The following is a 51,121-nucleotide window of genomic DNA, read 5'->3' as shown; positions in this document are numbered from 1 at the left end:
GCCGCCGCGTCATTGCGTGGATAATCGGCAAAGGTGTTGACAGCTTTTTCTGGCATCGCCGCCTGTCCGGCTTGGAAAATATCCGCTAAAGGGAGATAGGCCGGATGCGTTTCCGGCACAGTGACCGTCAATAATCGGGGGTTGAGCAGTTCGTTGATTTCGGCATGGAACACCAGAATGCTGCCAGTAATGCCGAAAATGGATAAGAACAAACCTAAGGCCAAACCTAGCCAGAGATGCACCGCCAGCCATGTTTTGCGGCGGGCTTTCAGTTTGGCAAGATGTGGTTGTTTGGTATCGGACGGGGTTTTCTTGGGTGGGTCAAAAAATCGGTTCATAGCGTATCGTTAGCTATTCAAAAATTCACTGTCAAGGCTTAACCGCTTCAAGCGCATTAAATTCGGTGGGGTGGGCATAAAAGCATTGTCCACCCCACCCACTAATTTCTTTCTTAGCCGTACGGGGCATGTTGCCCCGTACGTAGTGTTTCCCGTATGAATAAAAGATTATGGAGGCAACATCAAAACGATAGGAACGGGATTGCAAATCCCGTTCCGCGCGAAGGTGCAACCCAACCTACGGAGTTAATATTCCAACCGTACCGAACCGATTATTGTCAACGCATCGGCCGGTAATATCGATGCTTGGTTTGCGCTGGATGCGAAATACCTTTTATCAAGTAGGTTATTGACGTTAAGCTGGGTAGTCAGCTTTGTGCCCACCACATTCATCGAATAAGCAGCCATCGCATCAAGGCGTGCATAGCCCGGCAACTGGAAAGAGTTCGCATTATCCCCCTCTCGTTGTGACGCCAGGTAAACGCCAGATCCAAAACTCAACCCCTGCAATGGCGTATTCACAAAATCATATTTGCCCCAAATACTGCCGGAATGTTCGGGTACATTGAGCAAGCGGTTTCCCAAGTCATCGCTGTTGCTTTTGGTGATTCTTGCATCTGTGTAGGCATACGTTCCGATCAGGCTGACAGCATCGGATACCTGTCCTTTCATGTCAAATTCGATGCCCTGGCTTCTCGCTTCGCCAAGTGCTACGCTGAATTGGGAGTTCACGGGGTCGGGAGTTAGGACGTTTTGCTTGGTCAGGTAGAAATAGGCAATGCTCGACGTGAGGCGACCGTCGAACAATTCGGTCTTCACCCCCGCTTCGTACTGAGTGGCGATTTGGGGAGTAAAGGGTTGTCCTGTTCGTGAGCGTCCACCATTATTGCTCCCCAAAGACTCAGTGAAATTACCGTATAAAGATAGCCAAGACCAAGGGTGATATAACAAGCCGACGCGAGGGCTGAAGTGCTCACTCTTAGTGTCTGCAGGGTTAGCAAAGGAAACGGTTGAATAGCTTGAAGAGGCTTCTGCCCAATCGTAACGCCCGCCGCCTAGAATATGGAGCTTGTCATCCCAGAATTTAATTTGATCCTGAAAATAGACTCCATACCATTGCTCATCGTTGGTATAAAAGAAATTCGGTGCATTCTTTCTCGCTGTTTCGAGCGTGTTAAAGTCGGCTGCGCCGTAAACAGGGTTAAAAATATCGATAGTTGACATAGGATCGCTATCGATACCGATGGCTTTATCGCGTTGCGCAGAAAAATAATCGCCACCCAGTAGCAGGTTGTGATGCAAACCTAAAGTGTCAAAGTCTCCGGTAAGACTTGCATAAACAGTATGAGATTCCCTATCAGTATCGACTAACCAGGGAGATCGGTTAAGTGTCTTGTTATCTGCCTGTAGAGATGTGTGATAGGTTTCCCGCCAGTTATAAGTCAGGTTGTTCCAAACAAAGCCATTTTGGATTTTCCAATGGTCATTAAATTTATGCGACCAATTGAAGTCGACCAGCTCGGTTTCGACTTGATAATGTTCCCAAGGTTCTCCCAGAAATCGGTTTAAAGGAATGGAGGCAGGGCGGTTACCGATGGCGGGTATGCCGGAGTCGTCAACCAAATCTTCATTTTTATATTCGAAATTCAGATTGACCTCAGTTGCATCACTGAGCTTCCAGGTAAGGCTGGGCGCAAGAAAAATACGGTCATCGAATACCACATCACGAAATGAATTGGTGCCTAGATAAGCTAGATTGAATCGGTAGAGCAAGGACTTATCTTGGGTTACGGGTCCGGTGGCATCCATCGTAGTTCTATAGAAGTCATAGGAACCGAATTGTTGTTGCAAAGAATAATACGCTTGCTCCAGCGGTTTTTTAGTGACCACGTTTACCAAACCGCCGGGTTCAACACGCCCGAACAGCATCGCAGCGGGACCTTTCAATATGTCAATCTGGTTCAGATGTGCGGTTTCGCTGGACTGGGTGATCATCCTGATGCCGTTGCGATAAAAGTTTGAAGCTGATGAAAATCCGCGGATCGTAAACGATTCATAACCATTGCCGTAAGTAAAGTCCCGTTGAACGCCGCTGACGTTTTTTATCGTATCTTGAATGCGTATCGCCTGTTGGTCGTCAAGAACGGCACGCGGTATCACTTGTATCGACACTGGGGTCACCATGATCGGCGTATCGGTTTTGGTGGCGGTGCTGGCATTAGAGCGAGTGTAACTTAGGTTGTATGGATCAGTTGAGTCGTCATCATACCCCCCGGTTTTTCCCGTTACTTTCACAGTCGACAAGGTTATCGCCGATGGCGGTGCAGTGTCCGCCACCGCAACGTTTTGCGCCACTTTCTGCAAAGTCACCATTCCGTTACGGCTGGATTGCACGGCTATCCCAGTCCCCGCCAACAGGCTTTGCAAAGCTTGTCTGGATGTATAACGGCCTGTCACACCAGACGACCTGATTCCTGCCGTCAGCTTGCCATCCGCAAGCACTTGCAGTCCCGATGTCAACGAAAAATCAACCAAGGCTTTGTCCAGCGACTGCGGGCGAATCTGGTAATTGCTAGCTTGACTGGCTGATGTATTCGGTTCGGATTCCGCGCTTTGAACGGCTTGGGATATGGCCAATGCAGCCAGAAGTAAACTGCCGGAAAATGCCGAAGATAGTTTTTGTTTGCGATTGGGCAAATCGCCAACAAGAGGGTTAACAAACATGGGCTACTCCGTAAAATTCATCGTGAAAGGCTGGGTTGTTATCTACCCATTCCTATCTAGGACGATGGTTGGCGGGAAATCCCTAGTTTGTTTTGTACTATTTTTAACTTTATGGTGAAAACGTTTGCCATCAGCCGATCAGAATTTAAGCAAACGGCTTAACCCAACAACACCCAATAGTCCGCCAGCCGCCTTGCACGGACACCCAACGTTTGCTCCAAAGCGTTGATGGCTTCATCTAAGTGTTTGACTGAAAACACCGCCGTAATAGGGCGATTTTTGAGTTGCCCGTCCGTAATCAGCAAACGTCCGGGCCGATATCGGTTAATTTGCGCCACCACCTCCGCTAAAGTCGCTTGTACGAACACTAACTGCCCTTGCCGCCAAGCCAAAGACTTTTGCACATCGATGTGCTGCACATTCGCCAATAGTTGGTCTTGATAACGTGCTGATTCATTTGCCGTTAACGGCGTGATGCGTCCGGGATTACCTTCGGTGCTGGTTTCCACACGACCGTGGACTACGGCAATAGTCACGGCGCCCTCATCTCTACCGACACTAAACGCCGTCCCCGTCACCCGCGCACGGGCAACACCGGCCTTCACCCAAAAGGGCCGCTCTGGCGCATGGGCTACTTCAAAAAACGCTTCACCGCGTAGCAATTGCACCTTGCGTACCGTGTTTTCAATATCTACTGTCACCGCGCTATCGGTATTGAGTAGGATTTTAGAACCATCCGCCAAGACGATTTGCCGTTGTTCGCCCGTAGCCGTGTGGTAATCGCTTTGCAGGTTTTGCAGGACATCCGGTTGCCAATAAACCACCAACACCACACAAACCATCAACACTGAAGCGGCGCGGGCGAAGGAGAAATGCTGCCACTTGGTTTTTTTTGCCGATACAGGCAAACCTTGTTGCCTTATAGCCTTAGCCGGTGATTCCAATGCCGCATAAAGTTGTTGTACAGCTTGCCACGCTTCGGCATGTTGGGGATCGCCCGTTAACCAGTGGTCAAACGCCTCGCATTCAGCAAGGGTGGTGTCGTCAGCCGCCAGACGAAAAAACCAGGTGGTGGCTTCGGTAAATATTGAATCAGACACGGACGGTGCAGGGATGGGATTAATAACGCAGACTCCAAAACGGATATTGAGATTGACAAAACAGAGGCTTATTTATACCCGCGTCAGGCCTTTGTCAAAAAATTCCGGCACAACAACATCGCTTGGCGCAAATGGTATTCAACCGTGCGTTCCGATATATCCAAACGGGCGGCAATTTGTTTATAGCTGAGTTCGTCAACACGATACAAGAGAAATATTTCCCGGGTCTTCTCCGGCAAATGGGCGATGGCTTGCTGCAATTGGCTCTCCAAACAATAGTTGGCGACGATGTCCTCAGGGCTGGGTTGAGCATCGGCGATTTCGGTGTCTAGCGGAATAAACTCACGGTGTGGCTGACGTTTCATACCTCGCAAATAGTCGCGGGCCAAATTCGCGGCGATAGTGAACAAGAACGCATTCAGATCAAGGATAGGCTGTGGCGTAGCCTGCTTCAAAAAACGCAGATAGGTTTCCTGTGCCAATTCTTCAGCAATTTCCTGCGAGCGGACATGCCAAAACAGATAGTTTTGCAATTGCGGATGGCGGGCGTGATAAAAATCGGTCAGATCCTGACCAGAAACTGGGCTGGGGTGTTGGCTCATGCAAAAACAGGATAATCAAGGGAATGGCACTACCACAAGCAGGAGTTGTACCAATCGCCTTAAAAGCTTGGCAGTCGTGGGCTTAGCTTCTATTTGCCTACGGAAACGCCGTAAAAAAATAGGGCAAAAGCCGCGACTACTAGGTTCTGTTGACGTTTGTCGAATAGGTTAAGATTATCCGATTTGGATGGCATGAACCGAATAGAGCTGAGTGATGACGAGTGGGGCCGCTTATTGGCGTTCTTAAAACAATTGCCGTGCATCCATGTCGGCTGTCCCGAGCAATGCAAGCGGTTCGTTGGGGCTTGCCTGTGGATATTACGTTCGGGGGCGCAGTGGCGGGTTTTGCCGCCAACGTACGGCAAATGGAACACCATCTTCAAACGTTTCTCGCGCTGGTGCGCGAATGGGGCTTGGGAGAAACTCCTCGGATATTTTTCCGAAGCCGCTGATTTACAGGATGTTTCCATGGATGGGTCGGTAATCAGGGCACATGCCTGTGCGGCGGGGGCGGCAAACAGCTCCGCCAAGGAAGAGGCGTTGGGGGCGTTCCAAAGGTGGCTTTGGCTGCAAGATCCATGCGGTCTGTGATGCCTTGGGGCTACCGGTCAGATTCATCCTGACGGGCAGCCAAGGGGCGGAGTGCAGGCAGGCTATCCCCTTGTTGGAAAACCTCAGTGCCCGCGCCGTTTTGGCGGACAAGGCCTACGACACCAATGCCTTACGGGAGTGGTTGGAAACACGGGGGATAAAAGCCGTCATCCCGCCCAAATCGAACAGGAAAGAAGAAATTGACTGCGATTATTGCCATTATAAGGAGCGGCACGTCATCGAATGTATGTTCGGCAAGCTCAAGCACTACCGCAGGATTGCCACCAGATATGAGAAAAAAGCCATTAATTACAGGGGGATGTTGTCATTTGCATCCGTGCTCTTATGGCTCCGATGAAACGTCAACAGAACCTAGGGGATTTAACACAGTTTTTTTATTTTTGGCTAGACGGCTGAAAAAGCCATTGTCGAGAATAAAGATCAATTCGTTTCGTAAAGCTAAGCAATCCAAGACCTAGAGGATTCCAGACAGCATTATTCTGGTAAAACGCCTATTTATGGCGTGGGTTTTGCTGAATTAGCTAACCGTCATTAGCTCCGCTTTATATCCGTACGATAACGCTTGACATGAATAGCACCGCAATCAATGCCGATGATGTGTTTTTGCATCATCGCCACACCCTCATCCATACCATTGCCCGCATCGTCGACTGCCCGCAAACCGCCGAAGATTTGGCACAAGATACTTATCTAAAGTTTTTACAGGCAGCAGCAACGCAGGAAATCACGTTTCCTCAGTCGTTTCTATTTCAGATTGGGCGTAATCTGGCCCTTGACCATCTACGCAAACAGCGCATCCGCCAGCCGCTTACCAATGCGAAGGCAACACCCAAACAAGAAAACGATAGTATTATTGAATGTATTGCTGCCACCACGCCAACGCCGGAACAAATCGTCACCGATCAACAGCAAGTGACGTTATTGCTTGATGGCTTACAGAACTTGTCAGAACGGCGACGGACTTGTTTGGTACTACATCGATTCCACCATTGGCCTTATGGGCGCATTGCCACTCATTTGGGTATTTCCCGCAGTGCGGTGGAAAAAAATATCCAAGCCGCAGTTGCCCATCTTATTGCCGCCCAAGACGATGAGCCTTGTTAACAGCATGGCACAAACGTCTGATGCTGTTAAAATGCTGCTGAACCCATAAAACCAACCGCCATGTCCTATCCTCTCGAACCGGATACATCTAGCCCGCACAGCCATGCGCAAGACCAAGCCCTAGCCTGGTTTGCCCGTCTGCAAGACAGCAAAGTCAGCGATAATGACAAAGCGGCATTTGCACAATGGCTGGCGACAAGCCCCGCCCACCAAGCCGCATTTAATAGAGTTGAACAACTGTGGCAATCCCCCGCGTTAACCCAAGCTTTAAGCCAGTACGCCGCCATTACATTTCCGGTCACGCGCCAACGTAACCAACCCTTGCGTTGGGCAACCGCCGCCTCAGTGGTTTTAGTGTGTGGATGGCTGTTTGCCGCTTCCGGCCTTATCACCCGTTGGCAAGCCGATTACGTCACCGCGACGGGCGAACAGCGGCGAATTGAATTGGCTGACGGTTCGGCGATAATTTTAAATACCGATTCTGCCGTATCATTAAATTTTAGCGATACCCAACGCGGCATTAAGTTTTTGCAAGGGGAAGCGTATTTTGAAGTGCAGCCGGATAAAACCAAGCCGTTTATTGTGGCGACTGAACAAGGTACGGTACGCGTGGTTGGCACGCGCTTTACCGTAAAAGCAGGGGCAATCACCGAGGTGGACGTGGACAGCGGTATTGTTGCGTGTGCTGGAGAAATCAGCGGCAATGTTCAACTGACCGCCGGACAACATACTGAAATAAGCCCAAACAACGTCAGCCCGGCTACCATCATAAATTCCACCCGCAGCTTCGCATGGCTAAAAGGCCGCCTGATTTTCCAAGACCAAACCCTAGCACAAGTGATTGCCGAACTGGATCGTTATCATCCGGGCGCGATTTTGATTAGCGACACCAAGCTTCGGCAAACCCGCATTACCGGAAATTACAAGCTGGGAGATACTGCGGCTGTCATCCGCACATTAGCGGATATTATTGGAGCGAAAGTTATTACATTTTCGCCGTATTTGACGGTGTTGAAATCCTAATTACAACCAGATTCCAACTTCAATTTTCGTTTTTCTCAAATAAACCATCCCACATCACCTCGCACAGAGTTCTTCATGCAAAATTTTTCGCAACGTTTCCGCCGTCAGTGGTGCTGACTCCGGTGCAAGGCTAACGCGCAAGACTAACGCGCAAGACCTCATTAATCAGTGTTTGATAACCTTTGCCACTTTGGGCGGCACGTTCACGGAAAGCAGCGAGAACATCATTATCAAGAAATAGCGTAATGCGGCTTTTGCCGCTTTCGGCTTGGAGTTTAGCCAAATGCGGCACGTCTTGAGCGCGTTTGGCATTGCTGAAATCATACTCGTCACGCATAGCACAGAACCTCTTTGGTAGTGGGTTTACGGGCGGAAATTATTCGAATCGATTCTCCGCGCACGGTGTACACAACAACCAATAGTCGCGCCTGATTACTTATGCCCAGCAGCACCCAGCGATTTTCACCTTGAGCATCAGCATCTTCACGGACTAAAGCGAGTGAATCAAACAAGCAACTAGCGGCCTCATCAAAATGAATACCATGCTTTTTCAAGTTAATGGCCGCTTTGCGGGAATCGAATTCATTTCTATGAACCTATGTTATACCTACATTATATGTATTCGCAAGCGCATAAAAATCAACAAAAAACTTTCCACCCCAAGTGTGTGATCCAAATCCTGAAACGTCTCGTTACCTAAGCGCGGCCAAAAGCGCGGTTTTCTTAACGACACACAGGAGCCACTATGCACCCAGACACCCGTAATGCCCGCGACGCACTGGGCCAAATCACCCTCGCCATTGCCCTGACACTACCCTCGCTGATCGCACCACAACAGGCTTTAGCAGGGGGAAATCAAATCCAACAATTCAATATCCCCGCCCAACCGTTAGCCGACGCGCTCAACGCCTTCATCGCCACTAGCGATTGGCAGGTTGGTTTTCCAGCAGGATTGGCGCGGGATGTCAGGGCTAATCCTGTTTATGGCAAGTACACGCCGCAACAGGCTTTAGACAAATTGGTAGCGGGGAAAGGTTTGGCGGTTAGGCAAACGGGCGGTAGTGTGACTTTGGTGAAAACGGCTGGGCCTGTGGTAGCGGCAGTTACTTCGGTGCAATCGGTGGCGACATTAGCGACGATGAAAGTGACCGGTAAAACTGAAAGTTACGAAGATGATTCGAGCGATCCTTATAATCCTAATTACAACCGTACCAACGCCACGACAGCGACCAAAACGGACACGCCCATCATGGAAACGCCGTTCTCGATTCAAGTAGTGCCCAAGCAAGTGTTACAAGACCAGCAAGTGGTGCGTGTCGAGGATGCCACTAAAAATGTTAGCGGTATCATGAAGGCAGGCAACATCGGCAATGGTGTCGATTCATTCCTGATACGCGGGTTCGACACAGGCAATTCGGTTTACCGCAATGGGGTTTTGTTTCCCTCTCCGCTAGGTTCTAGCGGCTTTGGCCTAAAACGTGACACGGCTAATTTGGAACGCATTGAGGTGTTGAAAGGGCCCGCTTCTATTCTGTATGGCCGGGCCGAACCTGGGGGTATCGTTAATTTGATCACCAAACAGCCGCTCACTAGCCCATTTTATTCCTTGCAACAGCAATTCGGTTCCTATGATTTTTACCGCACCACTGCCGATGCGACCGGCCCCATCACTAAGGATGATAAGTTACTTTATCGCCTGAACCTGGATTATGAAAATGCTGGCTCATTTCAAGACTTTGTCTATAACAAACGTGTTTTCGTCGCCCCGGTGGCCAAATGGAATATCAGCCCTAAAACCCAAGCCACTTTGGAACTGGAGTACTTGCACACCCATGATAACCTTCAATCCCCTATTCCAAATCTAGGCAACCGTCCCGCCCCCGTCTCCCGTTCCTATAGTTTCGGACAGCCTTGGTCGGATGAAAGCACCGACGATATTCTGGTCGGCCTCAACTGGTCACACGCGTTTAACGACAACTGGAGCTTACAACACCGTTTCAATGCCAATTTCACTGAACAAGGGGGCAATCCCGCTGCTTTCGCATATGGTATCCAAGCGGACGGCACTTATTCGCAAGGCACGGCTACCGTAAAAGGACTCGCGGCAGACCGTTATTTCAACACCGTCAATCTGACTGGCAAGTTCAACACGGGAATATTGCACCATTCCCTAGCCTTCGGCGGGGATTACTACCGTACCAATGAAAAGTTAGACAATCAGTATTGTTGCCCTCCACTGCCGGATGGCAATTTCAATAACCCTAGCTATACATCAGGGCCACTGGCGGACTTGGTCACACCACAAAATGCCTGGGGGCCAATCAACCACACTACCGATTGGTACGGTATCTTCCTACAAGACCAAATCAAATTGCCTTTCAATTTCCACGCTTTGGCCGGATTACGTTATGACAATGCGGTGACCAAAGACAATCTTCTGGGCAACACCATTAACGATGATGACCAAGTTAGCCCACGCGGCGGTTTGCTTTGGCGTCCGATACAATGGTTATCCTTATACGGAAGCTACACGGAAAATTTCGGCGCCTCCAACGGCTTTAACAATAGTGGGAAAACACTGCCGCCGCAACGGGCTAACCAATGGGAAATGGGAAGCAAAACCGAATTTTGGGACGGGCAGTTAACAGCCACATTTTCCTACTTTGAATTGACTAAGCAAAACCTGCAAACGCCCGATCCCAATAATTTGCCTTGGGGTGTTATTCCGGTCGGGGAAGCTCAAACTCATGGCGTAGAACTGGATGTCGCGGGTGAAATTCTGCCCGGCTGGCGGATGATAGGCAATTACACTTACATGCCCTTCGCTAAAATTACCAAAGGCAATGATTTGCTTGGTAACCGCCTTGGCAATGTCGCCGAAAACATGGGCAGTTTATGGAGCACTTATGAGTTTCAGTACGGCAAATTTTCTGGCTTAAAGTTGGGTGCCGGAGCCGTCGCCGTTGAAGGCCGTCAAGATGCGGATACCCATGATTATCAACTTCCTGGCTATGTCACGATGAACCTCATGGCAAGCTATGGCTGGAAGATCGGTGTTTCCAAATTTACCGCCCAAGTCAACATAGACAATCTGCTGGACAAATCCTATTTTGTCACCGGAACCAGTAGCGGTGCTTACTATGGTGCGCCGCGTACTGTTTTAGGATCGATCAGGGTATCGTTTTAGTGACCAAAACTGAATCTTGAGACCTTTCGGATTTTAAAAATCTGAAAGGTCATTAAACAGAGGAATGGCTTTACGCCTATTGCTAAATTATTCCTACACATCGTCGGCACAAACTAACATGACTTCAAGTTACTCCTAACGTCCGATTTGTCTAAAACATACCGTTCATGCCCTGACTCTATCGACAATGAAACAAAACTGCCATCACTATTTATCGCCTAAAAAGAAGCACCGCAAACTATGGTTGCAAATACATTTGTATTTAGGGCTGACTTTAGGTGCGATGTTCGCGTTGATCGGCTTGACAGGCAGCCTGATTGTTTTTTGGCAACCGCTGGATGCCGCATTGAATCCGGTACTGCTAAAAACGAACAGTGCGTGTATTGAATCCGCTTACCGACCTTTAGATCAATTGCTTGCCGCCGCCCAAAACTACATCCCAGCTCCAGGGCAATTGGGCAGCGTGTCCTTTCCCAATGTCGAACGTCCCTTGTATACCCTTTGGTATCAAATGCCCGCTCCAGAAGCCGAGTGGAATGACCGCTATACTTTGTATATAGACCCATGCAACGGCACTGTGACTGGGCCTCGCCTATGGGAATCACAGTTGCGTCCATGGGCAAAACCGTTAATGGGCATTATTTTAAAGATACACACGTCACTGATGCTTAATTTTCCGGGTCTGTGGCTGGGCAATTATCTGCTCAGTTTTGGCAGCGCGTTGTTGATGGGTTCGATTGTGGTCGGGGTATATTTATGGTGGCCACGCATTGACCGCTGGCTGGTGGCTTTAAAAATCAAACGCAATGCCAGCGCGGAAAGGCTGAATTACGATTTGCATAAAACTTTTGGTATTTTTGCCAGCTTACTGTTATTAGTCAGCTTATTTAGCGGCATCCATATGTACAAACCGTGGACAGAATGGATAGATCACAGCGTTAATGCCTTGTCATCTGTCACGCGGCTTGCCGCAACTCCGATTTCACAGACATCCCCAGAAAAACAACCTATCAGCGCGGAACAGGCGGTCAACATCGCTAAAGCCAGCGTTCCTAATGGTCAGCCTGTATCCTTATCCCTACCAGAAAACAGCCAAAGCGTTTATTCAGTGAGCTTAGCAACAGGAGCGGCATGGGAAAGTGATGTGTTGGTCGATCAGTACAGTGGCAACATCCTACAACGTTATAGCCCAGAAACGGCAACGTTCGGCGACCATTTGCTAGGCTGGTTGTTCCCTTTGCATACGGGACGTGCTTTTGGTTTGGCGGGGCGGATTTTGATTCTGTTCCTAGGATTAATACCCACTGTTTTATATGTCACGGGCTTTATCCGCTGGCGGCAAAAACGCAAGGCACTAAAAATTAAACAAAACATCCCGGTTAGCAAATAACCCACCAACGCTGTCATATATTTTTGTTTATCAAATGGTTATAGATTAATTCGTTAAAATAATGCCGCTCATTATAATCGAACAGCCAGCCGATGTTGCTTAGCCCACCGTTTTTGCAACCAACGGATCACCCCCGTCACAAACAACAGCGGGCATATCAATCCTGCGATGCACACCAAAATCCGTCCCGTCCAACCAAACGCCTGCCCTGAATGCAAAGGCCATTGCCATTGCATGACCACATCGCCGACACTACCGTGGGCGGGGTCGGTGATTGCCAGCACGTCGCCGGTATTGCGGTTCAGTTGGTAACAACGGCTATCCAACACATAAGGGCGCAATTCTGGCACATTGCGGAAACAGACAGTGAACGGCATGGTCGGGTCTGGAGAAAAGGAATAAAACTGCGCTTCAGCTTGCGGGTTCTGTTGGGTAATTTTTCGTAAGGCGTTTTCCAGTACGGCGTTGGTAACGGGTGGGGCGGGTTGCGGGTTGGCTTTGGCATCTGCGGTTAGTGGTGAAAACCGTTCAACTAGCCAGCGAAATTGGTTAGGCAAATTGAAATACAGGCCGGAAATTAATAAAACCAGCAGCACAATTAGGCTGTAAAATCCCGCCGTTTGATGTAAATCATGGTTGAAACGCTCAGTGCTGGCCTTACGTTTGATGGTCAAAACACGCTTCCAGTTGCCTGTTAAAGGCCACCATAAAATCAAACCGCTCATCGTCGACACAAAAAACAACACGGCAAAAATACCAACGATGGTAACGCCGATTTCACCTAAAAACAGCGCGTAATGCAGTTTAAAGAAAAATCCGACGAGCGAATTTTTCAGCGGATTCCAAGCATGATAAAAAACCCGCCGACTAACAACTTCGGCGGTAGAGGGGTCGAGAGCGATGGTCAAGGATTCCGCTTGTTCTGGCGTAAGGTTGGGTTCTGGATAATAAAACCCAAAGACGGCATTGCCATTTTCATGCAGTGCATCCAGTGACGCTGAAACCCAACCCTTAGGTGCTGCTAAGCTGGCGGCAGCAATCAGTTCATCCAAGGATTTTCGGGATAGATGGGAATAGTTACTGGCTTGATATAGGCCAGGATTAATCGCTTCATCCAACTCGTGCCAAAATACCAGCACCGAACCGGTTAAACCAATAATTGCCAAAAATAAGCCCAAACCTAAACCCAGCCAAAGATGAACTTGTAACCAGAGTTTGCGGCGAACTTTAAGACGTGGTAGTGAAGTGGAATTGAGAAGGGTTTTGTCTGGCGTATAAGTTCGGTTCATGGCGGGTTTGGTGGCTCCAATCGTCTTATTGATACAAGTTACTCTTGCTATCAGATAAGACGTATAGGAACGGACAATCCACACCTGACACCATAAAAAATCATGTATTTTTTGATTTTGTCAAAAATTCGTTGCGTGGGTTACAGCCGGATGTGGGCATATTGCCTCGTCCAAACCGATTGTGAAAATGTAAGGCTGGATTGAACGTGCCGGTCAGGGTTCGCAACCCTGACTGGCTTAGCCACCAACTAAACGATCACCGGCTTAAGCCGGTGGTCGTTTAGTTACGGACTGAAAGTCCGGATACGCGTCGGCTGAACGACGCGTCAATTTCGGCTCCATCTGGAAATTATCATTGGGGTTAGGTTCAAAATGATGCTCCAAATATTGCTTTATCATATCTTCTGTCATCTGACCAACCGTGGCGCAAAAATAGCCCCGTGCCCAGAAATGCTGCCCCCAATACCGCTTCTTCAAATGCGGAAACTCTTCAAACAGGTAACTGGCCCTCCTTCCCTTGATCCGCCTCATGATTTCACTCGGCGCCAAGCTTGGTGGGGCGCTGACCAAAATATGCACATGGTCTTTACTGACAACCCCCTTGATTATACGAATCTCGAACGCTTCGCATGTCTGCCTGACCAACTCCCTGACACGCTCTGCCACCTCCCTTTTCAACACCTTGTAGCGATATTTCGTTACCCATACAAAATGGTACTCTATCTGAAAACTGTGTGACTCCCGTATCGGTATTCCATAGGCCACCTCCTTAGCCTCTATTATCGCAGCTAAAGCTGATCCGCTGAAGCGAGTGGTTTAAACCTTATGATGGAAAATTAAAACTCCACTTTTACTGATCCTAAGAAAGTACGTGGTGCGCCTACGCCAATTTGGTAAGCGGTGTTGCTCCCCGTGTAATAGGTTTTATCGAGCAAATTGTTAACATTGAGCTGGAAGGTGGTTTTGGTACGACCTACTTTTATGGCATAGCTTGTTAGTAAATTAACTGTCATATAGCCAGGCAATTGATAATCGTTTGCTGGGTCGCCTTGGCTCAAATCAGCTCCTACCACGCCGCCGCCAAACTTCAACCCTCGTAATTGACCGGATTGCAATTCGTATGTGTTCCACAGGCTACCAAAATTACGTGGAGTCAACATCATCCGATGCCCGGTATTGTCGGATTTACCATCCAAACCATCTTTGTTGATGTTGGCATAGGCAAGATGCGTGTAAGCTCCAATGATTTTCCAGCCCGGTAAAATTTCACCGCTAGCCTCAAATTCATAGCCACGGCTTTCTTGTTCGCCAATGTTTTTTGTGCTCGGAATAAAGGTACTGTAATCGGTGATGGCAATATTTTGCTTAGTCAGGTCAAAATAGGCAAAAGTAGCAGACAGACGGCCATCGAAAAATTCGGTTTTGGTGCCCAATTCCCATTGTTGGGCAGTTTGGGGTTGGACTTGGTTTTGCCCAGGCGAGTTAAATAAACTGTTGTTTTGTCCAAAATTCTCCGTGTAGCTTCCATAGAGGGACAGCCACTGTATCGGTCTCCATAACAAACCACCCCTTGGGCTGACGTGATTGTGTCCGGTATGAGTTAAGACAAAATTATCGTAAGACCATTGTTTCTGGCTGGAAGCATCGTCGTAACGCACACCGACATTGGCAAATACGTTATAAGGCAATTTGAACTGATCCTGAATATATAAACTATATAAATCTTGGGTAATGCCTTTGATTTCAGAATTGCCCGCCGGATCAAATTGGGGGGCCGTCGTCAGATACGTTGGTCTAAAGATATTGAAATCACCCGCATATTGGCAACAGTTGCCCGTGCCTTGATTATCAATCACGAAATAATCAAAACCCGTCAACAACGTATGTTCTATAAAGCCTGTGGCAAATTTACCAGTTAAATTCAGGGTCGTATAGTACTGTTGTTGTTGCGTCAAACCATTATTGAATGAGCGTGATAAGTTACCTTGGGCATCTGCACCTGGATAGAAAAACAAATACTTTGATCTCAAATCCCAAAGTTCCGTACCAAAACGCTGGCTGAGTTTCCAGTTTTCATTGAACGCATGTGACCAATCAAAACCGACAAACGTCCTGTCACCAATATTGGAGTTGTTGACTCGCTCCCCAAACTCACGGTTTCGCGGGATGGGCGCAGGGCGATTATTGACAGGCTCAAACGCGATGCTGGGCACGTTAACCAACAATGGCGATTGACCTGAATCCCCTGTTTCATCAAAACGTTGGTACTCAATATCAAAATTCACTTGAGTTTGATCCGAGATATTCCATGTAAAGCTTGGCGCAACGAAAACCTTGTCTGCTTTCTGAAAATCTCGGAATGATCCTGAATCTTCATAAGCAAAATTAAAGCGGTAGAGCAAACTGTCATCATGGCTGATTGCGCCTGTTGCATCGCCTGTTGTCCGGTAAAAATCATAGGAGCCAAATTGCTGTTGCAAAGAATAATATGGTGTGGCTTGAGGCTTTTTAGTTACCAAATTGATAATGCCGCCAGGTTCACTACGACCATATAAAATTGAGCCAGGGCCTTTCAAAACTTCAATTCGATCCAGATTCGCCGTCTCTCGTTTTGAAGTGCCACCACCAATAGCCGATGGCAATAAAAAACCATTTCTATACACAGTATCGTTTTGGAAGCCACGGATAATGAACGAATCACTATTTTGACCGTTGGTCGGTTGTGCCATAACCCCTGCGACGTTTTTGACCGCATCATCAATTTTGATGACTTGCTGATCTTTCAGGACTTCTTTCGGCACAATTGTTACCGAATAAGGGGTCTCCATAATTGGCGTGTCAGTTTTTGTAGCGGTCATTGAATTCGGCTGGTGGTAATCGGTATTGTAGGGATCAGTTGCCCATACGGCATCATTTTCCGCTTTGCCTGTAACCTTCACTTTTGGCAAAGTTGCCGTGTCTTGCCTAGTTTCGGTTTCTGTTTCTGCCGCCGCCACTGTCATGGCTTTCGGGTGCACGGTCAGTGTGCCTTCACGCGTGGCAACGGCTTGTAGCGGCGCGCCGGCAAGCAAGAGATTGACCGCCTCCGTTGCCGTGTACTCACCCTGCACAGGTTGGCTACGTAAGTGGTCGGTAACCGCCGTGCTGTACATCAATTGCTGCCCGCTTTGTTTTCCGAAACCTGGGTATCCCCTTGACTGGAGTAAACACTATATGTTGTGGTGAGTTGGTTTTCGTCCACGGACATTTTTCTTGATAGTTTCGTAAGTCACGGCATCGGTCAACACTGCTTGTTGGAGTAATCGATAAAAAAGTTTTCCGCGGTGCCGTGAAGTTCGTCGATTGAATCGAAATGTATATTCATCGAGATAATACTCAAGATGCTCATGAGCAACCGCCCCCTGCAAAGTACCACCTAGCCATCGTTTCATCAGGCTGGCAACCAGATTACAAGCAGGCAACAGATTGTCCCCAACCTCAGCATCAGTTCGAACCACTTCGTGAATGTACCCACGATTGCCAATTTGGTTATAGCCAGCCCATCCATCCGTTCGAATCACGCTCCCTGGTTCAACCGTATCCTGAATGGCTTTTTCTAAAGATTCTGCCGAAGCATCTTCTATTCGTTTCAGTCGTATGCGCCCCAATTTTTTTCCGTCAAGTTGCACAACCATAAGAATCAATACCTTACCACTGGCGCCACGTCCGCGTTTTCCGTCGTGTTTTACACCACCCACAAAGGTTTCGTCGATCTCAACGTTCCCAGATAAACGATCACGGCCTTGCCTAACCATGGCGCGACGCAATTTGTGAAGCCATGTCCACGCAGTTTCATAGCTACCAATACCAAGCATACGTTGCAGTCCTTTGGCGCTCGCACCATATTTCTGCCCTGTGACCCACCAGATTACCCGAAACCAAACCATCAACGGCTTCTTTGTCCGTTCAAAAATTGTTCCTGCCGTCACTGATGCTTTGTAATCGCACGATCTATACCAATGAAGCCCGTGATCAATTAACCAAGCTTTTCGATGACCGCAACGCGGACAAACAAAACCATCAGGCCATCTCAACTCACACAAATAATGCCAGCACGCTTCTTCGGTGGAGAAGCGTTCCTCAAATTCAGCCAACGTCTTCGGGTAGTCGTCCATGGATGACAACACTACCGATAGTAGTCACTCCAGTCAAGGGGATACCCAGGTTCCGAAAATCAGCAACGCCCGGTTAATTGGTTGTGCGGGGATGTTGAAAAAACGCTTAACGGTATCACTGTGCGCGTTTTGTGCTAATAGAATCGCCAATAGTGCGGCAAAAGATGGCTTATGGCTTAGGTGGGACATGCAGGCTCCTAGTTTGTCGTCGTTATTAAAGCAGCTTCTGAGGCTGATATAACTAAGACGGAAACTTTTGTAAAACCCACATGCACAATTTGCAAAATGATTGTTTTGGACATCCTGCTTGTAACTCGAATCAACGCAATACTACCCAATACGAGGTAAAACTAAAGCTTTGCAATTGTGGCACAGCAGCCTTAAAGCCGAGAATGGCCTGGTCTAAAGCCTCCAATCGGAACAGGCCGCTGACCCGTTGCCTAGCCAAGTTGGAATTTAACAACACCACCCGTCCGGGTCGATAGCGGTTGATTTCCGCGATCGCTTGTTCCAGAGGCAAGCCATTAAATTGCAAATAACCCTCGCGCCACAGGGCGAAGTTGTCTGTTTGCCTACTTTTATCGATCTGGATTTGCCCATTGCCAATCTGTGCGGATTGACCGGCCGTTAAACGGGCGAAATGTTGATGACTTTCATCCTGAAGCTCGACTTTCCCTTCTACGAGTTCTACTTGCGTGTCTGACTCGCGAAGCTGAACAGCAAACTCAGTGCCGACAGCACGAACTTCACCATCTGTGGTTTTCACCACAAACGGCTGCTTAGCTTTGACAACAGCAAAAAACGCTTCGCCTTGTAACACGTCCACACGGCGCACTTGATTATCAAAATGAATACTCACCGCTGAATTGCTATTCAAGGTAACAATGGAGCCATCTGCCAAGGTCAGGCTGCGCTGTTCGCCTTTCTTGGTCATATAGTCTGCCCGCCACAAACTCGGAGGATAGTGTAGCGGAATCAAGACGGCCAACACGGCACAAGAAGCGATTGCCAATAAGGACAGCCGATAACGGCCCGATTTAATGATTTGGCGTTGGTGGAATTCTGGCAATAGCGGCTCTTTACCTGGAATGCTTCTACCGCGTAAACCTTCCAAACATTGCCATACCAATTGCGCTTGCTGCCACGCTTGTTCATGGGCAGGATTAGCTTTACGCCAAGTGTCCAAATGATGTTGTTGAGCAGGGCTAAACTCACCGGATTGCAATTGCGTCAGCCACTCAATAGCTTGTGATAAATGCGAGTCGTCGGTAGACATGGTTTTTTAAGATAAACAGACAGGGATTGTTATCTTAGACGAGATAACCACGTTAAACCACATACGGACTTAAGGATTATTCAAGGTTTTTGCAATGTGCATTAATGCACGTTTGATATTGTCTTCAACGGTACGGATGGAAAGATTCAATCGTTCGGCAATATCCCGCTGTCTTAGCCCTTCAAAACGGTTCAGATAAAAGATACGCTGGCACTGTGGTGGTAATTCTGCCAAAGCCGCAATCAATTTGTCCAAGGTTTCTTCCCCCACCGCAACTGTCTGGGCGCAACGTAAATCTTCAGGCTCCAGTAAGGCATCTGCCGGCCAATCAATAGTCACAGCCTGACGAGCTGATTGGCTTCGGTAGTGGTCACACAGTAAATTCAACGCGGTTTTGAACAAGTAAGCTTTTAGATTTTCAATGCCGCCTAGGTCATCAAGATGGCATAAACGGATAAAGGCTTCTTGGCACAAATCAGCGGCAGTTTCACGGCATTTGACTCTAGCCATTAACACCGCTTCCAGTTCGCTTTGACATGTAAGATAAAGCTCGTGCAAAGGCTGCTGGGATAACATTGACATAGTAATCGTTTAAACACGTGTTAAAGGCGTTTAACGATATAGCAATTTAAAGGCCAATAATATCCTTCACCATAAGCATCAGATTTTTATTATAAAGTCATCAGAATATTTCAGTTTTTGATTCAAATTGAACTGTGTTAAATCACATAGTAATTATGTCATATGACCTGTTTTCGTGGGTTAATTGACTACTTAGGGTAACTTCACGAAACGGAAATAATCGTACGCTAAGGATTTTTTGGCATTATCGACACCTCACCCAGCCTCCCTCAAGTCATGTTTTACCCCCTGACAAAACTGGTAATGGCCTTCAAATGCCGGAACGCCGCCTGAGGATGCAATACCCGATTGGCTGAGGCCGAATGAGCATTCCAAACTCCATCGAACGCATGGCAAACCGATTCGACGGTCACACTGAAAGCCGCTTTGGCTAAGTATGGCGACGATAAAATCACTGAATATTTAAGAAGCTGTCTGGCAAAAGTTTAAACACATTTTGCAAGCGTTATTTTGACCATGGCGATGCGGACAACATTTTCGGCGGAAGCGGCCAGCACCTCAAAATCCTTGGCCAGACGGCGGAATCCGCCTAGCCACGCGAAGGTGCGTTCGACCACCCAGCGTTTCGGCAGGACGGCGAAGCCGTCCTTGATCTTTTCCGAGATGTGCAGGGTGACACCCAGTTCCCCGTCGGCGTACTTGACCGCCGTGCCACGGTAGCCCGCATCGCCGGAAAAGTTTCCGATGCCGGGGTACATCTCCTTCGCACGGCGCATCACCTCGCCCGCCGCCACCGTGTCGTGGATGTTGGCGGCATGGACTCCGACATGCAGCAGGTTGCCCAGGATGTCGACGACGATATGCCGCTTGCGGCCTTTGACCTTCTTGTTGCCGTCAATCCCCCGCTCTTCGCTGTTGTACTGGGTCTTTGCGCTTTGCGAATCGATGATGCCGTAGCTCGGCCCGGGGTTCCGCCCGGCCTCCTTACGGCATCGCCCGTTCAGGCTTTTCAGCATCGCCTCCCAGACGCCGCCCTTGTTCCAGCGGCTGTAATGGTCGTACACCGTCTTCCAAGGCGGGAAGTCGTTGGGCAGCATCCGCCATTGCACGCCGGATTTCGCCCAATAGAATATCGCGTCGACAACCTGTTTACGGTCATGCTTGCAGGCATTCCCACGCAGGTCTTCTGGTTCAAAGTAGTGTTTTATCAGCCCCCATTCTTTATCGGTCAAATCGCTTGGATAGCCCATTTTTCATACCCCAAAAAATGCTTGACTTTAACATTTATTTTTTTGCCAGACAGCTTCTAAGTTCGATAGACTCCTAGGGCCGATTTTAGGAAAAAAGGTTCTTCAAAGCAGCTCATAAAACCGAGTTCACTTCCTTATTTTCAAGGCACCCTTCCCAAAATTCGCCTCGTTAGCTTTGAAAAAATAGCTCTATAATTTATCAATTATAACAATTAGTTAGTCCGACTATCACATTAGCACAATTATATTTCGTGGATTCAACTCCGAAGTGCAATCCTAAGCATCAAGCGGAAACCATTCGTAGTTAGTGTCCGACTGAGAAAACCAAAAACATACAAAATTGGGCGAAAAGCCTAGCCCGACTTAAACGGAATAAAGCTGACCAGTGGTAGAAAGAGGGTAAAAGTACGTTTTGGCAAACGGGTAGGGTTTTGGGCGGACATTGCGTGTATTTTTCAGGTAAAAACCGTAAAAAAGTTAGACTGCGAGTTTTTGCTGGCGCAGGCGTAAGTGTTCCCGTTCACGGGTCAAGCGTTTGCGTCCTTTGCTGCGCTGGTCAAGGCAGCGGGTTCTGGCCGTGCACCTCCAGCACGCTGATGCCGAACTCGACGTCCGTCAATCGAAACAAAATTGTGCTAATTCAGTGAAGATATATTTCTTTATGTTCAATCTCTTAAAAATTCTAGCCCAAAAATTATCACGATTTTGTTAGAAATTTAAACGAAACGTGGATTCAACTCCGAAGTGCAATCCTAGGTATCATGCGGCCTCTTGCCCTGCTTCAGCAAAAAACACGGCATGGGGTGTTTGGTAATTGAGCGTTTTGCGTGGACGGTGATTCAGCTTGTGCATGACCGCTTCAACGTCCTCGTCCGTGATGTTCCCGAAACTGCTGCCCTTGGTAAAGTACTGCCGGATCAAACCGTTGGTGTTTTCGTTCAGGCCGCGCTCCCACGAATGGTAGGGATGAGCAAAATACACCTCCGCATTGAGATGTTCCTTGATGGTTTCATGTCCGGCGAACTCCTTGCCGTTGTCGGCGGTGATCGTCAACGCCTTGTCCAGATAAGGCTTGAGCAGAATATCCAACTTAAAAGGTTAGGTATTATTTGGCCAGATCCCTTGCCTGCCCGCGTAGGGGCAATCGTTAAAATATGACCGTTGCCATCTGGTAAATCGTCATTATTGGAGAAATATGCTGTTGATGGGGTTCGAGCAAAGATTAACGAAGCAGTATCACAACTGCCTATACGGGGTAGATTGCCCAAGATAGGGGCAAAGTTTTCTTTTCGGAACATCAGATTGAACTAACCCCAAATCGAATAGCTCACTTTTAGTTAGCCATTTTGCGGAGCAATGAGTTGTAGATACTGTGCAATTAAATGAGAAATAGTCAAATCTGGTGTATGGGTGATTTGAATCAGGCGGCCATCCGCTGTGTTTCTTCTGTTTTTTCCGACTCCGTGACGACGGCAATGCCATCCTGAAAACACACCCCGTCTATCACTTCTGGCAAGCGCTTGAACCCGCCTATCCGGCGCCATCCCTTTTCGGCGGCCAGCGTCAGCTGAAATACCAAGCCCAATAACGTATTCCTTGACGCACAATTCTTGGTGCGGGTTGTCCGATGCCGGATCGTGGCAAAGGTCGATTCAATCGGCTCCGTCGTACGGATGTGTATCCAGTGCTCGGCAGGAAAGCCGTAAAAGGCCAGCAGTGATCCACGGTCTTTTTCCAACACGCCCACCGCCTTGGGGTATTTGGCTCCGAAGCCACGCAAGAACGTGTCGAAGGCTTTATTGGCCTGGGCTTTGGTTTCCGCCATCCAAATTTCTTTCAGCCCCGCCTTGGCCTTGCCTTGGATCGAATCCGGCAGCGCCGCCAGCACATTCGCTGTTTTATGCACCCAGCAGCGCTGGTGTTGCGTGGTTGGCCAAGCTTCATTCAAGGCTGCCCAGAATCCCAATGCCCCATCGCCGGTGGCCAGTTTCGGCGCGTCCTGTAAGCCACGGGCTTGCAACTCCTGCAAGACACCCAACCAAGAGGCTTTCGATTCCCGATAACCATCCGATAAGGCCAGCAAGCGCTTTTCACCCTGTCCGTTGACGCCAATGATGACCAATAGGCATTTTATGCCCTTTAGGGTACAGCCGGTCATCCTCGCCACGCAGGGTCGAATAAATACCGTCGGCCCAGACATACACATAGTGCTCCTTCGATAAATCCCGCCGGTTCCAGGCCAGATAATCCTCGGCCCATTGGACTTTCATACCCACAGGGCATAAAGGCGGCTGACCACGGCGGGCGACAAGCCTTTGGCATCGTCACCCAATAGGACTGATAAGGCCGGCTGCATGTCGCCTGTTGAAATGCCGCGCAAATACAGCCAGGGCAAGGCGGCTTCCACCCGTTTGGCTTTACGGACATACGGCGGCACCAGCGACGAGTTGAACTTGACCCCGCCGCCGGAACGGTCCCGAACCTTGGGGATTTTGACCGTCACGCTACCCACGCCAGTGACGATTTCCCGCTCCGGAAAATAGCCATTGCGTACGACGGTTTGCCGCCCCCGTAGATCGGTGACCTTGGCGTATTCGCCCAGAAAAGCCTGTAATTCCGCCTCAACGGCCTGGTGGATCAAGGCCTTGGTGCCGGATTTCAACAAAGCCGTCAAGGGATCGCTAATTGGAGTGGCGCTATCCCACTCTTTTGTACTATCTTGGTTCATGGCGTCTCTCATTTTGCTGTTATTCGATCTTGATAATCTCATTTCAGCAGAGGGCGCCACCTTTTTTCAAGTCGGGATGTACACCAGATTTATTTATAACTCCAATTAAATGGCAGGGTATTAACTACGCCAAATACATATTGCTCAGCAACGTGATTATTGTTGTAGTTTATTGCATCAAAGATTTTTGTTTTAGTTACTGCTGGTTGATGGATTGAATGGTTCATAATGTTTTACTCCGTTGATTAATTACTGGAGGTAAAATTTACAACCTTTAATTTTCGATAGAAATGAACGCTTTTGAAAGAAATAACATTCATTGACAAAATCACGATAATGTGATCTTTCATATGCTCTGGGACGCGAATTTTGATTAAAACTTATAACAGGCAATCCTCAGCGGATTCCACTCTGTAATACAAACGCTCCTTACGTTTGTTTTTCTCATTTTATTGATAACTGAACTGTTAATCGGCAGTTAAGGAAACGCTGAACAAATCCCCTAAAATGAGATAATAGCGCCATCCCTCCTCCTGACAGATAGCCGCCCATGCGCCAGACCAGTTTCGCCGACCTCGACTACGACCACAAAAAACGCCAGACCCGCCGGGAGCTGTTCCTCGCGGAGATGGAAAAGGCCGTGCCATGGGCGTTGCTGCTGGAACAGTTGGCCCCGCATTACCCCACGTCAGGCCGCCGTGGCCGCCAGCCGATGCCCCTGCTGGCGATGCTGCGCATCCATTGCATGCAGCAATGGTTCAGCTTCTCCGACCGCCAAATGGAGGACGCGCTCTACGAAATCGAGAGCGTGCGCCGCTTCGCGGGCTTTGCCGGTGCCACTGATGCCTTGCCGGACGAGACCACCATCCTGAACTTTCGGCATTTCCTTGAAGAAAACAAGCTCACCGCCGTGCTGCTGGAAACCATCAACAACCACCTCAAGGCCAACGGCCTGCTGGTGTCCAAAGGCACGATGGTGGACGCGACCCTCATCCATGCCCCCAGTTCCACCAAGAACAAGGACAAAGCCCGTGACCCCGACATGCACTCCACCCAAAAGGGCAAGCAGTGGTATTTTGGGATGAAAATCCACATCGGCGCAGACGTCAACTCCGGCGCGGTGCACAGCGTCACCGTGACCTCGGCCAACACCGCCGACATCAGCGAGTTGCCCAACCTGCTGCGCGAAGACGACCAAGCGGTGTTCGGCGATGCCGGCTACAACAGCGACGAATACAAGCGCGGCGCCCGCCACTTAGGTGTCCGCTGGTGCGTCAACGACAAGCGCAAGCCGAACAAGAGCTTGTCATCGAAACAGAAAAAGCGCAACCGCAAGCAATCGGCGGTGCGGGCGCGGGTCGAGCGTACTGGGCAAAATTATGACCGCTGGTGTACATCAATCGGCGGTGCGGGCGCGGGTCGAGCATATTTTCCGCATCATCAAGTGCCAGTTCGGCTTCCGCAAGACCCGCTACCGGGGCTTGGCGAAGAACGCCTCGCAGGTCAACCTGCTGGTCGGCCTAGCCAACCTGTACCTGCTCAGGAGGCCATTGGTCGCCGCCTAGGGGCAAATCCGCCCAAAGTGGGCTGGAAACCGTGAAGCTGTTTAAATCGGCACGTCAAATGGCATACGGATTTTAAAAAAGGTGAAAACCATCGGTCAATCTGGGAATTGGCGATTTGTTCAGCTATTCCTTAAATTTTATCCACCTAAAGCCACGCTGTTTTACAACCCAAGGGCAAGCTAAGGTGATTGGTTGGGTTTTGAAAATAATTTTCGATTATTTTATCGAAAATGGTAATAGTTCATAGCGAGGGAAATTTTGAATTGCTAGACTGAAAACTGGTCGGGCAATAATTTTGAAAATAGCTTTTTCTACCGAAAAATGGCTTTATGGGATAAGGTTTTTAATGCTTGGCATCGGCCTGCTCCCGCCATTCGCGAATAGTATTATCAGTCCATTCTCAACTTCTATAATTTATCCCCAAGGAAGAAAAATAGGGATAAAAATCATATTGGCCGACCCGTATTTGTGGCAGCAAATCTGGAAAAGGGATCGTTGCCGGATACACCTTATCGATAGACAAACTATTGTCAGTAATCCCTTTAACTAAAGGCCATATAGGTGCAGCCATGCCAACATCACAACTCTACGTCAATTCCAACACCCCGCTTGGGGTGAACCTTGTGTCAGGAGGCGCCACGTTCCGCACTTGGGCTCCTTCAGCACTGGAAGTTTATGTTGTTATCAATCAACCGCCACAAAATCCAGCTGCTACTTTTGTAAAAAACCCCAGTGACCTGCTTGTAAAAGATGACAATGGATATTGGGGGGGATTCGTTTCGGGCGTTAAGGATGGGGATCTGTACCGTTTTTATGTGGTTGGAACTGGGAGCGAAGGCTTTAAGCGCGACCCTTATGCCCGCGAATTAGAAATGGATGGCTATCCCGATTGCGACTGTATTGTGTGCGATCCTGCGGCTTATGGGTGGCACGATTCGGGATTCCGTGCGCCAGACTTTAGTGACCTGATCGTCTACCAATTTCACATCGGGGTTTTTTATGCCAAGGACGACACTGGCAAGGACATACGGAGCCACCGTGAGTGCAAAATACTGGATGTGGTTGACCGAATCGAATACTTTGCGGATTTGGGGGTGAACGCGGTGATGCCATTACCATTTCAAGAGTTTCAAGGTGAAAATAGCCTAGGCTACAATGGCACTGACCTGTTTTCACCGGAAATGGATTACTCAGTCCGGGAGAAAGACCTTGCACCGTACTTGGCACGAGTAAACCGACTGCTGACGGCCAAGGGATTTGCTGCGTTGACGGCAAATCAAATCAAAGGACAGATTAATCAATTTAAAGTGTTTATCGACCTCTGCCATCTTTACGGGATCGCTGTAATTACTGACGTGGTGTATAACCATGCTGGCGGCGGGTTTGACGATCAGAGCATCAAATTTTTTGATCGGCAGCCCTATACGAGCGATAACAACAGCCTGTATTTTACCGATCAAGACCACGCAGGTGGACGTGTCTTTGCCTTTTGGAAAAAAGAGGTGCGGCAGTTTTTGATTGACAACGGAAAAGCGTTACTTGAGGAGTATCACGTGGACGGTTTACGCTACGATCAGGTCACGGTGATTGCGGAGAGTGGTGGCTGGTATTTCGCCCAAGATTTGACGAACACGTTGCGCTTCATGAAGCCAAGCGCGGTGCAGATCGCTGAATACTGGGGTGGCGAACGCTGGAAGGGAGTGGCGGCGCCTCCTTATGGGATGGGTTTCGATATTGGCTATAGCGATACTTTGCGCGATACCTTGCGTGAGATAATCGCGGAGACTACTGGGGGGCGCCAGGCACATGTCAGCCTCGAAAAGTTGCGCGACGCCTTTTACTTGACCTATAAAAACCCAGGGCGCTGGACTGTCTTTCAATGCATCGAAAACCATGACCTGCTTGACTACAATCACACGGGAAGAGACCGGCAGCCGCGCATTGCCAGCCTCGCTGACCCAACTAACCCACGCTCTTGGTATGCCCGCAGCCGCGCTAAGGTTGCGACCGGGCTGCTACTTACAGCTCCGGGTGTGCCAATGATATTTATGGGACAGGAGTTTCTCGAAGATAAATATTGGACGGATTGGCTGGGTCGTCCTGAATTGCTGATTTGGTGGGAAGGATTGGAAGGCAAGGACAAGGCCATGTCAGACCAGCATCGTTTTACGCGTGATCTGATGTGGCTACGCCGTAAATATCCGGCCCTTCGTGGAGAAGGCCTGAACGTCTTCCACGTCCATAACGGCAATCGCGTGATCGCTTTTCATCGCTGGGTTCCCAATATTGGTCGCGACGTGGTGGTCGTGGTAAGCCTTAACGAGGGCACCTTTTACAATCATAGTTACCGCATCGGCTTCCCCATCGGCGGACATTGGAACGAGGTTTTCAACAGCGACATCTATGACGAGTGGTTCAATCCGAACGCCCAGGGGAATCCTGGCGGGATCACCGCTAACGGGCCGGAGTGGGACGGCTTGCCCACATCCGCACAGGTCACGTTACCGGCAAACAGCATCCTAGTTTTCGCACGGGGTGCAGGAGATTTCTAGGCAGCCAACCAGCCCATGAAATTCGTATCTAAACGTGGATTCAACTTCTAAGTGCAATCCTAGGTATCATGCGGCCTCTTGCACTGGTTCAGCAAAAAACACTGTATGGGATGCTTGGTAATTGAGTGTTTTTCGTGGGCGATGATGATTCAGTTTGTGCATCATCGCTTCAACGTCCGTTGAAGTGATGTTCCCGAAACTGATAGGCAAAATACACATCCGCATATACGAACATTCACAATATGAATAACTTGTCAGGCAACCCAAGGCGTTGACCTTGGGAAAACGATAAATTCAGGTCATGCTGGACGCCAAATATACTGTTTAGCGCGTTAGTAAAACACTATTGATAATTCCTCTTATCAGGAGCAGTACCCATGTTTTTTTCAAAGAATTACCATTGCCAATACCCTCGTCTCAATAGTGGAGCGCACCGTAAAACAAACAGCGTGGTCGGCGTTCCCTCACTTGTCCGGCATGTTGCCTATTGGAAAGCCACTGATCAAACCAGAAAAATGTGGATGACCGCTATCGACAGAAGATTATTCAAGATTTTTTACAATTTAAAATTTAAAGAAAAAAAAGCACCTAATGCTGATGATTTCTCGGCAAATGTAGAAGTAAGAAAAAAGCTTATTTTATTTGTTTCAACTTACAACACCGATGACAGTTGCAGTATTCAAGACGAGCCAATTTATATTAAGCCAATTGATGATCCAGATTATATTGATCCCGACCATATCGATCCTGATAAACCTGAGCCAGATGATTATCAAGTAATTTTGTATACATTCCGATGGGGCGGTATAAAAACTACAATCCGAAGTGAGATTTACACAGAATTTTTTACCATGTCGATCATTATCGACGCGTCAGAACCAACTAGCGCTGATAATGATGAAACAAAAAATAAATTAGGGGAAAACCTCGATAAACTGGAATATTTAATTAATACTGATGCAATAGATACTAATGGGTTGTCAGCCATCCATAAATACCTATATGAAATTGTTTGGGATGAATTTCATAAAGATATTTTATGCCCAGAAGAGCATGTAAGCTCTGACGGGATAATCAATAATCACGATGACATAGGAACAATATTTGCTGACTTCAGAGTGTTGTTGACTGGCTCAAGTGCTTCAGAAAAAAATAAGGATGAATATGCGATATATGATTCCAAAGAAAAAAACAGAAAACTATTGTTTAGAAAGGCATTTTCTCAATCCTATGGCGGCAATAGCGCACCGGAAGAACCCACTGCACATTTCGAGGAAATTGACAAAAAAGATAATGGCAAAAGTGTAATGGCAACGCTATGGCCATTCCTGACAATTGATAAATCTGTTAACCTGTGCGAATACGAATTTGCGGCCTGCCTCATGGATAACCGTCGTATGATCTATGCTACAGCAATGGGGCCACAACCACACGATCAACAAAAGAACACACCATTATTTGCTTTTCATTATTGGAACACGAATAACCGATGGCAAATTGGACGTATGGTTGACCGTCTTAATTATGTTGGGACAGTGCGTTTGGCGGCAATAATGGAAGTTAATAAATTAAGGGCTTATTCCACCAATACATTACACGACATCCAAAATAAAATTGAGTATGTCCGTGATCATGTATCCCAACACGACGACAACCCTCATGATTTAAATGACTTTGCCATCTTGGCAGAAGCCCAGCAACAATTAAAAAGTGACAAAATTGATGCTGGCGTAGACCAAAGAATCCATAGATCTAGGTTTTATGTCAAACAGTTTAAATATACGATAAAAACACTAGGCCTTGAACATGGAAGAATTGATGGATACCAACCTTATGATGAATTTATATTCCGCCGATTGGGGACACTATTCGAGTTTATTGACCGTCTTGGGATTCGATATGATCAGGCAAAAAACGATATTGCCAATCTTTCACAGTTCTGTTTAGCAAAATCATCATCAAATTTAGCGAAATCATCTTTGAAAACTCAAAAAGGGATTTCAAAACAAGGAAAAATAATTACTGAACTCCAAATTACTGGAGAGAACGTTCTGTTATTGGTGCTCGTACCCTATTATGCAAGCAACATAGTTGTCCATTTCTTTGCTTGGGAAGAATATGAGACGTTTGTCTGGCGAGTTGTCACAGTATTTAGTATTGGAGCCGCTTCAATAAAGCTTTATGATCGCAAAAAAACAACCATTAAAAAAATACTGAATACTGCATTAACTCATATCAGGGCAACATCAACTGGCAAGAAACTTATTATCTTTGTTACAGTTACGGCTGTGACATTAGCTTTGCTGTTTTTTTGTTTGAAAGCCTATCAAGCTTTTTCTTTTTGCCATGATCCCGCCGATTCTCATCCAACAACCAAGGAGAATTTGGGTAAACCCATTGGCCAAATGCCACTCCAGATACTAACCCACCAAGCAATATCGCATACTGTGCAAATTCAGACATGATCACCTCTGTTAAAATATAGGGCATTTAAAATCTGTCTGCACACGTCTTCACGCAGACATGGTGATCATTCTAGTATCTCAATTAGAATTGGGCAATTGAAAACAGTAGATTGTTTCACAAATATGATTTTTTCATTTTACCCATGTCTTCGATCATCCGCTGACGTAAATTAGCCATGGCTAATCTCCTGAACTGGAGAGTGAATGAAATGGGCTGGTTAGCGTAGTTGAGAAGGCTGGTCAATGGGGTAATAAAATTCAGAAAGAAAAAGGTGGGTAAAAATTGGGTAAACAGGATATGCAAGGATATACACAAATAGGCATGGCAACGTGAGAGCTATTTGTTTTAATATAATACTTTCAATGTGTTATAAATAATTACAGCACTTTTAATGCAAAGTTCCTGTGCTAAGAATCAAATTCCATATTGCATCGCAAATTGACCGTATATTTGTAGATGCTATCCAAGATCAGTATGATACTTTAATACTTAGTATCCGATGTTTTGCTGCTCCATTCCAAAAAACGTATCGTTTTAGAATAGAAATCCACACTGACTAACTGATATAGAACCAAGCGATGATAAGGTCTCCTTAATCTTGAGCACTTTGCAGTATATGCCCTGCCCTTTTTCCACGTTAATCTGTGACTGTTGGATGTGGCCTTTCTAAAATCCATCTCTCAAATTATTGTGGATAACATCTCCATATAATTAATTCTATCTGTAATAATCTGCTGGTTCTGTTGCCAATTTGTTGCCAACCTCGCATTAAATTCCGTTGAATTAGGTTTTGTTATGGTTTAGCTTTTTACAATGAAATCAACAATAAATTACATAACAAATTGATTTTAATAGTATTTATTCGGACTTAAAATCCCTCGGTGGTAACACCGTGCCGGTTCGACTCCGGCCCGAGGCACCATAAAGTTCAAGGACTTAGGTTTTTAACCAAGTCCTTTTTTATTGCCTATTGGTTTCTACATGACACTAAAAAATAATTCACCACAAAACGCCGCAACAATTGCCGATATTTAAAGCCAAAAAAACGCCTGTTAAGGCGTTGTCGTTAGAGGGTTTACTGCCCTTTGGTTTCATTTAACAAAGGGACGTCTTACGGGGTTGGTTTACCATCGAATTAAATGATCCTGTGGCTTTCGGCAATTATCAAGATACAAAAAAACAGCCCAACCCCTTTTTGGGGAGTAGGGCTGTTTGCTATATGGCTTTCGTGTTTATGCCATTCTCCCCACCGCATTGGCAATCCGGCTAGAGACGGTAATCACAACCGAACCCTAAGCTTTGGGCAAGGTCACGCCCGTTTGTCCCTGATATTTGCCGTTGCGGTCCTTATAAGACGTTTCACAGACTTCATCACTGCCTAAAAACAGCATTTGCGCCACGCCTTCATTGGCGTAAATTTTCGCTGGCAAGGTGGTGGTGTTGGAAAATTCCAGGGTGACATGGCCTTCCCATTCGGGTTCCAGCGGGGTGACGTTAACGATAATCCCGCATCTGGCGTAAGTGGATTTGCCTAGGCAAATTGTCAGGACATCACGCGGGATGCGGAAATATTCGACGGTTCTGGCTAAGGCGAAGGAGTTGGGCGGGATGATGCAAACATCGGATTTGATGTCGACAAAACTGTTGGAATCGAAGTTTTTCGGGTCGACGATTGCCGAATTGATGTTGGTGAAGATCTTAAATTCGTCAGAACAGCGGACATCGTAACCATAGCTGGAGGTGCCGTAGGAAATGATCGCCCCCTGCCCGGAACTTCTGACCTGCCCTGCTTCGAACGGCTCTATCATGCCGTGCTGCTCCGCCATACGGCGTATCCATTTATCGCACTTGATGCTCATAGCTGTGTAATCACCTGATTAAATAAAAACGGGTGATTTTATCATAACTGATGTTAGTCACTGTCCACGAAAAACACGCAAGGCACGAAAAGGCTTTGTCTGTTTCTTTACCCAAACATAATTCAAGCCGCCCCGTAACGCTTCAATGAATCTGCGGGTGGATTAAAATATCAAAAACCGGTGCCAATCCCAATCCCGTATTGCTATCCTGAGGGCATACTGGCTCTTCTACGCCCTCCCCCCTATTTTCGCGCCTTGCGTGTTTTTCGTGGACAGACATTGGCCCGCTAACATCAGGCCATAAATTGGCCGCAACACAGTTGTAAACACAAAGGGGTTGCGGCCAACCCTTGCTTAAGAGTTTTGGACAACGATGGTGGGGAAGCGGCTGCTGAAATCTTTGGCTTTCAAAGCCAGTTTGGCAGCAGTTTTGCGGGCGATAGAGCGGTAAATTTCAGCGGCGCGGCTATCGGGGTCGGCGACTACGGTTGGCCTGCCCAAGTCGGCGTCTTGGCGGATGTTGATGTCCAACGGCAACGCGCCCAAGAAATCCACCCGGTTGGTTTCCGCCATCGCCACACCGCCACCCGCACCAAATATCGCCTCTTCATGCCCGCATTGCGAGCAAATATGCAGGCTCATGTTTTCGACCACACCCAATACCGGCACGTTGACTTTGGCGAACATGGCTAGGCCACGTTGTGCGTCTATCAAAGCGATGTCTTGCGGGGTGGTGACGATAATCGCTCCGCTGACCGGAATGTGTTGCGCCAAGGTGAGCTGGATGTCGCCCGTCCCTGGAGGCAAATCAATGACCAGATAATCGAGGTGCTCCCAATTGGTGTCGCGCAGCAATTGCTGCAAGGCATTGGTCGCCATGGGGCCACGCCAAATCATGGCCTGTTCGGCTTGCACCAAATAACCTATGGAAATGGTCTGCACACCGTAAGCCACTTTCGGCATCATGAATTTGTTATCATGGCTTTCTGGCAAACCGGATAAGCCCAACATGGTGGGGATGCTGGGGCCATAGATGTCGGCATCTAAAATCCCGACGGTTGCGCCTTCGGCAGCCAAGGCCAAGGCCAGATTGACGGCGGTGGTGGATTTGCCGACCCCGCCTTTGCCGGAAGCGACAGCGATGATATTTTTGATTTGCGGATGCGGTTTTAACGCTTGTTGCACGGCATGGGGGATAATTTTTACAGTCACTTCGACAGTGACCTTTTCTACGCCTAAACTTTGCAGATGCTGGCTTATGGCTGCTTGCAAGGTTCCTATCATGCTTTTTGCCGGATAACCCAACTCGATCTTGACGTTGACCTGGTCGCCGTCTATCGTTATCCCTTTGACCGACTTTGCCGTAACCAAATCAAGCCCATGGTTAGGGTCGATGAAGGTTTTTAGCATTTGCTCGATTTCCGTTTTTTCTATGCTTGACATGAATATTCCTGGTTGTTTGGTTAACACCTATTGATTGATAGGTTCAGGATATAAGCCATGCCGCATTTTTTCAATACAATTTATGGTAAACACACTGTGTTTATCCATTGTCATTGTCCAATGCCTTTAGTGTTTCTTTGGCTTCGTCCAACCCGGCAAATTTTTGTTTGCTGTTAATTACCTTTTCCAGCAACATTTTCGCTTGCTTGCGTTCCCCTTGTTTGAAATAAGCCATACCGAGATGGTAATTATTGAGCAGGCTGGCGGCATTCAGTTGGTTGCTTTTCACCAATAGCTCTTGGGCCTTGGGATAATTATTTTGTTGGTAGGCTATCCAGCCAGCGGTGTCCAACATATCGGGGTCGTTACTTTTTTCCAACAACTCCGCCACCTTAGCCGCTTTTTCAAGACCCTCCTTATCGTTTGCATACGCGGACAGGTAACTTGCCAAACGCTGCCGGACCGCCAAGGATTGTGGCTGTTGCTGATAAAGCTCTTCCAACAGGGCAATGGCCTGTTGATGGTCACCCGCCTGATGATGTATCGCCACCAAGTCCATCACCAAATCCGTAGCATTATGGGTTTTGGCCTTACCTTTATTCAGCACATCAAGCGCTTGGCCTGCTTGCTTAAGGTTAAGGTAGACGTAAGCCTGGTGGCGGTATGCATCCGCCCATTCCGGCCTGATGTCTTGGGCTTTTTGATAAGCGTTTATCGCCTCATTGGCTTTGTTTTCATGGGCGCAAATGTCTCCCAGCAAAGAATAGGCGTAAAAATGTTTCGGTTCTTTGGCAATCAGGTCACGCAATTTTTGCACGGCCTTATCGGCTTGCTTGAGCGCCAGATAAGATTTCACCAATTGTGTCAACGGCTCCACAGCTTCGGGTTGCTTCGCCAACGCTTGGGCGAAACTGACGGTGCTTTTATCCAGTTGCCCATTGGCCTGATAGACCAGCCCTGACATATAAAACCCGCTGGCATCGTCTTTATAGGCTTCTTCCAATTGCTTCGCCATTTGCAAGGCCTTGTCCCATTGCTTTTGCGCCATGTAAATCCTGAACAAGGCTTCCAAACCATTTTTGCTGTTGGGGTTCAGCTTAAATAAGGCATTTAGCTGTCCAGTCGCCTGCTCTTTTTCGCCAGCCTGCAACAACAGGTTGACCAACTCTAAGCGCGCCGCTTCATCGGCAGGCGTAATTTCGAGCACCTTGGCCAAGTTTTCACGGGCTAAGATAGGTTCCCCATTGGCCAGATGGGCGGCACCCAGTAATTTCAACACTTGGGTATTGTCCGGTTGTTCTGCGATAAGCGTACGGAACCCCGCAAGCGCATCACTTACCTTAAATTCCGCCAAGGCGATTTCATTGTCTAAAATTCGCGCATCAGTATCATTGGCGTGGCTAGCCAAGATAGTTTTTACCAAAGCTTTTGCTTCATCAAAACGTTGCGTCGCCTTATACAAGCGGGCAAGCTTGTTCCGCGCCTTTAGCGATTGCCTCCCTTCCTTATCCAGCGCGATGATGTCATTTAAGGTTTCCTCAGATTTATCCGGCTGGTTTTGCGACCATTGCAAATCCGCCAATTTAAAGCGCAGCGTATAATTGTCCGCGCCTGAATCCAACATCGGCAATAATTCCGCCATGGCGACTTCTGGCGAGTGTTGGTTGGCCAAAAACTCCACCAACCATAATTTAGCCAGTTCATTGTCCGGCACATCCGTAACCGCAGACCGCAACACCGCTTCGGCTTTGTCACCTTGGTTTTGCGACAGCAAAAATACCGCCAGACGTTTGCGGTGTTCCAATTGCTTGGGCTCTATTTTGACCAAGGCTTCCAATTGGGCTTCCGCTTTATCTTTTTGCCCCAACTGGCTATATAAATTCGCCAGCATCAAATGTGCGGTCACATTACCGGGCTGCTTTTCGACAAAGCTTTGTAACAAAGCCAGCGCATTCTCAGTTTTTCCTGATTTGGCATGGAGGCCTGCCAACAACAAAGTCGCCGACGCATCATCCGGCTTTTTTGCCAACACGGCTTGCGCTTTGGCAAAGGCCGCATCGCTGTTATTTTGCGCCGCGAAAACACCGCCCATCAATACCATCGCGTCGGTGTTATCAGGGGCTATCGCCAAAGCCTCCTTAGCCATTTTTTCAGCCTGTTCAAACTTTGCCGCCAACAGATAAATTTGCCCTAATTTTAAACGTGCTTGCAGATGCTGGGGATCTTGCTGGATGACTGTCTGATATTGGGCGGCAGCGCTTTGGATATCACCCAGTCCGGCCAACACTTCCGCCACTTCGAAACGTCCTGCGCTATTTTCAGGTTCACTGCCAATGGCGTTGTTGAAAGCGGTTTGTGACGTTTGGTAATCGCCGGCTTGGAAAGCTTGCTTTCCCTGTTCGATATACTCCGCCCTTTGTTTGTCATTATTGCAGGCGGACAAACTGACCATCAAACAGCAAATGAGCGGGTATTTTAAACTCTGAAATATGGGCATCATGGTGGATTCCTGTTGCCTATTCTTGATTGGCAACGTCATGAATAAATGTAAAAAAGAAAACGGGGCGGCCTATAACAGACTGATTCTAATATAAAACGCTTTTGTAGGCTGGAAACGCTGTAGCCCTAATAGGCAATCGGCTGCCTATAGGGCACAAGCAAATGAAGTCGGGGCTTAACTCTGACTATTTTCGGGTGGGGTTGGCCGGGGTTTGCGTAGCTGATGGGGTTACCGCTTGTGCAGTTCCTGGCACGGATGCCGGAACAGGTATGGCTTTACCCTGATATTTTTGCTTCCTCAATTTATCTTCGTACCCCTGCATGACCGTTTCGAATTCAACATCCTTGATCTGCGAAAAGGGCTCAGTGCCTATCAATGTGTCGACAATGCCCCGCTTCTGGCAAGATTGAAAACCGTCTATGACTTCTTTGGCACCTTCAAACATTTTAAGGTTTTTGCTTTCACAGGATTTCAACTCTGATGTAGTCGCTTGCTGGGTATTCTGCAAATTGGCATAAGAGGCGGCCAGTTCATTTTTGGACTGGTTCAAGGCATTGTATTTTTCAATTACTTCACGCAATTTTGCCATAGTGTTGTCAAGACGGCCACGCACCTCGTCACCAGAGGCTTTTTGGGCCTCCAAATCCGCCGTTAATTTTGCTTGCGCGGCGGTCGCGGCGATAGCGGCGTCTTGGCCTTGTTTAAGCTGGCCTTTTAAAGCCTCCAACTCGGCAACCACCTTGGCATTTTCTGTTTTAAGAAGATCACGTTCTGAAGTGGCTTCTTTAACCATCGTTTGCAACTTACTGACAATTTTGGCGCTACCGCCTGCCTCGCGCTGGGCGGCAGAAGCAGGGCCGGTTACCATGCCAGTTAACAAGACTATACAGGCCAGTGATTTCATTATGTTGTTATCCGCAGTCATTAGAAGCTCGTGTTCAAGTCTAATTGCAAAACGTCAATGCTGTATTTAGGGCCGGTAATGACATCCGTGCTTAGCCATCTGCCCGTTGCCCAGACATTTTTCATCAGCCCGTAGTTAGCCCCCACGACCCAACCTTTAGCATTAGTCCCGCCCAAGTGGAAGTCAGAATCGGTATAAGCACTCAGCACAGCATCATTTTCGATATGTTTATAAAGGGTAAAGACATTCCACTGGCCAGCATGCGAAACTTTAGGCCAACCAAAATCCACCCTGACCTGCCAAGCATTTGATTCATCCGGAACCGTTGAACCACCAACGTTTTTGGCATTAAAGCCAACGTTTTTGGCGTAATCAGCCCCTACTACCAAATGGTGGGGTGCAAACATGGCAAGGTCGTAAGATAAGTTAGCATTGACAATCCGGAAATCAGAGGCTAAACCATACATGCGTGGAGTGACCTTGTCTTCGTCATAACAGACCAGTTCAAACGTATTGCCAAATTGCGTAAACTGGGGCACAGATAAATTGTTATCCACACTATTTGTGCTACAAACAAAAGATGACCCCGAATTGGTATTAGGTCTGGCCTTAATATTTTCATAATCATAAAAGGCAACGCCCATCTTAAACTGGTCATGGTTGGCAAACCCCAAATCCATCCCAACTTGTGTGCCGAATAACCATTTATCATGCGAACTCAGGGCGGCTTCTTGCAAAGGGAAGGCCCCAATGGTGGCAAATACCGACTTGGCATTGCTGCCCAAAGCATGGCGTGCAGTCGCGGCAAACCCCTCAAAGTTTAAGTCGGTATCCCAAACCAATTCACTACCGCCAGTAAATTCACCACCACCAACATACCAAGGATTAGCGATACGGCCACCGGACAATGTCAACCACTTAAAATTTTGGCTATCAACCGCATCGTATTTTAGGAATGCCCTATCAATATTAAACTGGTATTGCCCTGCTGAGTTTCCTAGGGTTTGGTTAGTCGATACCGGATCAATCCAATTTGCCGAATTCGGCCCGGTAGCCACGCTGGTGGCCAAACGAACCCCGGCTTTCAGGCCTTTGGCAACATCGGCATCTAAGGCCAAGCGTAGCCGTTCACGAAAACGTTGCCTGTCGTGTTGGGTATTGTAACCGCTATTTACGTTACTAAACCCTTGCCCCTGGTTGATCGCCTGAAAATTGGGATAGGAGTTGACCAACGGGAAAGGGGCGACATTATCCTCCGCCATAAACTCATGTTGGGAACGCAAACGTAAATCCCCCGATAACTTAAACCGGCTAATCCATTCCGGTAAAGCATCGGGAACACCCCATTTTTGGGTTTTTGCTTCTTGCATAACATCCTTGACAACATCCGCCCGTAATTCAGTACGCACTTGCTGGCGGATTTCATCTTTGACGAATTCCGGGACATAAGGAACCCGTACTTCGCCTGGTTCTGCGGCAATATCATTCCCGTGAGGTTGGCTGGCCGCCTGTTGAGCCACTTGCGCTTCGGCATCGGCATCGGCCCTTTTAATCATGTCTTCAGCCGCTTTAGCAGTCAGGACACCTTGCTTAACCAGTTCTTTTATCAAATTGGTTGTGGTATTGCGTAATTTTAGCAACTCTTCCTTTTCACCTGCTTGCGCCATGCCCACCATTCCGCAAAGCATCATGACCATTAGCTGCTTTTTATTATCCATTGTATTACCTGTACGTTTTATTAGATTCTTGATGTAATTCTTAGCTTGACTGGCTGTTCCATGCCGGGCGGGAGCGGTTCATCCACTTTCCGGTATTTGCTCAACAGACGGTTGATTAGGTCGTCTATTTCCGCATCATTACTGCCCCTTGCTAATTCAAATCGTTGGACAGAACCATCCACGTTTAGCCACAACTTAATAATTGCCGTGAAACCTTTTTTCCGCAGCTCTTCATGCTCAGAAAGAATATCCAAAATATCGTTTTTAATTAATCCGCCGTACCAAGCATAAGGGTCTCCACCGCCGCCACCGCCTAAGAGGCCTTTGCCTCCTTTACGTGCAGCCAACCCAAAACCATCCGAACCCGCCGAGCCTTCGGCATCCAAACCTAGATCCCCTGGAGGGGGTTCATCGGCGACATCGGGCATTTCTTCAGGTTCGGGTTCAGGAGCCTGTTCAATTTTTTCCTCTATCTCCGGCTCCGGTGGCTTCTCCACTTTAGGTGGGGGTGGCGGCGGGGGGGGCGGTTTTGTTAAGGTGATTTTTTGGATGGTGCGCTCTTTTTTTTCGGGTTTTTCTTGAATATTGCTAATTGCACGGATAATCAATCCAGTGACCACCAGCAAAATCAAGCCGCCTATAATGGTGGGCAAGTAAACCCGAAAATGTTTCTTCTTCGTAGTCATTAGGCGTTTTTATTTAACCAGATTTTGTGTAACCAAGCCGATCTGGGTAATGTCCAGCTTACCCAGCATCGCCAACACATCAACGATTTTGACATACTGCACGCTGGCATCGCCTTTAATGACCACAGGCAACGCCGGATTTACTGCCTTGAACTGCTGTAACATGGATTCCAGTTGTTCCATAGTGACAGGGTAGGTATCCAGAAAAATGGTGCCGTCAGCAGTAATGGTAATCGCTTTGGTCTGCGGTTTGGCAAGGCTAGGTGCATCACTGGCTTTGGGTAAATCGACAGTAATGCCTTGCACTGAAGCCGTACACATTAGGATGAACACCACCAACAACACATAGGCCAAATCCAACATGGGGGTGACGTTAATTTCGTCATAGGCCTCATTTTCTTCTTGTACTTTCATAACATTTGCTCAACTATGCAGAAGGTGTGTCTTAGGTATGCTGTTCTGTCATTTTTGCGATGAATTCATCAACAAAAACATGCATATCCGCAGAAATTGATTTAATACGCCCGCCCAGATAGTTGTAGCCAAACAAACAAGGTATCGCCACCATAAGGCCTGCTACCGTTGCGGTCAAAGCCGCCGCAATACCAGGCGCTATCGAGTTGACATTAACCTCGCCACTAACGGCAATCGCAGCGAATGTGATCATAACGCCGACCACCGTACCTAACAGCCCTAAAAACGGGCCGCCACTGATGGCAATAGTCAAAAGCACCATTTGAGAATTGAGCTTCTGCAACTCCCTAACCAAAACCGCATCCATTGAGGCCTTAACCGCGTTCATTGCCTGGGGGCTTAAGGCAACATCAGTCCCTTTGGTTTTATTTAGGCGCCGGTTCATTTCTTCGACACCGATATGATAAATGCGGTAAATGGACGAACCAGTGAAAGCACTGTGATTGGCAGTCAACGACAATAACATAGGGGATTCTTCATAATCCTCGTCATCCTCGCCATCTTCCCTATTTAAGGTCGCAAGCTCTTGCACACTTAAAGAGCTGAATGCCTCTTCAAATTTCTTATTTTCACTAGCGGTACGGCTGAGGATAATCGCTTTTGAAATCATCACCATCCAGCTGATGACGAACATCACCGCTAAGATACCGATAATAATCCAGCCATCTATGGTCACACTGTTGAGTGTGCTCATAATATAGGACTCGCCTTCTTCGCTATCTGGCGTTGAATCCTCCCCATAGGCCAAGACGGCCGAACTCGCACCTTGCATTTGCACATCAAATTTTATTGCGTTGGCATCGCGGGCGACTTTATAGACGGTGAATTGGTCTAACAAGCCTGAAAAGCCCCTCGCACCAGCCACATCCGCCCCAATGGCCAAATCCCCGGTCAATTCCGCCAAAACCACCGGAAATTCGCCAGCCGCAGTGCCGTTAAGATAGAGGGTAATTTTGCTCGAGGTGGCAACGACCGCCAAATGTTGCCATGAAGCCACCGTCAACGGCGCCGTGCCTGCAAATTCTTGCTTGCTTCCTGCAGCATCCGTAATTTGCAAATAAGGCGTTAGCTCTTTTAAGACCAGCGCAACACCCGCCCTTTGGAAAACTACCATACCCTGTTGGGGCTGGTCAAATTTTGCCCAGGTTTCTACTGTCCAGCCTGTTGCCGGGGACATCGCCAGTGAAGGTGCCGAAGCCACACGAATAATTTGCCCCCCCTGAAATACTGCCGCTCCGCCAATCAATCCGCCTTCACTATTAGTGGCGGTCGCCTCCGATGCCTGATGGGCATATGCAGTCAAATCTTTAACCGCACTTTGGTCAAATTGATAGGCTAGCACTTCACTGACATCGAAAGAGCCTGCCACATCCTGCCCATCAACAGCCTCGGCATTACCGTAATAAAGCCAAAAAGACGGTTCCGGATTCGTGGCAATATCCTTAGGTAACTTGACCCAGATAAATGCCATCTCATTAACAGGATCGATTTTTTCAATATAAAACTTTAATGGCGTCGCCTCGTCAGCTGCCAACACACGTATGTCTTTGCCTTTCTCGGCCAAATCTAAAAAATAACTAAAATTACCGGTGTGTAACCGTACCAAAGCAAAAGCATCCTCAGGTATGGTGACACCATCTTGTTGAAGTTTTTTTGTATCAAGGCTTATTTTTTTCTTGTATCCCCAATCATCGCTCCACCAAGCAGATGCAAATGAAGGGAAAAGTGTTAAAAAAATCAGTAAAAGACCAAAGCGTTTCATTGCCATTCTCAATTTCATAGTTAATGCGGAAATTATCACAAAATTTCGTTACAGGATTATTACCGCCAATAACTAAGCGGTATTCGCATAATTTCCGAGAGCAATAAATTTATAAAGTGCAGCCTGATAAAGCAGGCAATTTTTAGGGCATCGTACAAAGGGTATGGGAAGATTCGATAGCTTCCATCTTGGATGACGCAGTGTGCAGCTGCTGCGTATGCAAAAAAAGAGGGCCACAAAAGTATTTTGTAGCCCTCCCCTTTTTTCTAAGATGTTTTTTTAAGAGGCAGGACGGGACTTGTTTTTATTGTTATTGTTCGGCGTTTCATCACCATAACCAATAAAATCAACGCTTAAAACACCGAGTTTTGCGGATTTATTATTTCTATCGGCCCTTTCCTTTTCACCGGTATCTGTTGCAGCTTGGGCAATTTGGCTAACACTGGCGCTTAAGTTACTGACCCCTGATAAACCGGCCGCGAGGCTACCGACCGATGCGGTGGGCACCCCCGTACTGACGCCGCCGATTTGGATATTATTGGCGCCTAGGACGGCTGTCGCTGAAATGGTCACGTTGCTACCCCCAATCCCCGCTTCGCCTGCATTCACAACACCGCCAGGCGCGAAAAGGAAGACATCGCCCTCCCCGCTAACGTTGCCTTGAGGGGCCGATGCCCGTACACCACTACCAGACACAGCAGGTATGATAACGCTTTTCTTACCGCTACTCGTGTAAGTCACGACGGTCTCAGGCACTGACAAAGCTGTTTTAGCCCCACGGCCAGCATCGATATCCCCTTCGGTTGACCAAATGGAAATATTGCCGCTGGCTTGGGTAAATACGCGCGACTGGTTTACCAGAAAATCATCACGGACAATGGCATTGATATCACCGCTTTTTTGCGCGATAACCCCTAAGTCGGAAGATTGTTTCGCTTCCAATCCAGGGAAAGCGAACGCCAAACCAGCATTGACTTTTCCGCCAGGAACCAAAAGATTGACGTTACCGCCTTCAACAGTCTGTATCGTACTAAATATCAGATTGACATCGCCTTGCCAAGGGAATGCAGGATTGTCAGTTTTTAATTCACTTCCGGGGAATAGGGTATTGATAGCGGCAAACGCCCGGTCATTCCCTAAAGTTTTATCGCCTGCAGAAGCGGCCCCAGACTCTTTAATCTCATTAAGGTAAACAGGCAAAACTTCATTATTCAATTGTTGCTGGATACTTAGATAGTCATCGTCACTAAGATCCTTGAACAAAGCCAGAGCCTGGGCATCTGTTAACCCGGCATTGCCGGTCCGTTCACGCATAAAACCAGCAACGACCGTAGTGGCACCATTAAACTGTTCGGCAACAGCAAAATGTTGGAAATATTTACCAATCATTTCATTGTACTTAGCGGAACTGCTATCCTTCAAAAAGCCAACAATTTGCGCGTTTGTTATCCCCTGATAAGAAAGGTTTGCATGGTTTTCATAGACTGGCAAGATCATGGCGGCCACTTTCGCTTGCATGCCCTGATAATCGGCTTCAATGGCGGCATAATGCCCTTCGCCTAGCCTTGCTTTCAATTTATTGATCACGCTATTTGCCGCATCTATCGCGTCACCCGAATTCGACTTCACGGCGTCAGCCAACGATTTTTGCGCGTCGCCAAATTTCTCAAACACTTTCAATGCGTCTGCGGTAGATAAATTGCTATCGCCTAACTTCTCTCGGACATAATCCCTAACAAGCCCACTGACCGTATTGAAATTATTATCTAAAGGGTAATCCGTCAGATATTTACTGATAAAGTTGGAGTAACCTAGCTCCTTCCCGTTTAATCCGGCCAATACGGTAATATTCGCGCCTTTGCTGTCCAAGTTGGTGTTCAACTCGTTTCCTACCGTGAGCAGCCCTTTTGAAACACCTAAATCTAAATTACGGCCAGTTTTGACCAACACATCGCCTGGCCCAGAAATTTGTAAATAGGGGGCTGTGGCATTGTTCACACCCGCCAAAAAGCCGATGTCATCGAGCTGCACTTTATAGCTAATATCACGGCCCGCCGACAATACCGTGACATCGCTGGGGTTGATGTTTTGAATATCCAACCTCACATTGCTCAAGTCGCGGCCAGCCTGAACAATGGCTTTTTTCGACACCAGCACCTGAATATCCTGGATGTCGCCTTCCTGAGTAATCAATCTCACCGGATCTTTGTCATTTTTATGGAGCAAATCGACGGGGGTTGTTGATCGCGAAGTCAGCGCGGTAATAAAGCCGTCCTCTGAAAAATCCGCTAATTTGGGTGAAAATGCGTCAGGTATTAAGCGCAAATCGACATCACGCATAAAAAACCCGCTTGGATTAATACTGTTGGCATTGGCTTTTATCCCGTCTTTAGCAAGGATACTCAATTTGCCGGATACCGAAGGGAATAGGTTAATTTCATCAACGACAACACTCCCGCCAAATGCGGTGGCCCTTAACGAGGCCGGATAAATGCTAGTTTCACGGATATAATCGCTAGATTCTAAAGCCAGTTTCCCCCTGACAACCGAAGTATCCGCACCCAGATTCACATCGCCCGACAACGACCTGACTGTTATGCCACTGGTAGGGGTATAGGTATAAAACTGCCTTTCACCGGATAAGACCATCGCATCGGACACCGCCGAAATGCTGATATCCTGTTTTGCATTCAACGCCAGTGTGCTATCGCCCATCACCAATTGCGGCCCGTTGGTAAATTCTTTACCACCCGTGATTTGTCCGTCTGCCGACAAGCTTCCATCACCTTTGCCAAGCAAATAAGCACCACCTGAAATATTGCCGCCAGCTTGGACGGACATTTGCCCACCGCCCGCAACCAACACGTCATTAGTTAAAAACTTGGGCGAACCGTTGCTGTTAGTGACCTCCAAACCTGTATTCGGATCAATACGGTGATCTACTTTACCTATTTGTTTGCCCGTAGAAGGCATCATCACAGAAAGGTTATTGATATTCCCACCCGCACTCACATTGACAGTACCGCCACCAAAAGAACCGACATTTTGACGGAAGCCACCAACATCGACGCCCCATGCCGTTGCCGTCCGGCTATCAGCCGGGTCATTTAATGGGATGTTGCTACCCCAGTCACCAACCCTCACCAACCATTCAGTTATAAATTGATTGCTGACAGCACCCTGCACGTTGTTATCGGCTTTGATGACCAAATCACCCCCATCAACGGCATATTGCGCATTGGACAGGACTATATAGTCATTGGATGACAAATAATTTTCTAGCGAACCATAAGGATTAGTTTCTGAAGGCCTACCTGAGTTATAAACCGTAGAATACTGGTTCTTAAAGATAACGTCGCCACCGGCAGCAAGCTTAATATCGCCAATACCTGTCCGCACAGACACGGGGTTATTTGCAGAACCTTGAATTTCCAGGTTGTGCCCAACGGAGTTGATCGTCGCAAAATTATCTGCGCTACCTAGATCCGCCCCTGCGGCCAATTGATACGACCAGGAATTACCGCCCTGCAAAGCCGGCCCAAAAACACCTTCCACATAAGCATCTGAAATTGAAGCGGCAATGGCTAAACTACCTGTCGCACTAATGACCAAATTACCTGTGATGTCATTTTTACCGCCGTACCGCCATTGCGGCAAACCTAAAAAGTCATTTTGTGCAAAATCCCAAGTATCCTTGACCTTTAAATCACCTTGATAATCTATTTCTATCCCTGGGCGTAGCAGGATATGGCTATCAATGGCATCCTTGACCGCCTTAATATGGCCGTCGCTCATATAATTGAAGGTGTCCGCCTGAATTTGGGCTATCACCGTATTGTCGACCACACCGTTTGCTATATCCGCATTACGGTATTTTTTAACGGCTTCGGCATAATAATTTTGCGCGCCTTTGACTGTATTAGCGGCAACCGGGTCAATTTTGATGACCGTCTTGGTGTCCTGCAGGGCACGTAGCGTCACATCCCCGCCTTGGGCCACTGTACTGCCAGTGACATCTATTGACGCACCGGATTGGATGGAAATCCCACTTGCGCCATCTTCATCAGCGTCCACAGATGACATCAAGACATTGCCGCCCTTAATCCCTTTCGCTGACAAAACGCCAGTGTTTTGCAAGGTAATTTTATCGCCCGCATATAATTCAATCTTTCCGCCTTCAGCCGCCCCATCGGCGTTGAGCTTGCCTGACAAACCGATTGCCCCATGGTCAGCGACCAAGGTGATGGAATCGGCTTTAATTTCCTTACCGCTTCCTTGGACAAGGTCGGCTTCACGGGAACGGAAGTAAACAGATTGCGAAACGCCCGCTTGCGACAGCAAACCGATCCAGGCATCAAAGCTGGATGATGGGTTAAATCTTGCCATATCAACCACTGCGCTACCGGACACAGCCGTTATCGCCCCTGACCAATCAACCGTTTGCTTAGGCGCTTTCAAAATCAGCTTTCCACCCTCAGCAAGCCCGCCGCCAGTACTTAAATTTATTTTCGAATGCGCCGCCAACATTATCTTCCCTTGATCGGCAATGGCGCTGAATACACCACCTGGCGTATAGTCAAAAACGTCCGCAAATTTGACTGCTTTACCTTCCAAATTAATGGCGGCCTGATCACCAACAACTACATCACCCGTTGCCCCATGTAATGCCAGTTTACCGGAATAGAGTAAGGCGTTGGTATTAAACCCAACCGCGTCAGCGGAGATATTGACCGAAGCACCGAAGCCGCTGGCCATGGTATTGTCAACATGGCCAGCATTATCAACCACCACCTTATGGCCTAGGGCATTGATGGTCATATCGGCACCACCTGAGGCGGTCAAATAATCGGTTTTTAGGTTCAAATCGCTAGCCACTGTCAACAGGCTTTTTCCGTCAATATGGAATTGGCTAGTTTTGTCGTCAATGGGGTTGATGTTAACTGTTTTGAAACCATTAAAATTGAAATTACCGGCACCTTGCACATAGTCATTCGTCAAAATGTCAAGCTGGCCGTCACCCGTCCCGGCACTGGCGGCCGCCCCTGTTGAATTGCCGACAACTAGGGCGTTGGCTTGCAGCCTTACCGCTTTACCCTGATTGGCAAACCCCGAAAATCCCGCCGAATTGACCACTAAACGCCCAAATTGCAAAGGCGCTATCGAACCGTCCTGGGTCAAGAAGCCGCCTCCAGCGCCGACTTTACCAACGTTGCCATAAAAATTGATCATTTGACGGCTATTGAGCAGCAATTCATCGACCAATAGATTGCTTAATTGCCGGTTCGTCAAATTCAGCGCGTTGGTATTGACATTATCCACTTCACCAATATTGATGGCATTGGCGTTCAGGCTCAAAGAGCCTCCGGTCATCCGGATATCCCCGTCTATTCGGGTGGTCTGGCTGGAATCCACCAATACGGATGCCAAAGTTGATGTGGACGTGCCAGTGCTTAGGCCATTTATAACCGCGCCTTCTTCAAAAAATAATTCACCTTGGTCTTGACGGGTTGAATCCTTGCTTAAACTAACTTGTTTATCACTCGATACCCGCAACAACGCACCATACCCTGCGACCTTAAAAGAAGTGTCGCCCGTGTTGACAGCACCGCTAGCCGTCAAAACAGCACCCCTTTTTATGGAAATGTTATCTTTGGCGGCAATAACCAAATCCTTAACTTTTAAGCCAACACCTTCAGCCACCTCAACATTGGCGGCATTGACGGTTATATCCGTTTCACCAGTCGCATTATCCCTACGGCGAATCCCGCCTAAAAACAGGCTGTCCAGGTTTAAGTTATTTAAATTATCGGCTTGGATTTCCAGGGTGCCCGGCGTTTGCGAAACGCTTAAACCGTTAACAATTTTTATCCCGTTGATACTGGCAATATCCAGCTTGCCACCACGTCCAGGGCCATTTGCATCGGTTGCGGGAGTGGAATTGATAGTGCCTTCAATCAGCAGCTTATTGGCCACATCAATAGCAATCTGGCCGCTGTCTTTGGGTATTAACGGTATGCTGGCATCATTGGCAGTGGCTTTGGCAACAAAAAACGAATTGGCGGTTTGTTCGTCATATTCCGAATGTTTACGGATATCCTTACCTGACTCAACTAAAAAGCCGCTGGTGCGGGCACTGCGTGTACCTGTCCCGGCAAGGGTTTGGTAACCGGATACAATTGGCAAACCCGCCGCATTAAAGGTAGTGACAGTTTGGTCTTGGGTATTGGCTTGTGGGGTAACTAAAAACGCCCCTGGCAACAATGCGTATCGTGCTGGCAATATGGTGTAAGTCCCTGCCGGTAATTCGCCCGCCCCGCTTAAATGGATTTGGCTGCCGACGCCATAACTGGCCAATTGATCTGCGGATAATTTTGCCAGTTCCAATTGCTGCATAGGGTCAAAAGGCGCCAAGGCCGATCCAAGCGAAGGCACTATGGCAAAACCGCCTTGATAAGACGGGCTACTTGGACTTAAATAATCGTAAGTACCGCCTGCTCCTGAAATAAACTCATAAGCTTTTAAATCCCCACCACCAGAAATATCTATTTTACTGCCTTGTGCAAGCGTCACCTCAGGTGCGGTCAAATTTACCTGTTTGGATTGGATTGGCCGGAAATTCTGTGAGGTGGTGTTGAAAACCAGATTGGTTCCGTCAAACAGGGGATAAAGCCAGAAAAGGCCACCTTCTGTAATCCCAAACGGAATCGTTTTGCCGTCTGCCGAAACTGACGTCAGGCTCTTGCCGCCTAATGTCAACTTAGAACTGGCGTTCAGATTAATCGTGCCGAAGGGTGCCTTTAAAACACCATTTTGGTTAATAGTTGGGGCGTCAAAACTTAATACGCCATTGGCTGATAAGGGGGTTTCGTCATTATTTTTACCGCTAATATTGATTTTGCCTTTAGGGTTAAGGGTTTTATCAACACTAAAAGTAAACTCGGTCAATGTGCTGGGATAAATTTGGCTGGCGGCCAAATTCAAGTTGGCGGCGGTTTTTAGGCCACCCAGATATTTTTTTTGATCTAAATTCCATACCCCCCTAACGCGCAAGTCATGCTCACTTTTGAGATTGATTTGTTTAAAACCATCCCATCGGGTTGGCCCGACCAGTTCCGTCCAGCGTGCATTCCCGGTAAATTTACCGGCTCCGGTTCCAAGCTTATCATTGAACTTCGTATTGTTTAAAATCTCATCAGTGCCCGCTTTTAAATAAGCGGTATTTAATTTGACAATATCCCCTTCGACCCCTTTTTCTGCTTCCCAACCAATTTTTTGTGTGTTCAGCTCAATACGCGATTTTGCGTTCAGTTCGACATGGCCGACAAAACGTATCTCAAAAGGGCTGCTTAAGCGGACATCGCCAAAATCACCTTTTTCTATATAGTCGCTACTGACCCTCGCCGTGCCGTTTAAGCTATTTTTACCTAACGGAATTCCGGGGCTAAACTTATCAAGCCGGTCACCATAATGGAATTTATCCGCAAGGACTGAACCGGTATGTTGGGTGAGCTTAATGACTTTTTCTATTCCTGGGAACACGGGCTCCAAATCCGAGGGGATTCCCCGTAACCCCGGATTTAACGTCAAATCGAAACGCCCGTTTTGGGTTGTTTTAGAACCCGCATGGCCGTTTGCCTCACCTTCCAAGACTATCCCTTCGCCAGCCTTGACAATGATCGACCCCGCATTGGAACCTACGTCCTTAGGCTGGAAATGAATGTCCGAGGATTTGGCGTTGGCAACAGGCAGATCCAAAATGGCATGTGTGCCCGACACATCAATCAAAGAACCTTTTTCCTGGATAACATAGCCACGCTCCGCCACCAAAGAAACCTTACCGCCATCCAGAACCTCACCTGAACGCCTGTTAATTGCGTCCAGCGGTTGCATTTTAGTGGTGCCGTTTGCCAATAAGCTTGCATGGCTACCCAACCAGATGGCTTGGGTCGGGTCATAGTTGGGCAATCCGGATGTCTTAATGGTCAAGTCTATTGACCCGGCAGGCGCTGCAATTGTGCCATCGACAAAAATCCCTCCCTTACTGGTAGCCAGGCTAATGGACGCACCGGTATCCGCAATGATTTGGCTGCCTTGTTTCAGTGTCACGCCCAGCAACCCTGTCAGCGTCAAATCCACAGGGTTGCGTAAATGTTCGGGTAAAGTCTCCACATGAGTTAAGGCCGTTAAAGACCTGGCACTCGCTTGTTGGCTAAAATTACTCTCTAACACCCGATTTTGCGCCAGCAGCCTTAAGTGGGTTTTACCCGTGACGGTCAAACTGTCATCATGGCTGTTCAGGCTAATTTTGTTGAACCCTGAATGGGCTAACTTAGAAAAGCTGCCATTGCTGACATTTAAGGCCAAAGGGGAAATACCATTGGCATCGGGAATGCTGACAGCCGAGCCCACAGTGATTTTGGCGCTAGTCAAACTCAAGCTACCACCCTCGGACAACCCCCATGCCGACAACTTGCCATTAAGATGCAAAGAACTTGGGAAATCAAAGCCAACCGCCGCCAAATTGACATTACCGCCCTTACCTTCCGTCAAATTATTATTGACCGATAAATGCGCCCCGCCATCAGCCTTAATCAAGGAACCTGACTTCATATCCAGGTCACCAATGGCCGTCAAATTGACAGTACCTCCATTTATCGCCAAGGGCTCAACAGGCACCGCCGAAAAACCTAATTGCAAGTCATTTATCCACCTGCCTGACACATCCAACTTCGCGGATTCACCCAGAGTAAGCTTACCCAGTTCTTTAGTGTCAACCCCAAACCCATTAGTCGTCAAATTAATCGTGCCGCCCGCAGCGTAAATGCTACCGGCCACATCAATATTACCGGCATTCAGGGAGATATTGGCCCCTAAATTGTCTATGGCGGCATTTTTAGCAATTTTGACGCTGCCAGCCGTATTGATGACAACCTTTTGGATACCGGAATTGTTCAGTAACGCATTGGACAAGACTAGTGAAGCGGGGGCTTTACCATTTGCCTGGGCAGGGAATTTATCGTCAGCACCTAGTGCAACCGTATTGTTTTCCGCCTGAAATATTACGTTCTGCGTTGATACATAAGCCCTACCGTCTTTACCATCTGTTTCATTAAGGATAAATGAACCACCAAACGGCATATCCGCTAATTCCCGCTGGGAAATACCTGCAGTAGACCCTGCAATCAAAGTTGCATTCCATGATAGCAATGGCGCTTGAATATTAATCGACCCCGCACTTTGGCCTTCGCTATAGCCTTTCTCAAACCTGCCTTGCCCAAATAAGGACGAGTTGTCCCATACCTCGGTTACGCCCCATTTTTTATGCTCCTGCTTAATGACACCGAAAATCGACACATAATGCTCATTCGGATCCGCGTCGCTGATATCAACTATCTTGCCATAATCAGTCAATAATTTGGTGGTGTTGATATAGCCGTCTTTAAAGTCAATTGATCCGCCGGATATATTGACAACGGCGCCACTATTTACAATCACATCCCCGTTTGACGTCAAATTGATTTGGCCACCTTTCGCCAGACGCTCCTCTACCGTACGCTCGACACTGTTTTTTGCCCCGCTAATATCGACAATGGGCGTGCTCTGCCGCGTATCTACAAAGATGGTTTGCCCTTTTAAAACCCCATCTTTTTGTAATGGCGAATCCCGTAAATCGAATGTTTGTACCGACACCTTGCCTACGTTGCGCTCCATCGCCACCTGTACGTGTTGGGTGCCGGACACATCAATCGTGGCGCCTTTATCAACCAAAATACGGCCGGCATTTTTTGACGCGTTGGATGTGGTCGGCAAGACCACCGCGTTACTTTGGCGGT

Annotated in this window: 28 protein-coding genes and 6 pseudogenes (1 of these 34 running past the window's edge); 8 read left to right on the top strand and 26 right to left on the bottom strand. The window is 47.8% G+C overall.

Annotated elements, in window-relative coordinates; genetic code table 11:
• The 4 genes from METMI_RS27465 to METMI_RS0111625 all read right to left on the bottom strand — a co-directional run.
• Positions 1-338, bottom strand: a 338-nt coding sequence (locus METMI_RS27465) for a PepSY-associated TM helix domain-containing protein (protein WP_040572786.1), incomplete at its 3' end; no start/stop codon positions are given.
• Positions 339-584: 246 nt separating this feature from the next.
• Positions 585-3,062 (bottom strand): TonB-dependent siderophore receptor, encoded by a 2,478-nt coding sequence (locus METMI_RS0111635; RefSeq protein ID WP_019866471.1) that lies wholly within the window; start codon positions 3,060-3,062, stop codon positions 585-587.
• Between the two features lie 158 nt (positions 3,063-3,220).
• Complete coding sequence (locus tag METMI_RS0111630; protein WP_019866470.1) at positions 3,221-4,162, bottom strand: FecR family protein; 942 nt, start codon at positions 4,160-4,162, stop codon at positions 3,221-3,223.
• Positions 4,163-4,245: 83 nt separating this feature from the next.
• A complete protein-coding gene (locus METMI_RS0111625) occupies positions 4,246-4,764 on the bottom strand; it encodes an RNA polymerase sigma factor (protein WP_019866469.1) in 519 nt (172 codons plus the stop codon).
• Positions 4,765-4,956: 192 nt separating this feature from the next.
• Here METMI_RS0111625 and METMI_RS28400 point away from each other — a divergent pair.
• From METMI_RS28400 to METMI_RS0111605, 3 genes and pseudogenes are all read left to right on the top strand, one after another.
• Positions 4,957-5,713: pseudogene (locus METMI_RS28400) on the top strand (IS5 family transposase).
• 230 nt (positions 5,714-5,943) lie between these two features.
• Positions 5,944-6,480, top strand: coding sequence for an RNA polymerase sigma factor (locus METMI_RS0111610; RefSeq protein ID WP_019866468.1), 537 nt, complete (start codon positions 5,944-5,946; stop codon positions 6,478-6,480).
• Positions 6,481-6,540: 60 nt separating this feature from the next.
• Positions 6,541-7,503, top strand: coding sequence for a FecR family protein (locus METMI_RS0111605; protein ID WP_019866467.1), 963 nt, complete (start codon positions 6,541-6,543; stop codon positions 7,501-7,503).
• A 130-nt stretch (positions 7,504-7,633) separates the two neighbouring features.
• Here METMI_RS0111605 and METMI_RS23780 read toward each other — a convergent pair whose 3' ends face one another.
• Positions 7,634-7,840, bottom strand: coding sequence for a BrnA antitoxin family protein (locus tag METMI_RS23780; RefSeq protein ID WP_019866466.1), 207 nt, complete (start codon positions 7,838-7,840; stop codon positions 7,634-7,636).
• A pseudogene (locus METMI_RS26185) lies at positions 7,833-8,072 on the bottom strand (BrnT family toxin); the annotation flags it as partial. The gene METMI_RS23780 and the pseudogene METMI_RS26185, both read right to left, overlap by 8 nt.
• 176 nt (positions 8,073-8,248) lie before the next feature.
• Between METMI_RS26185 and METMI_RS0111595 the strand changes: the two are divergent.
• Together METMI_RS0111595 and METMI_RS0111590 are read left to right on the top strand one after the other, a co-directional pair.
• On the top strand, positions 8,249-10,690 hold the full coding sequence (locus tag METMI_RS0111595) for a TonB-dependent siderophore receptor (RefSeq protein WP_019866465.1): 2,442 nt from the start codon (positions 8,249-8,251) through the stop codon (positions 10,688-10,690).
• 187 nt (positions 10,691-10,877) lie between these two features.
• On the top strand, positions 10,878-12,080 hold the full coding sequence (locus METMI_RS0111590) for a PepSY-associated TM helix domain-containing protein (protein WP_019866464.1): 1,203 nt from the start codon (positions 10,878-10,880) through the stop codon (positions 12,078-12,080).
• A 71-nt stretch (positions 12,081-12,151) separates the two neighbouring features.
• On the opposite strand, the gene METMI_RS0111585 is transcribed toward METMI_RS0111590, so the two are convergent.
• The 11 genes and pseudogenes from METMI_RS0111585 to METMI_RS26930 all read right to left on the bottom strand — a co-directional run bounded on the left by METMI_RS0111585 (position 12,152) and on the right by METMI_RS26930 (position 23,586).
• Positions 12,152-13,369 (bottom strand): PepSY-associated TM helix domain-containing protein, encoded by a 1,218-nt coding sequence (locus METMI_RS0111585; protein WP_029151642.1) that lies wholly within the window; start codon positions 13,367-13,369, stop codon positions 12,152-12,154.
• Positions 13,370-13,705: 336 nt separating this feature from the next.
• A pseudogene (tnpA, locus tag METMI_RS23775) lies at positions 13,706-14,127 on the bottom strand (IS200/IS605 family transposase); the annotation flags it as partial.
• Positions 14,128-14,205: 78 nt separating this feature from the next.
• Complete coding sequence (locus METMI_RS23770; protein ID WP_019866462.1) at positions 14,206-16,521, bottom strand: TonB-dependent siderophore receptor; 2,316 nt, start codon at positions 16,519-16,521, stop codon at positions 14,206-14,208.
• A gap of 57 nt (positions 16,522-16,578) precedes the next feature.
• Complete coding sequence (locus METMI_RS23765) at positions 16,579-17,523, bottom strand: IS1595 family transposase (protein WP_019866461.1); 945 nt, start codon at positions 17,521-17,523, stop codon at positions 16,579-16,581.
• Positions 17,524-17,842: 319 nt separating this feature from the next.
• The gene (locus METMI_RS0111560; protein ID WP_019866459.1) at positions 17,843-18,799 is read right to left on the bottom strand and encodes a FecR family protein; all 957 of its coding nucleotides are present in this window, start codon (positions 18,797-18,799) and stop codon (positions 17,843-17,845) included.
• Positions 18,800-18,868: 69 nt separating this feature from the next.
• The gene (locus METMI_RS0111555) at positions 18,869-19,375 is read right to left on the bottom strand and encodes an RNA polymerase sigma factor (protein WP_269634487.1); all 507 of its coding nucleotides are present in this window, start codon (positions 19,373-19,375) and stop codon (positions 18,869-18,871) included.
• A gap of 491 nt (positions 19,376-19,866) precedes the next feature.
• Complete coding sequence (locus tag METMI_RS0111550) at positions 19,867-20,613, bottom strand: IS5 family transposase (protein ID WP_232215210.1); 747 nt, start codon at positions 20,611-20,613, stop codon at positions 19,867-19,869.
• Positions 20,614-21,390: 777 nt separating this feature from the next.
• Positions 21,391-21,708: pseudogene (locus tag METMI_RS0111545) on the bottom strand (IS30 family transposase); the annotation flags it as partial.
• Positions 21,681-21,929, bottom strand: a complete 249-nt coding sequence (locus tag METMI_RS28295; protein ID WP_156829829.1) for a type IV secretory system conjugative DNA transfer family protein — start codon at positions 21,927-21,929, stop codon at positions 21,681-21,683. The gene METMI_RS28295 and the pseudogene METMI_RS0111545, both read right to left, overlap by 28 nt.
• A gap of 122 nt (positions 21,930-22,051) precedes the next feature.
• A pseudogene (locus METMI_RS26180) lies at positions 22,052-23,359 on the bottom strand (IS256 family transposase).
• An 89-nt stretch (positions 23,360-23,448) separates the two neighbouring features.
• Entirely contained in the window at positions 23,449-23,586 is a 138-nt protein-coding gene (locus tag METMI_RS26930) for a hypothetical protein (RefSeq protein ID WP_156829828.1), read from the bottom strand.
• A gap of 323 nt (positions 23,587-23,909) precedes the next feature.
• Between METMI_RS26930 and METMI_RS23750 the strand changes: the two are divergent.
• The 3 genes and pseudogenes from METMI_RS23750 (at position 23,910) to METMI_RS0111515 (ending at position 29,941) form a co-directional block, all read left to right on the top strand.
• A pseudogene (locus METMI_RS23750) lies at positions 23,910-24,924 on the top strand (IS5 family transposase).
• Positions 24,925-25,493: 569 nt separating this feature from the next.
• Complete coding sequence (locus tag METMI_RS0111520) at positions 25,494-27,476, top strand: alpha amylase C-terminal domain-containing protein (protein ID WP_019866451.1); 1,983 nt, start codon at positions 25,494-25,496, stop codon at positions 27,474-27,476.
• 377 nt (positions 27,477-27,853) lie between these two features.
• Positions 27,854-29,941, top strand: coding sequence for a DUF3422 family protein (locus METMI_RS0111515; RefSeq protein WP_156829827.1), 2,088 nt, complete (start codon positions 27,854-27,856; stop codon positions 29,939-29,941).
• Positions 29,942-31,234: 1,293 nt separating this feature from the next.
• On the opposite strand, the gene dcd is transcribed toward METMI_RS0111515, so the two are convergent.
• From dcd to METMI_RS0111465, 9 genes are all read right to left on the bottom strand, one after another.
• Positions 31,235-31,801: a dCTP deaminase gene (gene dcd, locus METMI_RS0111510; RefSeq protein ID WP_029151640.1), complete on the bottom strand. Its 567-nt coding sequence runs from the start codon at positions 31,799-31,801 to the stop codon at positions 31,235-31,237.
• A gap of 354 nt (positions 31,802-32,155) precedes the next feature.
• Positions 32,156-33,244, bottom strand: coding sequence for an iron-sulfur cluster carrier protein ApbC (gene apbC, locus METMI_RS0111505; RefSeq protein ID WP_019866448.1), 1,089 nt, complete (start codon positions 33,242-33,244; stop codon positions 32,156-32,158).
• A gap of 100 nt (positions 33,245-33,344) precedes the next feature.
• On the bottom strand, positions 33,345-35,744 hold the full coding sequence (locus METMI_RS23745; RefSeq protein ID WP_019866447.1) for a tetratricopeptide repeat protein: 2,400 nt from the start codon (positions 35,742-35,744) through the stop codon (positions 33,345-33,347).
• Between the two features lie 184 nt (positions 35,745-35,928).
• Complete coding sequence (locus METMI_RS0111490; RefSeq protein ID WP_156829826.1) at positions 35,929-36,648, bottom strand: hypothetical protein; 720 nt, start codon at positions 36,646-36,648, stop codon at positions 35,929-35,931.
• 20 nt (positions 36,649-36,668) lie between these two features.
• Complete coding sequence (locus METMI_RS0111485) at positions 36,669-38,366, bottom strand: putative porin (RefSeq protein WP_019866445.1); 1,698 nt, start codon at positions 38,364-38,366, stop codon at positions 36,669-36,671.
• A 20-nt stretch (positions 38,367-38,386) separates the two neighbouring features.
• On the bottom strand, positions 38,387-39,052 hold the full coding sequence (locus METMI_RS0111480) for a TonB C-terminal domain-containing protein (protein ID WP_019866444.1): 666 nt from the start codon (positions 39,050-39,052) through the stop codon (positions 38,387-38,389).
• 9 nt (positions 39,053-39,061) lie between these two features.
• Positions 39,062-39,466: an ExbD/TolR family protein gene (locus tag METMI_RS0111475; protein WP_019866443.1), complete on the bottom strand. Its 405-nt coding sequence runs from the start codon at positions 39,464-39,466 to the stop codon at positions 39,062-39,064.
• 31 nt (positions 39,467-39,497) lie between these two features.
• Positions 39,498-41,132 (bottom strand): DUF2341 domain-containing protein, encoded by a 1,635-nt coding sequence (locus tag METMI_RS0111470; protein ID WP_232215209.1) that lies wholly within the window; start codon positions 41,130-41,132, stop codon positions 39,498-39,500.
• Between the two features lie 435 nt (positions 41,133-41,567).
• Positions 41,568-51,121: the 3' portion of a filamentous haemagglutinin family protein gene (locus tag METMI_RS0111465; protein WP_083930263.1), read on the bottom strand. It continues 1,207 nt past the right edge of the window; 9,554 of the gene's 10,761 nt are visible here — the last part of the coding sequence; its start codon lies beyond the right edge, outside the window; its stop codon occupies positions 41,568-41,570.

The organism is Methylovulum miyakonense HT12, from assembly GCF_000384075.1.
Taxonomy (GTDB): Bacteria; Pseudomonadota; Gammaproteobacteria; order Methylococcales; family Methylomonadaceae; genus Methylovulum; species Methylovulum miyakonense.
The sequence above is the reverse complement of the archived record's forward strand: the minus strand, read 5'-3'. Positions and strand labels throughout refer to the sequence as shown.

What these genes read in the sequence shown, in the direction of transcription:
- METMI_RS0111585 (WP_029151642.1), bottom strand. Translation starts at nt 13,369, where the DNA reads ATGAACCGAACTTATACGCCAGACAAAACCCTTCTCAATTCCACTTCA.
- apbC (WP_019866448.1), bottom strand. Translation starts at nt 33,244, where the DNA reads ATGTCAAGCATAGAAAAAACGGAAATCGAGCAAATGCTAAAAACCTTC.
- METMI_RS0111485 (WP_019866445.1), bottom strand. Translation starts at nt 38,366, where the DNA reads ATGGATAATAAAAAGCAGCTAATGGTCATGATGCTTTGCGGAATGGTG.
- dcd (WP_029151640.1), bottom strand. Translation starts at nt 31,801, where the DNA reads ATGAGCATCAAGTGCGATAAATGGATACGCCGTATGGCGGAGCAGCAC.
- METMI_RS23780 (WP_019866466.1), bottom strand. Translation starts at nt 7,840, where the DNA reads ATGCGTGACGAGTATGATTTCAGCAATGCCAAACGCGCTCAAGACGTG.
- METMI_RS23745 (WP_019866447.1), bottom strand. Translation starts at nt 35,744, where the DNA reads ATGATGCCCATATTTCAGAGTTTAAAATACCCGCTCATTTGCTGTTTG.
- METMI_RS0111595 (WP_019866465.1), top strand. Translation starts at nt 8,249, where the DNA reads ATGCACCCAGACACCCGTAATGCCCGCGACGCACTGGGCCAAATCACC.
- METMI_RS0111520 (WP_019866451.1), top strand. Translation starts at nt 25,494, where the DNA reads ATGCCAACATCACAACTCTACGTCAATTCCAACACCCCGCTTGGGGTG.
- METMI_RS0111480 (WP_019866444.1), bottom strand. Translation starts at nt 39,052, where the DNA reads ATGACTACGAAGAAGAAACATTTTCGGGTTTACTTGCCCACCATTATA.
- METMI_RS23770 (WP_019866462.1), bottom strand. Translation starts at nt 16,521, where the DNA reads ATGTACAGCACGGCGGTTACCGACCACTTACGTAGCCAACCTGTGCAG.
- METMI_RS0111610 (WP_019866468.1), top strand. Translation starts at nt 5,944, where the DNA reads ATGAATAGCACCGCAATCAATGCCGATGATGTGTTTTTGCATCATCGC.
- METMI_RS0111605 (WP_019866467.1), top strand. Translation starts at nt 6,541, where the DNA reads ATGTCCTATCCTCTCGAACCGGATACATCTAGCCCGCACAGCCATGCG.
- METMI_RS23765 (WP_019866461.1), bottom strand. Translation starts at nt 17,523, where the DNA reads ATGGACGACTACCCGAAGACGTTGGCTGAATTTGAGGAACGCTTCTCC.
- METMI_RS0111475 (WP_019866443.1), bottom strand. Translation starts at nt 39,466, where the DNA reads ATGAAAGTACAAGAAGAAAATGAGGCCTATGACGAAATTAACGTCACC.
- METMI_RS0111635 (WP_019866471.1), bottom strand. Translation starts at nt 3,062, where the DNA reads ATGTTTGTTAACCCTCTTGTTGGCGATTTGCCCAATCGCAAACAAAAA.
- METMI_RS0111590 (WP_019866464.1), top strand. Translation starts at nt 10,878, where the DNA reads ATGAAACAAAACTGCCATCACTATTTATCGCCTAAAAAGAAGCACCGC.
- METMI_RS0111490 (WP_156829826.1), bottom strand. Translation starts at nt 36,648, where the DNA reads ATGAAATCACTGGCCTGTATAGTCTTGTTAACTGGCATGGTAACCGGC.
- METMI_RS0111625 (WP_019866469.1), bottom strand. Translation starts at nt 4,764, where the DNA reads ATGAGCCAACACCCCAGCCCAGTTTCTGGTCAGGATCTGACCGATTTT.
- METMI_RS26930 (WP_156829828.1), bottom strand. Translation starts at nt 23,586, where the DNA reads ATGAACCATTCAATCCATCAACCAGCAGTAACTAAAACAAAAATCTTT.
- METMI_RS0111560 (WP_019866459.1), bottom strand. Translation starts at nt 18,799, where the DNA reads ATGTCTACCGACGACTCGCATTTATCACAAGCTATTGAGTGGCTGACG.
- METMI_RS28295 (WP_156829829.1), bottom strand. Translation starts at nt 21,929, where the DNA reads ATGTTCCGAAAAGAAAACTTTGCCCCTATCTTGGGCAATCTACCCCGT.
- METMI_RS0111515 (WP_156829827.1), top strand. Translation starts at nt 27,854, where the DNA reads ATGTTTTTTTCAAAGAATTACCATTGCCAATACCCTCGTCTCAATAGT.
- METMI_RS0111555 (WP_269634487.1), bottom strand. Translation starts at nt 19,375, where the DNA reads ATGTTATCCCAGCAGCCTTTGCACGAGCTTTATCTTACATGTCAAAGC.